Raw genomic sequence first — 55,265 nt, 5'->3', positions numbered from 1 at the left:
CCCGCGACGAGATATTGGCCTTCGCCGCCGAGTTCGATCCGCAGCCGATGCATCTCGACGAGGCGGCAGCAGCTGAGAGCATGCTGCGCGGCCTGTCCGGTTCGGGCTGGCACCTGTGCTCGCTGATGATGCGGATGATGGCCGACGGCTTCATCACGCGCGCCGCGTCACTGGGATCTCCCGGCGTCGACGAGGTGCGCTGGCTGTCGCCACTGCGGCCCGGCGACGATCTCACGCTCGACGTCGATGTCCTGGAAGCGCGGGCCTCGAAGAGCCGACCTGAGCTCGGCATCGTCAAGTTCAAATGCACCGCGCGCAATGCGGCGGGGCAGGCGCTCGCCGAGATGACCTCGCCGATCCTGATCAAGCGGCGCGAAGGAGCGGCCTGATGCGGTTCTTCGAAGACATCGCGATCGGTCAGCGTCGCGAGATCGGCGCCTATACGTTCACGGCGGAAAAGATCAAGACCTTCGCCGCGAAGTTCGATCCGCAGCGCTTTCACCTCGATGAGGAGGAGGGCAAGAACTCGCTGTTCGGCGGGCTCGCGGCCTCGGGCTGGCATGTCGGCTCGGCCTGCATGAGCCTGCTTGTCGCCGACGGCCAGCGTCTGGCGCGCGAGGCCGCCTCGCGCGGCGAGGAGGTCGCGGTGTGGGGCCCGTCGCCAGGCTTTCGCGACCTGCGCTGGATCAGGCCGGTGCTCGCCGGCGATACCGTCGCTTACGTCAATGAAGTCATCGACAAGCGCGCCTCCGCCTCCCGTCCCGGCTGGGGCATTTTGACGGCCCGCACCACCGGCACCAACCAGCGCGGCGAGGAGGTCTATTCCATCACCGCCTCCGCCTTCGTGCCGCTGCGCGAGGGCGGTTAGATCTGTTCCAAGATGAACGGGCAAATGAGTGCGCGAGTGTTGCCCGCGCGCTATGGACGCGATTCCGGGTGGCTGCCATAAGCCTGCGCAACATGGTTACGGCGAAGCAGTTTCGCGGAACCAGTCAGTTGCTAACTAATTATGAACCTGTCGCTGTCTATTTGAAACGAATAGGCAGACGACAGGGGACGAGGACCATGGCTGATCGCGGCGCACTCAAATTTGTTGGATTCATCTTCGCGACCGCGACGCTGGCCGTGATGCTGGTCGCGGGCATGGTGGCGAAGGGCTACGCCGATGGCGCCTACACGCTGGAAGCCTCGACCGTGGAAGCGGCCCGGTAAGATTCGTTAACGATCGCGGCCGGCATCCGGCCGCAGCTCAGCGGCTATAGACGAACGCAAGGATGGCGATCGCAACCGCCAGCAGCCCGACAAAGCGCAGCATGATCGTGCCGAATTGATTCGGCGCGGGCCGCAACGGGATCGGGTCCGTGGTGTCGGGCCGAATGCTTTCCATCTGAAATGTCCCCCTGAGCCCGGCCGCGACGGCACGGGCGCTTGGCGTTTGTCGCCCGGGAGCGGCGGTGGGTTCAAACGGCAGTCTCGTGTCCCGAACGCGCTGCAGCGTGCAACGCTGCTGCGCAGAGCTGGGACCCAGAAGGCCGCGCTGGAGAAATGCTGTGACATGGGCCCCGGCTCTGCGACGCGTCACTGCGTGCCGCATCGCGTCCGGGGCACGAGGCCTCCCTCGAAATCAAAACCGCCGCGTCCCTTCCGGAACGCGGCGGCCGATGATGCGTTTCGTGCCGGCGATCAGCTGTTGCGCAGGCCGTCGGCGGCGCGCTTCCACTGCGCGACGTTGTCGGCGATCATGCGGGTCGACTTCATCGCGGCCTGGCTGAGCTGGGCGTAGCCGGAGATCTCGCGCTGGACGCGCTGGCCTTCGGCGTGAAGCAGGTCGCGCAGGCTCTCGAGCTCGGAGATCAAATTCTCGATCTCGGCGAGCGAGGTGCCGGCGACGCGCTGGATCAGCGAGTTGACGTTGTTGACGGTGGCTTCCGCGCTCGGGTCGAGCGGCGGGGCGTCGGTGGTGGTCGCGGCCGGACGGCGCAGATAGGCGATGTCGTTGCGGACGAAGTCGCGGATGCCGGCTTCGACCTCGGTCACGGCGGCGAGGTTGGTGTCGACCGTCTCGGTCTCGGTGGCTTCGATCTTTTCCGGACGCATGGCGTTCATCGTTATTCCCCTGTTCGCGTTGAGCGCAGCGCGAGTGTCCCCCGCACGACGACGTCTGTGAGGCAGGCCGCATCAGGGCGTCCGATTTTGACCGCAAATGGGCCGAGATGCGGCAAGGCCGGACCATTCGGGGGTTTTGCCGTGGCGTATGGTTAGGGAAGGGTGAATCGCGTGCGAGGTGAATGCGCGGCTCGGCCGGTGCTTCACGCCCTCGCCCCGTTCTTACGGGGAGAGGGTGGGGTGAGGGGCTGCTTCCGCGATCACGGTGAGAGTTGGACTCGCGGAGAGTCCCCCTCACCCGGAATTTGCTGTCGCAAATTTCGGCCTCTCCCCGCAGGCGGGGAGAGGCGAAGACACTACCAGCTCTTCTTGAAGCCCGCCGTAACGCTCTTGTTCAGCGTGCCTTGCGAGGTTTCACCGACCGAGCCTGATACGGTGACGTTGTCGAACAGCTTCTGCTCGGCGCCGAGCTTGCGCAGCCATCTATCGTCGGTGGTCGACAGCGTCTGGCCGGCAACGATGCTGGTGCCGGTGTCGGTCACGGTGACCTTGGCACTCTGGTCGGTCTCGTAATTGCGCGTGACGTGGCCGCCGATGCCGGGGACCGCACTGGTGCCCTGCTGGTTGACGCTGTAGCCATTCTGCAGCGTCAGCGAGGTGTCGCCTGACAGCGGCACCGATTTGGTCAGTGACGCCCCGATCTTGCTGTGCTCGGCGCCGGGATCGACCCTGGCTTCCACCGCGGTCTTGTCCCAGATCGCGCCCGCGCCCGGCGCGGTTGCCGTCGCCCAGGCGCTGCCCGAGGATTGCGGCAGGTTGCCGCCGTTGGTGGCCTTCTGCGCCAGCAGCTCGGACATCGTCCTGGGCTCGCTCGCCAGCGTCATGTCGGCGCCGACTCGGGTATCCCAGAACGAGGACACCGATTGCTTTACGGTCACCGCCGAGGAGCCGTTGGCATTGGGATTCGACGACCAGTCGAGGCCTTCCCTGGCGGCGGCCTGCGCGCGCTTCTTGGCGGTCATCGGGTCGATGCCGGTCCCCGCATCGACCGCGATCTGGCTCCAGTCGAGCTTGTCGACGTCGATGCCCTTCATGATGTCGGGATCATTGACGTCGGGGGCTTCGGCCGCCTCGGCCTCGTCGTCGGATGCGGGTGAGGAGAAGGGCGGAATGATCTGTGCCTGTAACGTCAGCACCGAGCCCAAGATGAATGCGGCCGCCAGCAACGGCAGCCTGGTCCAGCCAAACCCTGTCGAGAATTCCATCGTCCTGCCCACGAACCCCAGCGCATGCTGTCCGCCCCACTATAGCGGTCGCAATGACCATGCGCCATTCCGGCGCTGAAAGTGCCGGTTTATCGTTGCGGAATTGTGGCGGTTCGCCAGGGAAGGCGAACCAACGGGCCGCGCGAGAGGCGCGCGCCCGATGACGAGCTCGTGATGCGACGGCATCCGGCGGGGCTGGAGGCCAGGACGTCGCGATCGCCTCGTCGTCGGTCCCGAACAGCGGGGCCCGTTGGCGTCCCCCCTGAAGCGCGATGATCATCATCGCGCTTCAGGTTGTTGTTTGCACATGATCTTCTCGGAAAATCGCTTCGCACTATGCGCTAGCGCGGCCCTTTCGGGGCCGGATCATGCGCTAGCCGACGCTGGTCATCTTCGGCAGATGAATGGCGCGGCCGAGTGCCTGCTCGACCAGGTCGAAGGTGTCGATCAGCACCCGCATGCTGATTAGCTTGCCGGCCTTGAACTGGGCGAACTGCGCCACGCGCAGGCTGATCGGCTTGTTGGAATCCAGCGCCGTCAGCGAATAGCGCACCATCGAGGCGGCGGAATCGACGCCCAGCATGATGCTCTCGCGGTCGAAGCGGCGGACCTGGAAATTGTCGGCGAGCTGGCGGATGACGTCGAGCACGGCATCCTTGCCCTGGCGCGCGCCGAGGAACGGAAACATGTCGATCGGGCCGTAGAGCGCCCATTCGACGTCCTCGTCGATCAGGACCTCGATATCAGCGAAATGCCGGTCGTTGATCGCGCGGTGCAACGCGCGCGAGAAACGCCAGAGGCTGTGCTCTGTCATTTGGGGCAGTCCTGAAGCTGGCTTTACGGAAAAAACGGCAAACAACCCCATGCGCACTCGGGCGCCGGGGCCAACTCATTTGTATACGAACAAATTAGCAGATTTCGGCCAAAACGCAATTCACGTTTTCGCAATGCACACTTGATCGCTCTTTGTGAGATTTACAATAGAACCCCGTAATTGTCCGGGTCCCGGCGCTCAGTCCGCCCGGGCGATCAGCGGCCCGATCTCCCGTTCCAGCACCTGCTGCACCAGGTCGTAGGAATCGATGATCTCGCGCATCTCCGCCACCAGTCCGCCGCGGAACGTGTAGAACACCGCCATGTCGAACTGCACGATGCGGTCGTTGCTGCGCTTCTTGAAAAAAGCGTGCATGTACGTCGCGACGGCCTCGCCCTCGGCGACGATGTGCGGCGTCTTGTAACGAACCTCCGAATAGCGCGACCAGACCGTCTGCCACAGCTCGCGCAGCTCCTGCTTGCCGTGGCGCGGTACCATGTGCGGCAGCACGTCGATCGGCGCGTGGGTGAGGAAATAGACATCATCGGTGCAGCAGGCCAGCGCCGCCTCGATATCGCCGCGCGCGAAGGCATCGAGCAGGTGCACCACGCGTTGGCGATTCAGCTTCTCCACCGTCATTGCCACCAGTCCTCGTTCGGCCCCGTTGCGTTCCGCAACGCTAACGCGCGGTGTCGCGCACCGGCAATCCGCGAAATCACAGGGATGTTGCAGACGTTTTGACGCACGAGCGCAATGCTCGGTTCACGATATGCAACTGTAAGTTGAATTGCGGGATAGCTGCACGAATTCGCGCTCTATCCGGTTGCGCGGGGCGCAACGCGCATGGCGCCGTGCGCAACGTCAGCACAGGCGCACGGAAACTTCATTTGAATTAGCCAGAGGCCGTCATGCCCGGGCTTGTCCCGGGCATCCACGTTCTTCGTGCTGCGTGAAAGGCGTGGATGGCCGGGACAAGCCCGGCCATGACGACGTGGAGAGAGTCGGCGCCCATAGGCCGACAGCTCATATGCGATAGTCTTGCCGCAAGTGGAGCGAAGCCGGCCCGTCCCGCGTGACCCATCTCACATCACCCCACCGGCGCCGTGGCTACCGTCATCGGCATGTCATCAGGGAGACGTGCCATGGCCACCATCGCCAATGCAAGAAAGTCCCGCCTGCATAACGCGCTCGAAGGCCTCGCGCTGACCGCGAGCCTGCAGAGCTTCCCGACCTTCGCCACATCGGCCTTCCTGCTCAAGCTCTGCGGCGACCACGACCTCGTCGGCGACCCCGGCGTTGCCATCTTCGTCGCATTTGCCTCGCTCGCCCACGCGACGCTGGCCGTGACCCTGGGCCCGAGTTTCCCGCACCTGTTCAAGACCGTCTACGAGCCGAAATTCTTCGAGGCCCATCTGTCGCTCTCCGACAAGATCACGGCATGGCGCACCCAGCCCGTCGCCTCGCTGCAATTGGTGACGATCGTGCTGCTGCTGTCGGTGATGGCGGTGGTGACGGCGAGCGTGGGGTGAGGGGGTAACCACGAACGTCGCCGATAAACCTACGCGTCTACCTCTTCTTCCACCCCCCGCGCCGTCCCGGCGCGCCACCCGTCGACTTCGGCGCCGGCCCGAACTCCGGACCCGACTGCCGCGAATCCGTCGGCTGGATGATGCGGCTGGCGCTGCCGAACGGCTTTGACGGCAACGCGCGGCTCTCGCGATAGGGCAGCGATTCCGGGCCGTGCATCTCGTCGAGATGCGGCTTGTGCACGCGGGAGCCTTTGCCGCCGCCGGCCTTGAGCGCGGTCGCGGCGCTCTTGTTCTTCATGGCGCTGACGGGCAGGTTCGCGGCATCGCCATACTTCTTCGCCCCCGCATAGGCGCCGGCCTTGCCCGCGACCACGCGCTGCTTGGCGGTGGGGTCGTCGACCACGGCGAGCTCGGTGGCGCGCAGGCGCTTGACTTCGTCGCGCAGGCGCGCGGCTTCCTCGAAGTTCAGGTCGGCCGCGGCCTCGCGCATCCTTGTTTCGAGATCGGCGAGCACGGCTTCGAAATTATGGCCGATCGAGATGACGTCGTCGGTCATGTCGTGGCCGCCGACCTCGATCAGCACGTGGTCGCGCTCGTAGACCGAGTTGAGGATGTCGCCGATCTGCTTCTTCACGCTCTCCGGCGTGATGCCGTTGGCGTTGTTGTACTCGACCTGCTTCTCGCGGCGGCGGTTGGTCTCGGCGATGGCGCGCTCCATCGATCCCGTCATCTGGTCGGCGTAGAGGATCACCTTGCCGTCGACGTTGCGCGCGGCGCGGCCGATGGTCTGGATCAGCGAGGTCTCGCTGCGCAGAAAACCTTCCTTGTCGGCGTCGAGGATAGCGACCAGCGCGCATTCGGGAATGTCGAGGCCTTCGCGCAAGAGGTTGATGCCGACCAGCGCGTCGAATGCACCGAGGCGCAAATCGCGGATGATCTCGATGCGCTCGATCGTGTCGATGTCCGAGTGCATGTAGCGGACGCGAATGCCCTGCTCGTGTAGATATTCGGTGAGGTCCTCCGCCATGCGTTTTGTGAGGACCGTGATCAGCGAGCGATAGCCCGCTTGCGCGGTGGCGCGCACCTCGCCGACGAGATCATCGACCTGCGTGCGGGCCGGGCGGATGTCGACGGGAGGATCGATCAGTCCCGTGGGGCGAATGACCTGCTCGACGAACACGCCGCCGCTCTCGTTCAGCTCCCAGCTGCCCGGGGTTGCCGACACCGCGACGGTCTGCGGCCGCATCATGTCCCATTCCTCGAAGCGGAGCGGGCGGTTGTCCATGCAGGACGGCAGGCGGAAGCCGTATTCGGCCAGCGTCGCCTTGCGGCGGAAGTCGCCGCGGAACATCGCGCCGATCTGCGGGATGGTGACGTGGCTCTCGTCTGCGAAGATCAGCGCGTTGTCGGGCACGTATTCGAACAGCGTCGGCGGCGGCTCGCCGGGGCGACGCCCGGTGAGGTAGCGCGAATAGTTCTCGATGCCGGCGCAGCTGCCCGTCGCCTCCATCATCTCGAGGTCGAAGGTGGTGCGCTGCTCCAGCCGCTGCGCCTCCAGCAGGCGGCCCTGGTTGTTGAGCTGGTCGAGCCGCTGCTTCAATTCGAACTTGATCGACTTGATCGCCTGCACCAGCGTCGGCCGTGGCGTCACGTAGTGCGAGTTGGCGTACATCTTGATGAATTCGAGCTCGTCCTGCTTGTGGCCGGTGAGCGGATCGAACTCCTCGATATTCTCGATGGTGTCGCCGAACAGGTTCACGCGCCAGGCGCGGTCTTCATAGTGCGCCGGAAAGATGTCGATGACGTCGCCGCGCACGCGAAACGTGCCGCGGGTGAAATCGGCCTGGGTGCGCTTGTACTGCAGCGCGACGAGATCGGCGATGAGCTGGCGCTGGTCGATGCGCTCGCCCTTCTTCAGCGCGAAGGTCATCGCGGTGTAGGTCTCGACCGAGCCGATACCGTAGATGCAGGACACCGAGGCCACGATGATGACGTCGTCGCGTTCGAGCAGCGCGCGCGTCGCCGAGTGGCGCATGCGGTCGATCTGCTCGTTGATCGAGGAATCCTTTTCGATGTACGTGTCCGTGCGGGGCACATACGCTTCCGGCTGGTAGTAGTCGTAATAGCTGACGAAATACTCGACTGCGTTGTCGGGGAAAAAGTTCTTGAACTCGCCATAGAGCTGGGCGGCCAGCGTCTTGTTCGGCGCCAGGATCAGGGCCGGGCGCTGCGTCGCCTCGATCACCTTGGCCATGGTGTAGGTCTTGCCCGAGCCGGTGACGCCCAGCAGCACCTGCGAACGGTCGTTGCGCTCGATGCCCTCGACCAGCTCGGCGATTGCGGTCGGCTGGTCGCCCTTGGGCTCGTAGGACGACTTGATCTCGAAGCGGACGCCGCCTTCGGACTTTTCCGGCCGCGGCGGCCGGTGCGGCGTCCACACCTTCATGGAGCCGTCGCCCTTGCGGAACTCCGGCCGGCCCTCGCGGATCAGCGATTCCAGTGCATCCGCGGTGGCCTTGACGCCGAGCGCCTCCATCTTGGACCGCGGCGGACGCGCCAGCGCCTCGGCATCATCCTCCTCGGTGGGCAGGCCGAGCTGCCGCGCCAGCTCCGGATCGAGCGTCGGAATCGTGGCCGCGGTTCCGTAATTGGCCTGCGGCGCCTCCTCCAGCCCGGCGAGCTCAGCCGACTGACGGGCGCCCGGCGGCTGCGGATTGGGCCGCAGCGGCATCGGCCGCGCCGCATCTTGTGGAAACTCCTTCGGCGTCGAAGCCCGCGCGCGATGTGCGGCGGCCTCGCCCCCGGCGCGGCGGTCGCGCGAATTGTCCGGCGGCGGCTGCAGGCCGGTGCCTGATCCCAAGCCCGCATCGCCGCGATTGATCGCGGGATTGAGCAGTTCGGCCAGCGCCGGCCCGATCGGCTGCACGTCGGGGCGGTGTGCCTTCGAGTTCGGAGCCTTGGTCTTCGTGGATTTGCCGGGTTTTTCGGAGGATGCAGGTTTCTTCGCCATGAGGCGAATATGGGACGAGTCCGCCCCGCAATAAAGGGTGAATGCCCGTGGCGATGCAGGCTGCTGACAGCAGGTTGGCAGCAGCCTTGCGGTTCACGCCGCCGGCAGCGGCCCCTCGTCGTCTCCGGTGCTGACATTCGGCTCGACGATGTCGAGATGAATGCCGCCGCAATCAGTGCAGCGCATGGTCCAGTACTCGCATCCGGCGCGGCCGCCTATCACACGGAGCACCGTGAGATCGCTGTCGCATTCCGGGCAGTTGGACAGCACTGCGCGGGCATAGATCCGCGGCTGCGCTGCATCGGTTTCGACGATGGACATACCGGTTCCCCCCTTTGCGCCGCCCTGTCTCTGATCCGCCTGCGGACCGCCTATTCGTCGTCGCCGCCGGCCCGCAGCCGAAAACGATCGATGTGGTGCTTGGCATCGGCAATCGCGGCATCGCGATCGGGCCAGGCGAAGCCGACTTCCATGGCCGGAAACAGCACGCCGTCGATGGCCACCGGGCTGAGATCGGCCCGGCGGATCCGCGCGTGCCACAGCCCCTTGCCAGCTTCGAAGGATTCGATGTCAAAGCCGTCGTAGAGGGTCGTCATGAGTGTAGGTCCCACGTTTCTTTTCGGAGGGTCACGAGACCACGTCTGCGGATTTTGGGATGTGAAGCCGTTCACAAGCGGGCGGCTTTTTTGCCCGCCTTCAGTTCCGCGCTGCAGCACGGCCGATCCGGCGCGGCCGGGCGGCGGGTTCCGATGCCGCCCGCATGATCCAGCGGCGGAAGGCGGCAAAGTCGCGCTGCTCGGTCTGGAAGCTGCGATAGAGCAGGTACCAGCGCATGCCCTTGGGCACTGACAGGTCGAACGGCGCTACCAGCCGGCCGGCCGCAAGATCGTCGTCGATATAGGGGCGGATGCCCATCGCGATGCCGAGCCCGTCGGCCGCGGCCTGCAGCGCCTGGCCGTAGAACTGGAACTCGGGCCCGCGCGCGCTGATCCGAGCCGTGCCCGCCGCCTTCAGCCAGATCGGCCAGTCCTCGGGTGAGTGCGCGACGCGGATCAGGCTCGGTCCCTTCAGGTCGGCCGGGCGCTTCAATCCTCCGGCAAGGCGAGGCACGCAGACGGGGGTGAGGTCGCCCGCGAACAGCGGCTCGGCGACGAGGCCGGGCCAGTCGCCGGTGCCGAGCTTGATGCCGCAGTTCCAGTCCTCGCCGAACGGCACCGCGGCGCCGCCGGTGGTGAAGCGCACCTCGATGTCGGGCTCCTCGCTGCGAAACTCCGAAAGGCGCGGGATCAGCCAGCGCATCGCAAAGGTGTGGCCGACGCCGATGGTGAGCACGCGCACGCTCGCAGGCGCCGTCACCTGCGCCGTGAGGCTCGCCAGCGCATCGAAGATCGGGGTCAGCCCGCTTTGATAGGCGCGGCCGGCCTGCGTCAGCACGAGCCTGTTGGCCTTGCGCTCGAACAAGGCGACGCCGAGCCGCTCTTCGAGCAGGTGCACCATGCGGCTGACGGCGGCCGCCGATACGCTCAGCTCCAACCCGGCCGCAGCAAAGCTTCCGGTCCGCGCCGCCGCCTCGAACGCCTTGATGCCGTTGAGAAACAGCAGTCGCCGCAAATGATCACCCTCAGGAAAGCTGATGCCAGGGCAAGATAACTCAGTTTGCGGAAAAGGCGCAAGCGAGGCACGTTCTCCTTTGCCTCTCCCCGCGAGTGGGGCGAGGGAGTGCAACAGTTCGCGTCCCTCACTCGCCCTCGGGAGATCCTTTCGTGACGCCCATCATGATCGCTGCCCTCGGATTGCTGATGGTGGCCACGGCGTTCCTGTCGGGGCTGTTCGGCATGGCGGGCGGGCTGATCCTGATCGGCGTGCTGCTGGCCCTGATGCCGCTGCCGACCGCGATGGTGCTGCATGCGATCACGCAGATGGCCTCGAACGGCTGGCGCGCGTTCCTGTGGCGGGCGCATATCCGCTGGCGGCCGGTCGCGAACTATATGGTCGGCGCGGCCGTCGCGCTCGCGGCGTGGTCGCTGACCCGCTACGTGCCAGACAAGCCGACGGCGCTGCTCTTGCTCGGCGTCACCCCGTTCATGGCGCGGCTTTTGCCGGCGAACGTCAAGCCGGATCCTGATAGCCTCTGGCAGGGCACGGTCTACGGCACGATCTGCATGGGCCTGATGCTGATGACCGGCGTCTCCGGCCCGCTGCTCGACACCTTCTTCCTCGGCGGCGATTTCGGCCGGCGCGAGAAGGTTGCGACCAAGGCGATGTGCCAGGTCGTCAGCCATTTCACCAAGCTAATCTATTTCGGCGGCATCATCGACCAGGCCGCGGGCCTCGATCCCGTGCTCGCTGCCGTCGCCATCGCAGCCTCGATGCTCGGCACCACGCTGGCGCGGCGCATCCTCGAAGCCATGACCGACCAGCAGTTCATCGCCTGGTCCAACAAGCTGATCACCACCATCGCCTGCTACTACATCGTCCACGGCGGCTGGCTGTTGCTGCGTGCGCCGGTTCTGGCTGCCTTCGACAAGGGAGGTTTGCAATGAGCGAGACGGCCGATCCGCTGGTGCTGGACTTCGTCGAATGGGTGGCGCGCGAGCCGCGCGCCTATGCCGAGGTGATCGCGACCTGGAAGACCTCGTGCCCGCGCCTCACCATCTGGGAAGACGCCGCCGAGCGCGGCTACGTCGCGCGCGAGACGATTGCAGGTCTCGGGCTGGTGATCGCGGTGACGGAAGGCGGTGAGAGGCTGTTGCGCGCCAACGGGCGGTAGTTTCTTTGCCTCTCCCCGCCTGCGGGGAGAGGCCGACACGCGAAGCGTGGCGGGTGAGGGGGAGTCTCCGCGAGTCCGTCTCTCACTGTGATTGCGGAGGCAGCCCCTCACCCCAACCCTCTCCCCGTAAGAACGGGGAGAGGGAGAAGACATAGCGCAGCTCTCTCCACATCGTCATTGCGAGCGCAAGCGAAGCAATCCAGAATGTCACTGCAGCGGTAGCCTGGATTGCTTCGCTGCGCTCGCAATGACGGAGCACTGGTCCATGTCGCTCAAACTCTACGAACTCGTCGGCACCGATCCAGCGCGCCCCTTCAGCCCGTATTGCTGGCGCACGCGGATGGCGCTCGCGCACAAGGGCCTTGCAGCGGAATCGCTGCCCTGGCGCTTCACCGAGAAGAGCGCGATTGCGCCGCACGGCTCGGAGAAGGTCCCGGTGCTGATGCATCACGACAAGCCGATCGTCGATTCCTGGATCATCGCGAACTATCTCGAGGACCATTTTCCGGATCGCCCGTCGCTGTTCGGCGGCGAGGGCGGCCGCGCCATGGCGCGCATGATCAATGCGTGGGGCGACATCGCCATCGTGGGCGGCATCTTTCCGCTCATCATCGCCGACATCCCGAACAATCTGAATGAACTCGATGCCGCCTATTTCCGCAAGTCGCGCGAGGCGCGCTTCGGCGGCAAGACGCTCGAGGAGATCATGGCGAGCCGCGACACCGGCATCGTCGCGTTCCGCAAATCGCTCGAGATCATGCGGCAGACGTTCAAGACGCAACCTTTTCTCGGCGGGCAGGCACCGAACTACGCCGATTACATCGTGTTCGGCGGATTCCAATGGGCGCGCGTGGTCAGCCCGTTCAAGCTGCTGGATGCGGATGATCCCATCTATGCCTGGCGGGAAAAGCTGCTGGATGCGTTCGACGGCTTGGCGCGCAAATCGCCGGGGCACGAGGTATAAGCTTCGTAGTTTCGTAGGGTGGGCAAAGGCGCAAAGCGCCGTGCCCACCATCGCTTACCGATACGAAGGAAGAAGACGTGGGCACGCTTTCGCTTTGCCCACCCTACGACACGGCCTCCGCCGCCGCCTTCCGCAAGCACTCCCGGCACAGGCAGTCGTCGCCCTCGAGCGGCATCGGCAGTTTTGCCGTCTCCTCCGCGCACCAGCAATTGCCTGAGAGATCGCAGCCGAATTCGCTGCCGCAACGGGAACAGGTGAGACTGCGCGCAAGTGCCGGCGCTGACGGCATTTCTTTCGGATTTGTCATGATCTACGTCGAAGCTTCGCCGTCATTTTCATGGCGGGTTCATCTGCCGCTGCAGTATATTACGCGTCGCCCGCGTCGCAGGAAAGCACCTCGCAACACGCGAAGGACAGATCATCGATGGCCCGCGATTCGCAAGCCGCCCTCGTCGCGCTCAACCGCTTCGGCTTCGGCGCCCGCGGCGGTGCATCGGGCGATCTCGTCAACGCAAGCTCCGACCCGCGCGGCTTCGTGAAGGCCGAGCTTTCGCGTGCCAATGGCGTGCTGCTGGAAGCGCCGGGCCTGCAATCGACGCCGCAGCTCGGGCAGGCCGTGTTTGCCTATCAGGACCAGGTCAAGCAGGCGCGTGAGGCGGCGAAGGCCGCCGCGCCCGCCGAGACGCCGGCACTAGCGCCTGCCGATCAGGACGCGCCCTTGCGCCGCAATCTCTCGCTGAATGCAGCGGCAGAGATCACTGGCCAAATGGCCGATGCGAAGCCCACAGGCAGCGCACCGAAGCCGGAGACCATGCAGCCGAACGCTGCGCCGCCTGCTGCCAAGCCAGCGCCGCAGCCGCTCAATGTCATCCAGAAAACCTTTCGCGCCGAGGCGCTGGCGCGGCTGCAGCGCGCCACGCTGGCCGAGTGCGGCTTCACCGAGCGCCTCGTCGCGTTCTGGTCCAATCATTTCTGCATCTCTGCCAGCAAGGGCGAGCTGGCGCGGATCTGGGCCGGCGCGTTCGAGCGCGAGGCGATCCGGCCGCACGTGCTCGGTCGCTTCGCCGACATGCTGAGGGCGGTCGAGCAGCATCCGGCGATGCTGTTCTTCCTCGACAACCAGCAATCGCTTGGACCCGACTCGCGCGCGGGACAAAACCGCAAGCGCGGGCTGAACGAAAATCTCGCGCGCGAGATCATGGAGCTGCATACGCTCGGCGTCGGCGGCGGCTACACCCAAGGCGACGTCACCTCGCTCGCGCGCATCATCACCGGCTGGACCTTTGCCGGCAGGCAAGGGCAGCTCGGGGTTCCCGGCTCCTTCGTTTTCAACACCAATGCGCATCAGCCCGGGCCGCAGGTGCTGCTCGGCAAGACCTACGATCAGGCCGGCCTCGCACAGGGCGAAGCCGCGCTCGCCGATCTCGCGCGGCATCCCTCGACCGCGAATTTCATCGCCACCAAATTCGTCCGTCACTTCGTCGCGGACGAGCCGCCGCCGGCGCTCGTTGCGCGCCTGCGCGACGTCTTCGTCAAGACCGACGGCGATCTCAAGGCGATGGCGACCACGCTCGTCGATTCCGAGGAAGCATGGAAAGCGCCGCTCACGAAGCTGCGCTCGCCATACGATTTCCTGGTCGCGAGCGGCCGGCTGTTGGCACGCGTGCCCGAGGATTCCGGCGCCTATCTCAACAACCTCAATCTGCTCGGCCAGCCGCTGTGGTCGCCGCCGGGTCCCAACGGCTTTCCCGACAGCAATGCCGCCTGGGGCGCGCCGGAAGGCATCAAGCTCAGGCTCGACATCGCGGCGCAGATCGGCGCGCGACTTGGCAACAACATCGATCCGCTCGACCTCCTTGAGTTCGCCGATGCCGCCTCGGCCGAGACGCGGCGGACGATCGAGCGCGCGGCGTCGCGGCAGCAGGCGCTGGCGCTGCTGCTGATGTCGCCGGAAATGCAGAGGAGATGATGATGACCGACTGCGTCGAGAACCGGCTCCTCACCTCCCGCCGCGGTCTCCTGCTCGGCGGCGCGTCCTTTGCGGCCTGGGCTTACCTGCCGAAATTCGCCCGCGCGGCCGACGGGCGCGATCCGCGATTGATCGTGGTGATCCTGCGCGGGGCGCTGGACGGGCTCTCGACCGTCGCGCCGCTCGGCGATCCCGATTATGCCGGCCTGCATGGATCGATCGCGCTCAGCGCCGACGGTGCCCATCCCGCGATCATGCTCGATTCCTTCTTTGCGTTGCATCCGGCGATGCCGGAGTTTGCGCGCATGTATCGCGACAAGCACGCGGCGGTGATCCACGCGGTCGCGACGCCCTATCGCGACCGCTCGCATTTCGACGGCCAGGACGTGCTCGAAAGCGGCTATGCCGGCCCCGGCCGCGTGCAGTCCGGCTGGCTCAACCGCGCACTGGAATCGCTGCCGCGCGGCGAGCGCGTGTCGAGCGGGCTTGCGGTCGGGCCCACCACGCCGCTGGTGCTGCGCGGCAATGCGCCGACCGTCGGCTGGGCGCCGGTCGCGTTGCCGCAGGCCGACGACGACACCGCGATGCGCCTTGTCGAGCTCTATCGGCACCGCGATCCCGCCTTGGCCTCGGCACTGTCGCAAGGCCTTCAGCTCGACAAGGTCGCGAGCGGCGACGACATGAACGCGACGCGCGGCAATGCGGTCGCACAGATGCGGCAGGTCGCGCGCGGCGCCGCAAAGCTGATGGCGGCCGATGATGGCCCGCGCATCGCCGCGCTCGCCTTCGACGGCTGGGACACGCATGCCAATGAAGGCGGCCCTGTGGGGCGTCTCGCCTTCCTGCTCGGCGGCCTCGACGGCGCGCTCGCTGAATTCGAAAGCGGCTTAAGGGATCGCTGGCGCGACACTGTCGTGGTTGTCGCCACCGAGTTCGGCCGCACCGCGCGCATCAACGGCACCGAGGGGACCGATCACGGCACCGGCACGATCGCCTTGCTTGCCGGCGGCGCGGTGCAGGGCGGCCGGGTGATCGCGGACTGGCCCGGCCTCAAGCTCGCCAATCTGTATGAGGGCCGTGACCTCAAGCCGACCACGGATCTGCGCTCGGTGATCAAAGGCGTGCTGCAGGATCAGTTCGGCCTGTCCGATCGCGCGCTGGCCGAGACGGTGTTCCCCGACAGCGCAGGAGCACGGCCGATGCGCGGACTGGTTGGCTAAGCCGTCATTCCGGGGCGCGCGGAGCGCGAACCGGAATCCATCTCTCGACGCGTTCTGCAGAAAAATGGATTCCGGGCCCGCGCCTTGCGGCGCGTCCCGGAATGACGACATGATGAGCCGAGCATCAGGAGACACCACCCCATGTACATCGCCATGAACCGCTTTCGCGTCGCCAAGGGCTCCGAGGCTGCCTTCGAGCAGGTCTGGCTCACGCGCGACACCCATCTCGACAAGGTGCCGGGCTTCGTCGAGTTTCACCTGCTGCGCGGGCCGGAAGCCGAGGACCACACGCTGTACGCCTCGCACACCGTGTGGGCGAATTATGCGGCGTTTGAGGCCTGGACCAAGTCGGAAGCGTTTCGCGCGGCACATCATAAAGCGGGCGACAACAAGCCGCATTATCTCGGCCATCCCCAGTTCGAAGGTTTCGAGGTGATGCAGACCGTGGGGCGCGGCGCCAAGTAACGCTGCCAAGTAACGCTGCCAGCAAAAAAATGCGGCCCCTGTCAGACGCGGCGACTGACGGGGACCGCTGGGGGCGCATGATCGGTGACGGGGGGCCTGACCAGACGCAGGGGCAGCCTAGCCTTGCTGTGTTACGCGCGGGTGACAGGTGGAGTTATCCACAGGCTCCCGGCACGACTCAGAAGATCTTGCGATAGACGATGAAACCGGAGCGCTCCGCGACCTTGTCGTACAGGCGCTGCGCCGTGAGATTGGTCTCGTGCGTCTGCCAGTAGACCCGCGGCGATCCTGCCAGCTTCGCCCGCTCGTAGACGCCATGGATCAGCGCCGAGCCGACGCCCTTGCCGCGCGCGGCCTCCGATGTGAACAGGTCCTGCAAATAGCAGGACGGCTCGATCGCGGTGGTGCTGCGATGGAACAGATAATGCGTCAGCCCGAGCAGGCGGCCATCACTTTCGGCGACCAGCGCATGCATCGGCTCATAAGCATCGAAGAAGCGCTGCCACGTCATCCCAGTGATCTCGGGCGCGAGCGCGGTCGGACCGGAGCGGCCGTAAAAGGCGTTGTAGCCGTCCCACAGCGGCAGCCATTGATCGTAATCCTGCCTGGTGACGGCGCGAATGATGAGCGACATGTGAATTTCCGCGATCTCGGAGCTGCGCGATGAAGGCATGCCCTTCATACGTGATGATCGTATGGCCGATCAATCGCGTGGAGATGAGGATTGGTTGAATCGGTGCCGGCTCAGAATTCGGTTCACCTCTCCCGAAGGGAGAGGTCGGATCGCATCGCAGATGCGATCCGGGTGAGGGGTTACGGTCTCAGTGAACGCCGTGGCCCCTCACCCGGATTGCTGCGCAATCCGACCTCTCCCCGCTGGGGAGAGGTGAACCTCCAGCGACCAGCAGAGCTTGAATTCAACACGCTCTACTCCGCAACGCGCAAGTACTGGATCAGCTTGCGGCCGGTCGGATCGCGCAGCGAGCGGTAGTAGTCGGCGCGCGCCGGCGCATCGGTGTGGCGCACGAGGTCGGTCACCGGCGTGTAGCTCAGCATCCGCCCGCCGTCGGCGAGTGCGGTGCAGACGAAGCGCAGCACCTCGCCGTTGCGCAGCGCGACGTTGATCGGCGTGGCATCGCCGACCCGGACCATCTCCATGCGCTGCGCGATGAAAGTGCCGAGCTCGTCCTCGGGCAGCGCGAACGCGCCGGTGTCGCGGCCGTGATACATCAGCGCGATGAAGGGTGGCTTCGCCTCGGCGACCTCGTCCGGCACCGCAAAATAGTCGCGGAACGCGCGGTTGATGAATTCGGCCCGGGTCTCGGCATCGAGCAGCACGATGCCGATATCGACCTTGTCGAGCGCGGCCGACCGCCGCGCGGCAATGGCGTGGCTGCGGCGCTCGGCCGCGAAACTGCCGAGCAGCCGCTCGCGCATCAGCCCGGTGATGCCGGCGGTTCCGAAAACGGTGATGGCCAGGAGGCCGAGCGGCGCCAGATCGGCGGCGCCATGGCCGGAGACGCCGTGGCGGTTGAGGAAGAACAGCGCCCCGCCGATCACCGCGACAATCGCGGTCGTCACGGCGGAGGCGAGACCTGCGAGCGCGCCGGCGAGAGCCACGATGGCGACGAACAGCGGGGCGGGCGAGGGCGCGGGGACGAAGCGATCAAGCAGAATCGCCAGCAGCAGGGTCGCTGCCGTCAGCGCCGGACCGGAGATCGCACGCCATCCGAACCGCATGGACCTGTCTCGCTCCTTCCGAACGAGGTAAGGCCGCAACACTGGCTGATTGTTGCGTGACCGCGATGCGATTTCGCGCGGCGTGCTTAAGGCGCGCTTGCGCGCAAGCGTAAGGCTTTCGGATGATTTTAGACCATGTGCGCGCGCTGCTGCAGCGTCGGCGCATGCAGCGTCGACGTGCCCGTGCCCTTGCGCGTGCCGACGATGATCAGCAGCGAGGCGACCAGGATGGCCGCAGTCAGGGTGATTGCAACGACTACCACAGGTGATTTCATCGACGTCCTGTCGCGATGCCGGTCGGCGCGGGCCGCACGGCGCCCTGAAGGCTGGTCCAGGATGAAACGGGAATCAGACCGGCAGGCCCATCGCCATGGTCGCCTTGGTCGACAACACCGTCAGGGTGACGATCAGGCACAGCGAAAGCGCGGCGACGGCGAGCGAAGCCGCGACCGCATGGGTGAGCCGGGAAGACGCGACGGTAGCGGATGGGCTCTGAAAGCCTGCCGTGCCGGACGCCCGCATCATGGTCTAAATCCTTCAACACGCGAGCGAATCACCCGCGACTTTCCAGAATTTCCCAGTTTCAACCGGCAAGATTGCGGCGGCCATAGCGCTGAAAATGGCCAGATTGCGGCAAATATTACCTTTATACCCGCTATTCGCCGGAGCGGACGCGTCGTCAGGCGCTCGCGGCGATGCTGGCGGGGTCGTCGATGTCGGCCGGGCGCCAGTCCATGGTCACGAAGCCGGGCGTGGCTTCGACGCGTTTCAGCCAGTCCCGGATCGCCGGGAAGGCCTGGAGGTCGAAGTCGCAGCGGTCGGCGAGGTGGGTGTAGCCGTACAGCGCGATGTCGGCGACCGTGAGTTGGCGCGCAGCGAAGTAGGGGGTGGTCTTGAGGTGGTTCTCCATCACCTGGAGCGCGCCATAGCCGCGCTCCATCCAGTCCTCCAGCGAATGGGTCTGCAGGTCGCGGCCGCCCTTGACCAGCGACAGCCAGAAATAGGCCGCGCCGATGTTCGGCTCGAGCGCGTGCTGCTCGAAGAACATCCATTGCAGCGCCTCGGCGCGGTCGATGCGGTTTTCCGGCGCGAGCGGCGTGCCGACGGCAACGTACCAGAGGATGGCGTTGGACTCGGCGAGATAGCGGTCCTCGCCGACCTCGAGCAGCGGCACCTGCCCCGACGGGTTCTTGGACAGGAAATCCGGCGTGCGGCTCTCGCCGCGCAGAATGTCCACCTCCACCGCTTCGTAAGGCAGGTTGAGCAGCGCCAGCGCGAGGCGGACCTTGTAGCTGTTGCCCGAGCGTTGCATCGAATAGAGCTTGTACATTCTGGCGTTCGAAATCCGAGGACGAGAAGACGCGGCGCCCGTTGCCCCGCGAGGCGGCTAAACAATGATGCCGATGCGAATCCGCCGCAAGTGCCGTCCGATAGAAAAACTCGAAAACCCTACCGCACTGCAATGGCAAGGAAGATCGTTTCCGCGACGATGCAGTTCAGTTCACATGTACGTCAATCTGCGGACACATCGCTCTACGTAGGCTACCGCATAGACGATCGAGATTAGGACGCCAGTGTTTCCGCATCGTCATGGCCGGGCTTGACCCGGCCATCCACGTCTCACTTGCCGCACGAAGAACGTGGATGCCCGGGACAAGCCCGGGCATGACGACGAGCGGTTTCCTGGAGACGTGCACCATCCAGAATTGCTCCGAGGACAGGCCTTGTCGGATATGAGCAATTGCGGAGGCAATGTTACGGAATATTGCGGGAAACCGCGCCTCGCAGCCCTCCAAATCGTAAACTTTTCCGGGATCTGGCCGAAGTTTCTTGCGGCCCAGCGGCACACGTTTTAGGGTGGCTCATTCCCACAATTGGAGTCGTGAGGCGAAGGGCTTCACGACGCTCGCCAGGAGATGATGATGTCCTTCCTTGCCGCTGCGCTCGACCGTGTGAAGCCGTCCGCGACCATCGCGGTCACGGATAAAGCACGCGCGCTGAAAGCGGCGGGCCGCAACGTCATCGGCCTCGGCGCCGGCGAGCCCGACTTCGACACGCCCGCCAACATCAAGCTGGCGGCGATCCGCGCCATCGAGGCCGGCAAGACCAAGTACACCGCGGTCGACGGCATTCCCGAGCTGAAGGAAGCCATCATCGCGAAATTTCAGCGCGAGAACGGCGTCGCCTACAAGCCGAACCAGATCATCGTCGGCACCGGCGGCAAGCAGGTGCTCTACAACGCGTTGATGGCGACCATCAATCCGGGCGACGAGGTGATCATTCCCGCGCCCTATTGGGTCAGCTATCCCGAGATGGTCGCGCTCGCGGGCGGTGAGCCGGTGCCGGTGGTCTGCACCGCCGCGACCGGCTTCAAGCTCCAGGCCGAGGCGCTCGAGCGCGCGATCACGCCGAAGACCAAATGGGTCATCCTGTGCTCGCCGTCGAACCCGACCGGAGCTGCCTACACGCGTTCGGAGCTGAAAGCGCTCACCGACGTGCTGGTGAAGCATCCCCACGTCTGGGTGATGACCGACGACATGTACGAGCATCTCGTCTATGACGACTTCCAGTTCACCACGGTCGCGCAGGTCGAGCCGAAACTCTACGACCGCACGCTCACCGTGAACGGCGTCTCGAAGGCCTATTGCATGACCGGCTGGCGCATCGGCTACGCCGGCGGTCCCGCGCAGCTCATCAAGGCGATGTCGACGATCCAGTCGCAGTCGACCTCGAACCCCTCGTCGATCGCACAATGGGCCGCGGTCGAGGCGCTGAACGGTCCGCAGGACTTCATCCCCGCCAACAACAAGGTGTTCAAGGAGCGGCGCGACCTCGTCGTCTCCATGCTCAATCAGGCCAAGGGAATCGAGTGCCCGCGTCCCGAAGGCGCGTTCTACGTCTATCCGTCCTGCGCCGGAACGATCGGCAAGACCGCGCCGTCGGGCAAGGTGATCGCCAATGACGAGGACTTCGTCACCGAGCTCCTGGAGACCGAAGGCGTCGCCGTGGTGCAGGGGTCGGCCTTCGGCCTTGGACCGGCGTTCCGCATATCCTACGCGACCAAGACCTCGGACCTCGAAGACGCCTGCAAGCGCATCCAGCGCTTCTGCGGCAATCTGCGGTAAGACGGTCGCGACAAGAATCGGAAAGGCCCGCTTCGGCGGGCCTTTTTTGTTGTGTTTCGATAAGCGGAGTCGGATGGACTTTTTGTTTCTGGTCGGCGTTGTGCCCGGCCCCTCACCCGGATCACATCTGCGATGTGATCCGACCTCTCCCCGCGGAAGAGCGGGGAGAGGTTAAGCAAGGCCGGCGACGTTGCATTGTGAGGGACGCGGTTCTCTCACTCCCTCGCCCCGTTCTTACGGGGAGAGGGTGGGGTGAGGGGCTCTCTCCGCGAATCCGGTTTTAGTTGCACGCGATCTGGCACGGCCGCGGCTCTTGTGGCATAGACCCGCAACACGGGTGGGGCGCTCTCTCTGCTCGCATCACACTTTTCGCCGGAGACATTCATGCGCCGTTCGTTCCTCTTCGCTGCACTCACCGCTGCCGGCCTCATGGCCTCCGTCGTGAACACCGGCGCGCAGCAGCGGATGGCGCGGGTCGGCGTGCTCGAATGCCGCGGCGGCGCCAGCGTCGGCTTCATCGTGGGGTCGGTGACTCATCTCGGCTGCGTGCTGCGCGCCGACGGCTTGCCCGACGACCGCTACGTCGCGACCATCCGGAAAGTGGGCCTCGACATCGGCATCACCCAGGAGACGGCTTTGGCCTGGGGCGTGTTCGCGCCGGTCGACCGGCTCGGCCCCGGCGACCTCTCCGGCAATTACGTCGGCGCGCAGGGCAGCGCCTCGGTCGGTGTCGGCTTGGGGGGCAACGTGCTGGTCGGCGGCTCCAACAATTCGATCGCGCTGCAGCCGCTGAGCGTGCAGGGCCAGGTCGGCCTCAACATCGCCGCCGGCCTCGAGAGCCTGGAACTCCGTCCGGGCCGTTGACACTTCTGCGTGTGTCGCGCCGCGCGAAGCGGCGCGATTTTGCTGACGACGCACCGCAGCGACGTTTGATGCTTGCCAAATCTCGGGGAGGGGCAGAGCATCGGCGTTTGCCGACCCAATCACGGGCCGAGCTCCACACCAAGGAGGCGGCGAAATGGGACAAGACGTCAGAAGTCCCCGAGGTCCACGGTGCATCGCGCTGGTGGGCCCTTTCCAAAGCGGTAAAACCACACTTCTGGAAGCAATATTGGCGCGAACGGGTGCAATCCCGCGCGCCGGCAGCGTCGATGCCGGAACGTCCGTCGGCGACGCCACGCCCGAGGCCCGTCATCACAAGATGACCGTCGGCCTCACTGCTGCCACCACGAGTTTCATGGGCGACAGCTACACCTTCCTCGATTGTCCCGGTTCCGTCGAGTTTGCCCACGACATGCGCGCCGCGTTGCCGGCGGTCGACGCCGCAATCGTGGTCTGCGAGGCCGACGAGAAGAAGCTGCCGCAGCTTCAGATCATCCTGCGCGAGCTGGAGGAGCTGAAGATTCCGCGTTTCCTATTCCTCAACAAGATCGACCGCGCCAGCCAGCGCATCCGCGAGACGCTGGCGATGCTGCAGCCCGCCTCGCGCGTGCCGCTGGTGCTGCGCCAGATCCCGATCTGGAAGGGCGAGCTGATCGAGGGCTTCGTCGATCTCGCGCTGGAGCGCGCCTTCATCTATCGCGAGCACAAGGCCTCCGAGGTGATCGCGCTCGAAGGCGGCAATCTCGATCGCGAGAAGGAAGCCCGCTTCTCGATGCTGGAGAAGCTCGCCGACCACGACGATGCGCTGATGGAGCAGCTGCTCGAGGACATCCAGCCGCCCCGCGATGCCGTCTTCGACGATCTCGCCCGCGAATTGCGGGAAGGGCTGATTTGCCCGGTGCTGCTGGGCGCCGCCGTGCGCGAAAACGGCGTGTTGCGTCTGATGAAGGCGTTGCGTCACGAGGCGCCCGGCGTTGCGGAGACTGCAAAACGTCTTGGCGTATCCGAGACCAAGGACGCGCTCGGCTATGTCTTCAAGACGCTGCATTCGCAGCACGGCGGAAAGTTGTCGCTGACGCGGCTGCTCGCCGGCCATCTCGACGACGGCGCCACGCTGCAATCCTCATCCGGCGGTGCCGGGCGCATCTCCGGCATCCTCGCCGTCAACGGGGCCTACGACACCAAGCGCGCCTCGGCCGAAGCCGGCGAGACCGTGGCCCTCGCCAAGCTCGATCCGGTCAAGACCGGTGACACGGTTTCGAGCGGCAAGACGGCGCCCGCGGCATTGATCACGATCGAGCCGACGCCGCCGGTGCTCGCGATCTCGGTCGCGGCCACCGACCGCAAGGACGACGTCAAGCTCGGCCAGGCGTTGACGCGCCTGCATGAGGAGGATCCCTCGCTCATGATCGTGCAGAACGCCAAGACTCACGACACTGTGCTGTGGGGCCAGGGCGAGATGCATCTGCGCGTCGCCAGCGAGCGCTTGCGCGACCGCTTCGGCGTCAAGATCACCTCGCATCCGCCCGCGATCGGCTATCAGGAGACCATCCGCAAGCCGATCACCCAGCGCGGCCGCCACAAGAAGCAGTCCGGCGGCCACGGCCAGTTCGGCGATGTCGTGCTCGACATCACGCCGCTGCCACGCGGCGACGGCTTCAAGTTCGCCGAGAAGGTGGTGGGCGGCGCGGTGCCGCGCAATTACATCCCGGCGGTGGAGGAGGGCGTCGTCGATGGATTGGCGCGCGGTCCGCTCGGCTTCCCCGTCACCGACGTGCAGGTGACGCTGACCGACGGCTCCTATCACAGCGTCGATAGCTCCGATCTCGCCTTCCGCACGGCCGCGCGGGTCGGGCTCAACGAAGGCCTGCCGCAATGCCAGCCGGTGCTGCTGGAGCCGATCCACATGGTCGAGATCGTCTGCCCGACCGACGCCACCGCCAAGATCAACGCGATCCTGTCGGCGCGGCGCGGCCAGATTCTCGGCTTCGACACCCGTGAGGGCTGGACCGGCTGGGACTGTGTCCGCGCCATGATGCCGGAAGCGGAGATCGGCGAGCTGATCGTGGAGCTGCGCTCGGCCACCGCTGGCGCCGGCAGCTTCACGCGCCAATTCGACCACATGGCCGAAGTCACCGGCCGCGCCGCCGACCAGATCATCGCCGCACATCAGCACGCGGCGTGATCGGGTAGGCGATCTCGTGCCCCGGACGCAGCGCAGCGCTCCTTCAGCGGTGCGCTGCAGAGCCGGGGCCCATGTATCAGCGTGCTTGGAATTTCTGGGTCCCGGCTCTGCGCAGCAACGCCAAGAGCGTTGCAGCGCGTCCGGGACACGAGATTCTCGTATGCCACTGCACCACACTCCGTCGTTGCGAGCGCAGCGGAGCAATCCAGAAATCCCTCCGCGGAAAGATTCTGGATTGCTTCGCTGCGCTCGCAATGACGGAGGCTATGGACGACGCCTCCCTTGCTTTCGCCACCGTATGATGTATTTTACATCATTGTATATGTTCTAGATATCACTTATAACTGCTCGTAAGTGAGGCCAAGGTGATCACTTCGTTCCAGATGCGGGCAGCCCGCGCGTTGCTCGGCATCGACCAGAAAACCCTGGCCGAGCTCGCCGGCGTGTCGCTGCCGACCATCCAGCGGATGGAGGCCTCCACCGGCAATGTTCGTGGCGTGGTCGAGACCTTGATCAAGGTGGTCGAGGCGTTCGACCGGGCCGGCGTCGAGCTGATCGGCGAGCAGGCCCGCAGCGACAGTGGCGGACGTGGCGTTCGCTTGAAGGAGCCGGGGCCGCCGCGCCGTGTCGGAGCATGATCGCGCGTTGATCGTGCCCGGGATCAAGATGGGCTAGCGCATCGTCGCACCTTAGGACGCACGATGCTTCGGAGCATTGTGGGGCCAGCGGAGCACTTTGCTGACATGAGCATCACGAGCGATCAGGCAGGACGGCTGCACCAGCTGCGTCAGCCGACCTTTGCCGAACTGTATCTGCCGAAGCTCGTCACCGTCTTTCGCGAAGGCTACGGCCTTGCGGATTTCCGCGCCGACGTCTTCGCCGGCCTGACGGTCGCGATCGTCGCGCTGCCGCTGTCGATGGCGATCGCAATCGCCTCGGGCGTGACGCCGGACCGCGGCCTCTACACCGCCGTCGCCGGCGGCTTCATCGCCTCCATGCTCGGCGGCAGCCGGTTCCAGATCGGCGGCCCTGCCGGTGCCTTCATCGTTCTGGTCGCGGCGACCGCGGAGCGGCACGGCGTCGATGGCGTTATTCTCGCCACCATGATGGCCGGCCTGTTCCTGATCGGCGCAGGGCTGCTCAGGGTCGGCACCTACATCAAGTTCATTCCCTATCCGGTCACGGTCGGCTTCACCGCCGGCATCGCCGTCATCATCCTTGCCAGCCAGCTCCGCGATCTCTTCGGCATCACGCTCGCGGGGAAGGAGCCGAGCGAGTTCGTGCCGAAGCTCGTCGCGCTCGCCGGCGGCCTCAACACGATCAATCCATCCGCAGTGCTGGTCGCGATCGTCAGCATCGCCATCATCGCCTCGTTGCGGGTCTGGCGTCCCTCCTGGCCCGGCATCCTGATCGCGGTCGTCTTCGCCGCCTTCGTGTGCGCGATATTCTCGTTGCCGGTGGAAACGATCGGCTCGCGCTTCGGCGGCATCCCGCGCGAATTGCCCTCGCCGGCGCTGCCCGCATTCTCGCTGGAGAAGGCAAGGGCGGTGCTGCCGGATGCGATCGCCTTTGCGCTGCTGGCGGCGATCGAATCGCTGCTGTCGGCGGTGGTCGCCGACGGCATGACCGGCCGCCGTCACCGCTCCAATTGCGAGCTGGTGGCGCAAGGCGCGGCCAATATCGGCTCGGCGCTGTTCGGCGGCATCTGCGTCACCGGGCTGATCGCGCGCACCGCGACCAACATCCGCGCCGGCGCGCGCGGGCCGCTCGCCGGCATGCTGCATTCGGTGTTCCTGCTGCTGTTCATGCTGGTCGCGGCCCCGCTCGCAAGCTACATCCCTCTGGCCGCGCTCGCCGCGGTGCTGGTCGTGGTGGCCTGGACCATGGCGGAGAAGCACGAATTCGCGACGCTCGTGCGCTCGTCATGGGGCGATGCCGTGGTGCTGCTCGCGACCTTCCTGCTCACGATCTTCCGCGATCTCACCGAGGGCATCCTGGTCGGCTTCGCGCTCGGCGCGGTGCTTTTCATCCATCGCATGGCGGAGATGACCGGCATCGAGGAGCGGACGCCACTGGTTGCTGATGATCGCCCCGATGACGGCAACGGCGACCGTGTGCGTTACGATCCCGCGCTTGCGGTCGACCGCGACGTGCTGGTCTATCGCATCACCGGCGCGTTCTTCTTCGGCGCGGCCTCGGCGATCGGCAGCGTGCTCGACGGCATTGCCGACAGGCGTAAGGCCTTCGTGGTCGATTTCGCCGCGGTGCCGTTCCTGGATTCTACCGCGGCCAACGTGATCGGCCGCGTCGCCGCCAAGGCGCACCGCCAAGGCATCCGGCTGTTCATCACGGGGGCCTCGCCCGCGGTCCGCCGCGCGCTGCTCACCCATGGCGTCACGCCGCCGCGCGCGCGCTACCGCACGAGCCTCGAGCGCGCCATCTCCGACATCAAGGGCCGGGCCGCCGACGAGACCGCTGCGAGCTGACCACGCGCGCTTGACAGAGCGGGCGCGACGCGAAATGGATCGCCTCGGAAACGACCCGAGGGAAAGATGACCACGCCCAAGCCCCCTGCAGCCTGTCTGATCGGATGGCCGGCCGCGCATTCGCGCTCGCCGCTGATCCACCATCACTGGCTGCGCACGCTCGATCTCGAGGGCGGCTATGTCATCGAGGCGGTGCCGCCCGAGGATTTGCGCGATTTCGTGCTGCGACTGTCGCTGCGCGGCTTCGTCGGTGCCAACGTCACCATCCCGCATAAGGAAGCCGTGCTGGCGCTGTCGACGCCCGACGCCCGCGCCAGGGCCGTCGGCGCCGCGAACACGCTGTGGTTCGCCGACGGCGAGCTGCGCTCAACCAACACCGATGTCGAAGGCTTCATCAACAATCTCGACGCCAGCGCGCCCGGCTGGGACATGGCCGAGGCGGCGCTGGTGCTGGGCGCCGGCGGCTCCTCGCGCGCGGTCGTGTTCGGCCTGCTGGAACGCGGCATCAGCTGCGTGCATGTCGCCAATCGCTCCATGGCGCGGGCCGAGACGCTGGCACAACAGTTCGGATCGAACGTGCATCCGCTGCCGTGGGACGCGATCGGCGACGTGCTGCCGCGCGCAAAACTTCTCGTGAACACGACCTCGCTCGGCATGCATGGCCAGCCTTCACTCGACGTCGACCTCGCGCGCCTGCCGCAAGATGCCGTCGTCGGCGACCTCGTCTACGTTCCCCTGGTGACGCCGCTGCTCGCCGCGGCGGCGGCGCGCGGCCTGAAGACCGCCGACGGGCTCGGCATGCTGCTGCATCAGGCGGTGCGCGGTTTCGAGCTGTGGTTCGGGCGGCGCCCCGAGGTCACCGCCGAGCTGCGCGCATTGGTTGAGGCCGATCTCACGAAGTCTTGAGAGAATAGCGCAGGGTCTTTCGGAGTTCTCTATTCCTGGGGGCAACGGAGACCGTCATGACTGTTCAACGTGCAACCTTCACACGTCCACTGATCGCCGTCGCGATGGTGGTCGTCTCGACCTACTGCGCCTTCGCCCAGAGAGCGCCGGTGCCGACGCGCGTGCGCGGCACCATCGAAAGCGTCAATGGCGACACAATGCAGGTCAAGTCGCGCAGCGGTGAAGAGGTCAAGCTTCGCCTCGCCTCGGACGTGAACGTGTCGGGCGTCACGAAGATTTCACTCGCTGACATCAAGCCGGGCTCGTTCATCGGCGCCACCACCGTGCCGGGACCGGACGGCAGCCAGAACGCCGTCGAGGTGCACGTGTTTCCGGAAAGCATGCGCGGCACCGGGGAAGGTTCGCGACCTTGGGACCTCAAGCCCAACTCCAGCATGACCAATGCGACCGTCGCGGAGAGCGTCGTCGGCAATGACGGTCACACGCTGCTGGTCAAGTACAAGGACGGCGAGAAGAAGGTGTTCGTCGCCGACGACACGCCGGTCGTGACCTTCGTGCCCGGCGACAAATCCGAGCTGAAGCCCGGCGCCAAGGTGATCGCCTTCATGAAGCAATTGCCCGACGGCTCGTTCGAGACCAACCGCGTCAGCGTCGGCCGCGACGGCCTGACGCCGCCGATGTGAGGGGCTGCGAGACGCGCACCTGCCGCCTCAAACACCGCCGTCGTCCCGGACAAGCGTCAGCGCAGATCCGGGACCCATAACCACAGGGAAAAGTTGTTGCGCGAAGCAGGCCAATCCGAGTCCCCATAGCCACACCTGCCTGTGGCTATGGGTCCCGGATCGGCGCGCGCTTTGGGCGCGCTTGTCCGGGACGACCGTGATTATTGCTGCGGCATCCCGGCAGACGCCCTCACACCGCAATCACGTGATCGTCGATCTCGTCCACCCGGTTGACGCCGCACAGGCCCATCGTGGTGAGCAGCTCCTTCTGGATGATGTCGATCGCCTTGGCGACGCCGGCCTGGCCGCCGGCACCTAAGCCATAGGCATAGGCGCGGCCGATCATGCAGGACTTTGCGCCGAGCGCCAGCGCGCGCATCACGTCCTGGCCGGAGCGGATGCCGCCGTCGAACATGATCTCCATCCTGTCGCCCACCGCGTCCGCGATCTCGGGCAGGACCTCGATCGAGGACGGCGCGCCGTCGAGCTGGCGGCCGCCGTGGTTGGAGACCACGAGCGCCTGCGCGCCGGTCTTGGCGGCTTCCTCGGCGTCCTCGACGTCGAGGATGCCCTTGATGATCAGCTTGCCCGGCCAGATGCTGCGGACCCACTCGACGTCCTTCCAGTTCAAGGAGGTGTCGAACTGCGAGGCGGTCCATTCGGCGAGGCGGTTGAGATCCTCGGTGTTCTTCACGTGGCCGGCGATGTTGCCGAAGGTGCGGCGCTTGCCCTGCAGCACGCCGGAGACCCAGGCCGGCTTGCTGGCGAAGTCGAGCAGCTTCGACAGCGACCATTCGGGCGGCACCGTCATGCCGTTCTTGATGTCGGCGTGGCGCTGGCCGATCACCTGCAGGTCGACCGTGAGCACCAGCGCGCTGCACTTGGCTGCGATCGCGCGCTGGATCAATTCCTTGATGAAGCCGCGGTCCTTCATGACGTAGAGCTGGAACCAGAACGGCTTCTCAACGCTGGCGGCGATGTCCTCGATCGAGCAGATCGACATCGTCGATTGCGTGAACGGAATGCCGGCGGCCTGCGCGGCGCGGCAGGCGTGGATCTCGCCGTCGCCGTGCTGCATGCCGAGCAGGCCGACCGGCGCGAGGATCAGCGGCATCGTCGACGGCTCGCCGAGGATCGTGGTCGAGGTGTCGCGCTTGGAGACGTCGACCAGGATGCGCTGGCGGAACTTGATCGCCTGCATGTCCTCGCGGTTGGCGCGCAGCGTCTCCTCCGCGTAGGAGCCGCGGTCGCAATAGTCGAAGAATGCCTTCGGCACGCGGCGCCGATGCAGCGTGCGAAGATCGTCGATACAGGTAATATGCTTCATGTCGTTTCCCCGGCCCGTCACGTACCAAACAGTCTTGCATCGGAAGATTTCGGGGTCATCTAGCATGGTTGGATGCACAGCCAAATCGTTTGCAGAACGTTTTGGAAGGAGAGTGCCAAGGAGAGCGTCATGACGAAGCCGCACGCAGGACCTTCGCCGGAAGAGATCAAGGAGAAGCATGATCTCGAGGAGGCGCTCGAAGAAGGGCTGGAGGAGACCTTCCCGGGCTCCGATCCCGTTAACGTCACCCAGCCGGCGCCGAGCCGCGCGGACGGCCATGTGAAGCGCTCGGATTAAGGCGAGTTCCACCGCTTTTCGCTGGTCACGCCGGAATTGCAATGTTAACAATGTGTTATCGGGGGCGGTCGCGGCGCCGGTTCCGTAATGATTCATCATATTTTTTGAAGCCAAGTTAGCCGCGATAGCTTTATAAGACCTCGGCAAATCAGGGATGCGGGTCCCGTTGGGGCAGCCCGTGGTTGTAGAGGGGAGTCCCTGGTTGCTGCTTGGGGGACGATATGAGCCGCAAATATTTCGGGACGGACGGGATTAGGGGCCGCGCCAACGGACTGATCACGCCGGAGCTCGCGCTCAAGGTCGGCCAGGCCGCGGGCCTTGCGTTTCAGCGCGGCGACCACCGCCACCGCGTCGTGATCGGCAAGGACACCCGTCTGTCCGGCTACATGATCGAATACGCCATGGTGGCAGGCTTCACCTCGGTCGGCATGGACGTGCTGCTGGTCGGCCCGATGCCGACGCCGGCGGTCGCGATGCTGACCAAGTCGATGCGCGCCGATCTCGGCGTCATGATCTCCGCCTCGCACAATCTGTTCGAGGACAACGGCATCAAGCTGTTCGGCCCGCAGGGCTTCAAGCTCTCCGACGACGTCGAGCGGCAGATCGAGCAGCTGCTCGACGAATCCCTCGACAAGCGGCTCGCCCAGAGCGCGAGCCTCGGCCGTGCCCGCCGCATCGACGGCGTGCACGACCGCTACATCGAATTCGCCAAGCGCACGCTGCCGCGCGACCTTTCGCTCGAGGGCCTGCGCGTCGTGATCGATTGCGCCAACGGCGCCGCCTACAAGGTGGTGCCCGAGGCACTGTGGGAATTGGGCGCCGACGTGGTGCCGATCGGCGTCGAGCCCGACGGCTTCAACATCAACAAGGATTGCGGCTCGACCTCGCCGGAGGCGCTGTCGAAGAAGGTGCGCGAGATGCGCGCCGACATCGGCATTGCGCTGGACGGCGACGCCGATCGCGTCATCCTGGTCGACGAGCGCGGCCATGTCGTCGACGGCGACCAGCTGCTCGCGGTGATCGCGCAGAGCTGGAAGGAGGATGGACGCCTCTCGCGTCCCGGCATCGTTGCCACCGTGATGTCCAATCTCGGGCTGGAGCGCTTCCTGCAAGGGCAGGGGCTCGAGCTGGTGCGCACGCCGGTCGGCGACCGCTACGTGCTCGAGCAGATGCTGAACGGCGGCTACAATCTTGGTGGCGAGCAGTCCGGCCACATTATCCTGTCCGACTACGCCACGACCGGCGACGGTTTTGTCGCCGCATTGCAGGTGCTCGCCGTGGTGCAGAAGCTGCGCCGCCCGGTGTCCGAGGTCTGCCACCGCTTCGATCCGCTACCGCAGATCCTCAAGAACGTCCGCCACAAGGGCGGCAGGCCGCTCGATGATTCCGACGTCAAGTCGGCGATCTCCGACGGCGAGAAGCGCCTCAACGGCCACGGCCGCCTCTTGATCCGCTCCTCCGGCACCGAGCCCGTGATCCGCGTCATGGGCGAAGGCGAGGACCGTCACCTCGTCGAGGACGTCGTCGACACCATCGTTTCGGCATTGGGGCAGGCCGCGGCGTAAGGCGCGATCGTAGCCCGGATGGAGCGCAGCGAAATCCGGGATTCGTGCGACGGGCGATAAAGGTCCTGGATTACGCTGCGCTCCATCCGGGCTACAAGTATCGTAGGGTGGGCAAAGCGAAGCGTGCCCACGCGTCTGTCGCCATATCGGAAAGATGGTGGGCACGGCGCAAGGGCGCCTTTGCCCACCCTACGATATCGGATTCGCGGAGAGGGTAAGATACGCATCCCAGCCATTTGCGATTGACGATGGTCCCGCCGCCGCTAGCGTCGTAATCAGCACCTCGCGGCAATCTGCCGCGCCGGATTGCCGCCTTGAACAAGCCTGTCGTCGTCTCAGAGGAAACGCTGACCGAGCCCGTCGTCGTCGCCGAATTGGCGCCGGCCGCCGCCAAGGGGCCGGCCTATATCGTGCTCGCCGGCATCAGCGTCTCGCACTTCCTCAACGACACCATGCAGTCGCTGATCGCCTCGGTGTACCCGATACTGAAGGACGCCTACGCGCTCGACTTCGCGCAGATCGGCATGATCACGCTGGCGTTCCAGTTCACGGCCTCGCTGTTGCAGCCGGTGGTCGGGCACTACACCGACAAGAAGGCGCAGCCCTATTCGCTCGCGGTCGGCATGGCCTCGACCTTCTTCGGCCTGCTGCTGCTCAGCGTCGCGCACCAATATCTCGTCATCCTCGTCGCCGCCGCGCTGGTCGGCCTCGGCTCGGCGGTATTTCACCCGGAGTCGGCGCGCATCGCGCGGCTCGCCTCGGGCGGACGCTACGGCTTCGCGCAATCGGTGTTCCAGCTCGGCGGCAGCTTCGGCACCTCGATGGGGCCGGTGCTCGCCGCGTTGATCGTGGTGCCGTTCGGGCAGGGCAGCATCGCCTGGTTCTCCTCGATCGCGTTCCTCGCCATCCTGATTCTCTGGCGCATTGGGCGCTGGTACGCGCCGCAGATCGCGACGAAGAAAGCGGTGCCCGTCCACAGCCAGCCCGGCGCGCCGAGCTCGCGCCGTGTCGCGGTAGCGCTCGCAGTGCTCGTCGTGCTGTTGTTCTCCAAGCAGCTCTACGTTTCGAGCCTGTCGAGCTATTACATCTTCTACCTGATCGACCGTTTCGGCGTCTCGACGCAGGCGGCCCAGATCTATCTCTTCGTCTTTCTCGCGGCGAACGCCGTGGGTGCGTTTCTCGGCGGTCCGCTGGGCGACCGCTTCGGCCGCAAGATCGTGATCTGGATCTCGATCCTCGGCGCGCTGCCGTTCACGCTGGCGCTGCCCCATGCCGGGCTCGTTGCGAGCGCGGTGCTCAGCGTCGCCATCGGCCTGATCATCTCCTCGACGACGTCGTCGATCATCGTGTTTGCGCAGGAGCTGGTGCCGCACCGCTTCGGCATGATCTCCGGCGTGTTCTTCGGCGTCGCCTTCGGCATCGGGGGCCTGGGCGCGGCCGTGCTCGGCAAGCTCGCCGACCACACCTCGATCGAGTTCGTCTACCAGGTCTGCGCCTATCTGCCGGCGATCGGGCTGCTCGCGGTGTTCCTGCCGAATCTGCCGCGAAACGCGCGTTAACGCATCCTCTCTTGCCGCGTTGCGGCTTCACACATCGTTAGGGAATGCGGCGCCGATGTCGCATTTGGCGCGGCATTTTTGCAACGCTCGCACGGCGCGCGCGTGTAGGGTGAGAAAAAATCAACCTTAAAAATTAGGGTTAAGTGGCGCTTAAACATTTGCTGGCATCGTCCCCCCGTGAGTTTCCAGAACGTGAGGCGCTCGTATTCAGCCTCACCGGCCATAAGGACGAAGCCAATGCGTAGCGTTAAGTCTCTCCTTGCCGCGGGTGCGGCAACCCTGATCTCGTCGATGGCGTTCGCCGCCGATATGCCGATCGCCGCCCCCCCTCCGATGTACGCGCCGCCGGCTCCGCCCGCCGACTTCGGCGGCTGGTATCTGCGCGGCGACATCGGCATGACCAACCAGAGCGCGAAGCGCATCGAGAGCGCCCTGCCGGCCGGGTACTCGAAGACGACGGAAGGCCTCGGCTTCGACTCCTCGCCGCTGTTCGGCCTCGGCGTCGGCTATCGCTTCAACAACTGGTTCCGCGCCGACGTCATCGGCCAGTACCGGGGCAAGGCCAATCTGCACGGTAGCGACAATGTCGTGGGACCCGGCTTCGTCGGCGTCAACAACTACAGCGGCAGCAAGTCCGAGTGGCTCGTGATGGCCAACGCCTATGTCGACCTCGGCACCTGGTGGTGCGTCACGCCGTTCATCGGCGCGGGCGTCGGCGGCTCCTACAACAAGCTCAGCGGCTTCCGCGACGACGGCGTGTCCTACAGCCCGCTGCTCAACAACAGCGTCGCCTACTTCGCCGACAACGGAAAGTGGAACCTCGCCTGGGCCGCTCACGCCGGTCTTGCCTACAAGGTCAATCCCGGCTTCACCGTCGAACTGGCCTACAGCTACATGAACCTCGGCGATGCCGCGCCCGGCAACTACCGCCTGTTCGACAACAGCGCCTCGGGCCCGACCACGATCAAGGTCAGGGACATCACCTCGCACGACGTCAAGCTCGGCGTGCGCTGGGATCTCAACAGCCCGCCGGCCTACGTGCCGCCGCCGCTGGTCACCAAGGGCTGATCGCAAGCTGATCGGTTAGGACTCCTTAACGGCGCGGGATCATCCCGCGCCGTTTTGCTTTGCGTATTTTTCATGGCGAGGTGCGCCGAAGGCGCCCGGCGCAACCATTGGTTAAGGTTAACAGGCGATGATCATCGCAACAGTTCGAGTCCGATGGAGCGTGGTGATGCGTAGGCTGGTGTTGGCAGCGGCGATGTTGGGGACGGTGTCTGCCGCACAAGCGGCCGACATGCCGGACCTGCCCGTGCTGCGCGGCGGCTTCGCCGACGGTTTGTCGAAGACCTCCGTCAATTGGAATGGCTTCTATGTCGGCGGTCATGGCGGTTATACCGCAGATGCCACGGATTTCAGCCAGAGCGTGGTCGGCCTGACCAATTACATCTTCCGCGACAGCGTACTCCAGGGGCCGACCTCGACGTGGTCGCTGCTGAACAAGACCAACACTCAAAGCACCAATTTCGGTGGCTTCGTCGGCCGCAACTGGCAATGGTATGATGCCGTTCTCAGTCTCGAGGGCACCTACAGCTACTTCAATAATATGGCGACATTGACGTCGGGATCCAACTCGCTCGTCATCGTCAACCCGCCTGGTGAGGTGCGGGCCCCCGGCATCACCAACAACTATGCCGTTACGCTGACGGGTGCCGCGGCGGCACAGGTCAAGGACATGGTTACGCTCCGCGGCCGCGTGGGCTGGGACGGCGGCAGCTTCATGCCCTATGCCTTCATGGGCGCTGCCGTCGGGCGAATGGACGTGTCGCGCACCGTGACCAGCAGCGTGTCGATGCGACAGGACACGACGACGACGGATTTCTTCGGCAACACCACGACGACACTTGGAACGTGGGGCCCGGTTCCTGCGCAGTCGGGCACGCAAGGTCAGCACAGGACCAACACTTACGCCGTGGGTTGGACCGCCGGCCTCGGGCTCGAATACTGCGTTTGGGACGGCTTGTTCGCCCGCATCGAATATGAATATGTGAGATTCTCTCCCGTCATGAACACGCAGGTGACGCTGAACAACGCGCGCCTCGGCCTCGGCTACAAGTTCTGAGCCGTCCGCTTCTTGTTGACAGCTTCGCTTCGTCCTGATGCTCTGTCGTCCCGAAAGTGGGGCGGCAGCGATGAAGATCTACGGCGACAGCAATTCCGGCAATTGTCTCAAGGTGAAGTGGGTCTGCGACAAGCTCGCATTGCCCTACCAGTGGATCGAGGTCGACACCCGCAAGGGCGAGACGCGCACGCCGCAATTCCTGAAGATGAACGGCGCCGGCCAGGTGCCGACCGTCGCATTCGACGACGGCCGCACGCTGGCCCAGTCCAACGCCATCATCCGCTATCTCGCCCGCGACAGCGCGCTCGTTCCGCGCGACGCCTTCACGGCGGCCAAGATGGACGAATGGCTGTTCTGGGAGCAGTACAGCCACGAGCCCTATATCGCCGTGTGCCGCTTCCTCATGGTCTATCTCGGCAAGGATGCCTCCGAGCTCGATCCTGAAAAGGTCAAGCGCGGCTATGCGGCGCTCGACCGCATGGAGCAGCATCTCGCCGCCAGCCGCTTCTTCGCGGGCGACGAGGTGTCGCTAGCCGACGTGTCGCTGCTCGCCTATACGCGCCTCGCGCATGAAGGCGGCTTCGACCTCGGCCGCTATGCCTCCGTCCGCCGCTGGATCGGCGACGTCGAAGCGTTTCTCGGCCTTCCGCCGGCGCGCTGAGGTGCGGAGTCGCCTGACATGAATGCCGAAGCCGTCTCTATCCGTCCCGCGCGCCGCGAGGACGTCGCCGCGATCGTGGCGATGCTCGCGGACGATCATCTCGGCCGCGCGCGCGAGCGCGTGGAGGATCCGTTGCCGGCCGCCTATTACGACGCATTCGCGCGGATCGCGCGCGATCCGAATCTGACGCTGGTGGTTGCCGAGAGTGAGGGCAGGGTGGTCGGCTGCCTGCAGCTCGCGATCCTCCCGGGCCTGAGCTCGCAAGGCGGATCGCGCGGCCTGCTCGAGGATGTTCGCGTTGCCACCGAGTGTCGCAGCCGCGGCATCGGCGAGCAATTGGTGCAATGGGCCGTGACGGAAGCAAAGGCGCGCGGCTGCAATCTGGTCGAGTTGCTCACGCATCAGACGCGCGTCGATGCGCAGCGCTTCTACAAGCGGCTCGGCTTTGCGGCGAGTCACGTCGGCATGACTGTCCGCTTTTGAGGCAGTGCGACGCGAGCGCTGCGCAGCCGGCGAAAAGCGGGCTTTTCATTCGGTCGTGTTAAGAGCCGGTAAACTACCGCTCCGTCGTTCACATTGATGAAGGAACGAAGGGTGCTACGGGGGCATCTGACACCGGGCTCGCTCGGTTCGGGATTTTTCGATGACAAGCTATTCGATGATCAAGGTCGGCAACGACTACGTCGTGCAGGCCAATGAAAAATGCATTTTGAAGGTCGGAAGCCGCCGCAAGGCGGCGCAATTGATCAGCGATGCCACGGACTTGCTGAATGCGCTCGCTGTTGTCGAATCCCCCGATATTGCACCGGAAACGCCATCACTGGCGCGTGAGGCCCCGGAACTTCCTTGACGGACCTTCCCGATTCCCGTATCAGCCGCGGCGGGACACCTCCCCCCAACGGGAGGCTTACTATCTGGAAGGGTAGATCATGACTGTAGCGAAGCCCGCTTCGCGGCCGACCGTGCCGCATTTCTCCTCCGGCCCCTGCGCCAAGCGCCCCGGCTGGAACGCCCAAAATCTCAAGGACGCAGCTCTCGGCCGCTCGCATCGCGCGAAGATCGGCAAGACCAAGCTCAAGCTCGCGATCGACCTGACGCGCGAAGTGCTTGAGGTCCCCGCCGATTACCGCATCGGCATCGTGCCGGCCTCCGATACCGGCGCGGTCGAGATGGCGCTGTGGTCGCTGCTCGGCGCACGGCCCGTCACCACGCTCGCCTGGGAATCCTTCGGCGAAGGCTGGGTCAGCGACATCGTCAAGGAATTAAAGCTCAAGGACGTCACCAAGCTAAATGCCCCCTACGGTGAGATCCCCGATCTGTCGAAGGTCGATCCCAAGAGCGACGTCGTCTTCACCTGGAACGGCACCACGTCGGGCGTGCGCGTTCCGAACGCGGACTGGATCAGCGCGAGCCGCGAAGGCCTGACCATCTGCGACGCCACCTCCGCCGCGTTTGCACAGCCGCTCGACTGGGCCAAGCTCGACGTCGTCACCTTCTCCTGGCAGAAGGCGCTCGGCGGCGAGGCCGCGCATGGCATGCTGATCCTGTCGCCCCGCGCGGTGGAGCGGCTCGAGACCTACAAGCCGGCCTGGCCGCTGCCGAAGATCTTCCGCATGACCAAGGGCGGCAAGCTCAACGAAGGCATCTTCGTCGGCGAGACCATCAACACGCCGTCGATGCTCTGCGTCGAGGATTATCTCGATGCGCTGAACTGGGCCAAGTCGATCGGCGGCCTCAAGGCGCTGATCGCGCGCGCCGACGCCAACACCAAGGTGCTGGCGGACTGGAAGGCGAAGACACCCTGGATCGACTTCCTCGCCAAGGACGCTTCGATCCGCTCCAACACCTCCGTGTGCCTGAAGTTCACCGATCCCGCGATCACCTCGCTGTCCGAGGACGCGCAGGCGGAGTTCAGCAAGAAGCTGGTTTCCCTCGTCGAGAAGGAAGGCGCGGGCTACGACTTCGCCTATTACCGAGACGCGCCGGCGGGCCTGCGCATCTGGTGCGGCGCCACGGTGGAAGCAAAGGACGTCGAGCTGCTGACGCAGTGGATCGACTGGGCCTTCGCCGAGACCAAGGCCGCTCTGCCCAAGGCAGCGTAAGTTTCTTCTTCGCCTCTCCCCGTCCTTACGGGGAGAGGCCGGGTCGCGCAGCGATCCGGGTGAGGGGCTCTCTCCACGAGCACTTCGCCTGTGGCTGCCCCTCACCCCAACCCTCTCCCCGTAAGAACGGGGAGAGGGAGACCAACAAGCTTCCAAGTCACTCACGCATTTCCGGCCCTCGGGCCGATCCTCCCTCAGGGACGGTGAAGGACAAATCCCATGACCAAACCCAAAGTTCTCATTTCCGACGCGCTCTCGCCCGCTGCCGTGCAGATATTCAGGGATCGCGGCGTCGAGGTCGACTTCCAGCCCAATCTCGGCAAGGACAAGGACAAGCTGGCCGAGATCATCGGCAATTACGACGGCCTTGCGATCCGCTCCGCGACCAAGGCGACTGCCAAGATCCTTGAGAAGGCCACTAGGCTGAAGGTGATCGGCCGCGCCGGCATCGGCGTCGACAATGTCGAGATCCCGGCCGCGACGGCCAAGGGCATCATCGTGATGAACACGCCGTTCGGCAATTCGATCACGACCGCCGAGCACGCCATCACCCTGATGCTGGCGCTCGCCCGCGAGATTCCGCAGGCCGACGCCTCGACCCAGGCCGGCAAGTGGGAGAAGAACCGCTTCATGGGCGTGGAGATCACCGGCAAGGTGCTTGGCGTCGTCGGCTGCGGCAATATCGGCTCGATCGTCGCCGACCGCGCGCTCGGCCTGCGCATGAAGGTGATCGCGTTCGACCCGTTCCTGTCGCCGGAGCGCGCCAAGGACATCGGCGTCGAGAAGGTCGATCTCGACGATCTGCTCAGGCGCGCCGACTTCATCACGCTGCACACGCCGCTGACCGAGAAGACCAAGAACATCATCGACGCGGCCGCGATCGCCAAGATGAAGAAGGGCGTGCGCCTGATCAATTGCGCCCGCGGCGGCCTCGTCGACGAGCAGGCGGTGGTCGAGGCGCTCAACGCCAAGCACATTGCCGGTGCCGCCTTCGACGTCTTCGTCGAGGAGCCCGCGACCAAGAGCGTGCTGTTCGGCCATCCCAACGTGATCTGCACGCCGCATCTCGGCGCCTCCACCACCGAAGCGCAGGAGAACGTCGCGCTGCAGGTCGCTGAGCAGATGTCGGATTACCTGCTCACCGGCGCGATCTCGAACGCGGTCAACTTCCCCTCGATCACGGCGGAAGAAGCGCCGAAGCTGAAGCCGTTCATCGCGCTCGCCGAGAAGCTCGGCTCGTTCGCGGGACAGCTCACCGAGAGCGGCATCCTTAAGGTCGAGATCACCTATGAGGGCCACGTCGCCGAGATGAAGATCAAGGCGATCACCTCCGCGGTGCTGTCGGGCCTGCTGCGGCCGATGCTGGGCGAGGTCAACGTGGTGTCCGCACCGGTCGTCGCCAAGGAGCGCGGCATGGTGGTGGACGAGATCGTCCGCGCCGCCCAGAGCGACTATGAGAGCCTGATCACCGTCACGGTCACCACCGAGCGGCAGGAGCGGTCGGTCTCGGGGACCGTCTACGCCGACGGCAAGCCGCGCCTCGTCGACATCAAGGGCATCCGCGTCGATGCCGAGTTCGGCAAGTCGATGATTTACGTCACCAATGAGGACAAGCCGGGCTTCATCGGCAAGTTCGCGGGGCTTCTGGGCGACGCCAAGATCAACATTGCGACCTTCCATCTCGGCCGCGTCGCCCCCGGCAGCGATGCCATTGCGCTGGTCGAGGTCGACGGCGTGGTGCCGGCCGACGTGCTCGCTAAGGTGCAGGCCCTGCCGCAGGTCAAGCAGGCCAAGGCGCTGACGTTCTGAGCTTCACCTCTCCCGAAGGGAGAGGTCGGGTCGCATCGTAAGATGCGATCCGGGTGAGGGGTTAGGCTCTCACAGATTGCTGCGGCCCCTCACCCGGATTGCTGGCGCAATCCGACCTCTCCCCGCCGGGGAGAGGTGACACAGTGAGCCGACAGAGTCGAATTCCATCGCCTTCTACAGACATATTCCGACCCGCGGAACAACGCCGCTTCCTTCACCGGAGGCGGCGTTTTATTTTCCCCGCGACCTCCTGACTTTGTGTACCAATGGCGCTAGGACGCTCCGTTCCAAATCGTTCGACAAGGGAGAAAACAATGCGTGAAGCCGTCATCGTTTCCTATGCGCGCACGGGCCTGGCGAAATCCGGCCGCGGCGGGTTCAACATCACGCCGCCGATGTCGCTCGCGGCCCACGCCATTCACCACGCGGTGGACCGCGCCGGCGTCGAGAAGGACTATGTCGAGGACTGCTATCTCGGCAATTGCGCCCATGGCGCGCCGAACATCGGCCGCCAGGCCGCGCTGCTCGCCGGCCTGCCGAAGACCACCGCCGGCGTGTCGGTGAACCGCTTCTGCTCGTCGGGCCTGCAGACCATCGCGATGGCCGCCAATTCGATCCGCTCCGACGGCGCCGATTGCATCGTCGCCGGCGGCGTCGAGAGCATCTCGATTCCCGGCGGCGCCACGCCGAAGGAATCTATCGATCCGGAGCTGCTCAAGGTCGCTCCCGACATCTTCATGGCGATGATCGACACCGCCGACATCGTCGCCGAGCGCTACAAGCTCAGCCGTGAATATCAGGACGAGTTCTCGCTGGAATCGCAGCGCCGCATGGCCGCGGCCCAGCAGGCGAACAAGTTCAAGGACGAGATCGTCCCGATGAAGACGAAGATGAAGGTCGTCGACAAGCAGACCAAGGCCGAGAGCATCGTCGACTACACCGTCGATCGCGACGAATGCAATCGCCCTGACACCACGATGGAAGGATTGGCAAAACTCGAACCGGTGAAGGGGCCCGGCAAGTTCGTCACCGCCGGCAATGCCAGCCAGCTCTCCGACGGCGCCGCCGCGGTGGTGCTGATGGAAGCCAAGGACGCCGAGAAGCGCGGCCTCAAGCCGCTCGGCCGCTTCGTTGCCTGGGCGACCGCCGGCTGCGAGCCGGACGAGATGGGCATCGGCCCGGTGTTCGCGATTCCGAAGCTGCTCAAGCGCACCGGCCTCAAGATCGACGACATCGATCTGTGGGAGCTCAACGAGGCCTTCGCCAGCCAGTGCCTGTATTGCCGCGACCAGCTCGGCATCGATCCCGCCAAGTACAACGTCAACGGCGGCTCGATCGCGATCGGCCATCCCTTCGGCATGACCGGCGCCCGTCTCACCGGCCATCTGCTGCAGGAAGGCGCCCGCCGCAAGGCCAAGTGGGGCGTGGTGACGATGTGCATCGGCGGCGGCCAGGGCGGCGCCGGCCTGTTCGAGATCTATCACTGATCCAACGCGACTCGCATGCGAAGGCACGGCGCGATTGAAGCGCCGTGCCTTTTCAGTTCCGCGGCGTGCGAGGGTTGGCGAAGCCGGACGGCTCAGCCCGACTGCTCCCGAACATTGGGACGGAATATCCACTCGCGCCAGACCGTCAGCAAGGCGGCCATGATCACGGGACCCAGGAACAGGCCGAGGAGGCCGAAGGCGGCGAGGCCTCCGAAGATGCCGACGAAAGCGAGGAGAAACGGCAGCCGGGCCGAATCGCCGACCAGTGTGGGCCAGACGAAATGATCCCCGGCAAGCATCACGATCGAGCCCCAGCAGAACACACCTGCGGCCGCCAGCCCGCTGCCGCCACCGGACACCAGCACCAGCGCCGCGGCCGAGAAGGCCAGCCAGGCGCCGAACGGGATCATCGCAAATGCCGCAGTGAGGATCGTGAAAACGACGGCGTTCGGCACGCCCGCGACCAGATAGCCGACGCCGATCAGCAATCCCTCGCCTACGGCGACCAGCACCGTGCCGTTCACGGTGCCGCGGGTGGTCGCGACCATCTTCGCGACGAGACCTTCGCCGGCTTCGCCAAACAGCCGGTCACACGTTTCCAGAAAGCGGCTCGCGATCAGCCGGCCATGACGGAGCAGCACGAACAGAGCCAGCAGCGAAAAGAACATCATGAACAGCCGGTGGAGTAGCTGCCCGCCGAACGTTCGAAACAGATCCGATGCATTGTCGGCGCTGACCGTCTTCAGCCACTCGCTTGCCGCCTTGGGGTCGGAGAGGTTGGTGCGCCACCATTGCTCGATGCTTTCAGCGGCGACGGGCAAGCGGGCCAGCCAATCCGGGACTTCGATCCCGCTCTCGCCGGCCTTCTTCAGCGAGCTGACCAACGCCTCTCCCTGCTGCGCGATCTGGTAGATCGCGAGCGACATGGGCGCGATCAGAACGAGTGCGACCATGAGCGTAAAGGCCAGGGCGGTCAGCGTGGTCGGCCCTGCGCCGAAGCGTTGGGCGAACCTGACGTAGAGCGGCCAAAGCGCGATTGCGAGAATCGCGGCCCAGATCAGCGCGGTCAGAAATCCAGCCGCGGTCCAGAGCGCGAGCGCGACCAGCACGAGCGCGAGAACCACACGGGCATTCATGCGGGCCGAAGCGCCTGAAGGCAGCGGCTTTCGGTCGGAAACAGCATCGCTCCCCTGGGGAGGGGTCTTCTTGGATGCCCCCGATTTCAGTCGCTCGGACATTGCGGTGACGTGGCGAGTGCAAATTCGCGTTGTTGAAAATGGACGAACAGGAACGCCACGAATTCAAGCCGCGACGCGGCCTTCGGTTCCGCTCAGGAACAAGTCGCATAGCGATGCGCGGCGGCTCGCGACGCGGGACGCCGCAGCGCCGAAAACTCGCCTGGTTGACGCTACGCCCTGTCGGCGCTGGCGCGCGCACCACCCCGATCAGCGTGCCGTCTTGACCTGTGCACCGGCGGCGGCCAGGGGGCGGCCGGCCCCGGCCTGTGCATTTCACCGTGCATAGCAGCGAGCATTCTTGGAGAGTGCACGTATTAATACGTGTCCGCAAATTAACGGAAGCTTTCACCGAATATCGCTTTATGAACCGCATCGCTCACCACCAGCTTGGTTCACGATGCGGCTCCCTTCCCTGCGGCTCACTCACAAGATCACCGCGATCGGCGTCATTGGCGTCATCGGCGTCGTCCTGATCGGCGGCATTCACCTCTACGGCGAGCGGACGATGGGCGTCTATCGCGACGCGGCCGAGGATGCGCGCACCGTGTTCGAGCTGAACAACAGGATCGCGGTCGAGCTGCTCGAGGCGCGCCGCGCCGAGAAGGATTTTCTGCTGCGCAGCGATCCGGCCAGGGCGCAGCGCCAGGTCGAGATCAGCCGGCAGGTGGCGCTCGACATCGAGACGCTCCGCGGCAAGATCGCAGCGCTCGGCCAGCCTGAGCTCGCGCACAAGATCGACGCGATGAATGCGTCCTTGAAGACCTATCAGGCCCGCTTCGCCGCGGTGGTCGAGGAACGACAGCGGCTCGGCCTCGACGAGAAGTCCGGGCTCGAAGGTCGCCTGCGCACTTCCGTCCACGGTATCGAGAGCCAGGTCGACCAGTTCCAGAATTCCGAGCTCAAGGTGATCATGCTGATGATGCGCCGGCATGAGAAGGATTTCATGCTGCGTCGGAACGCCAGATATGGCGAGGAGATGAAGAAGCGCGCGTCCGAATTTGCCGCAGGCCTCGACGCGGCAGCCATCGCCGATGGCGCCAAGGCCGAGCTGCGCCAGAAGCTCGCCGACTATCAGCGCGACTTCTCCGCCTGGATGGAGACCGCGCTGAAGCTGGCGGCCGAATCGAAGGCGATGTCCGAGGCCTTCGCGTCGGTCGAGCCGGTGATCGAGCAGGTCTCGACATCGGTCGACCGCATCCGCGCCGACGCCGACCGTCTCAACGAGGCCGAGCGCACCAGCATCCAGTTCTGGATTGCGGTCGCGATCGCGCTGATTGCGACGAGCGTGCTCGGCCTCGGCATCTTCATCGGACGTTCGGTCTCGAGGCCTCTGACCGCGATGCGCGCGGCGATGATCGAGCTCGCCAACGGCAATTTCGCCGTCGTTCTTCCCGGCCTCGGCCGGCCCGATGAGATCGGCGAGATCGCGCAAGCCGTCGAGACGTTCAAGGTCAACGCCGAGCGGAAGGCGCAGGAGGAGGCCGAAGAGAAGATCAGGCAGGATAAGCTCGCCGCCGAGCGCCGCCGCGCCGACATGATCAGGATGGCGGACGATTTCGAAGGCGCGATCGGCGAGATCGTCGAGACCGTATCGTCGGCGGCCAACGAGCTCGAGGCGTCGGCGACGTCGCTGACCACGACCGCCAGCCGCTCGACCGAGCTCGCCACGCTGGTCGAGGCGGCGTCCGAGGAAGCGGCGACCAACGTGCAGTCGGTGGCGTCCGCCGCCGAGGAGCTGACCGCCTCCGTCAACGAGATCAGCCGTCAGGTGCAGGCCTCCGCGCGCATGGCGGGCGAGGCCGTCACCCAGGCCGGGCAGACCAACGATCGCGTCAGCGAATTGTCCAAGGCGGCCGCGCGCATCGGCGACGTGGTCGAGCTCATCAACGCCATCGCCGGCCAGACCAATCTGCTCGCGCTGAACGCCACCATCGAGGCCGCGCGCGCGGGCGAGGCCGGACGCGGCTTTGCCGTGGTGGCCTCGGAAGTGAAGGCGCTGGCCGAGCAGACCGCGAAGGCGACCGGCGACATCGGTCAGCAAATCTCGAGCATCCAGGTCGCGACGCAAGATTCCGTCGGTGCGATCAAGACCATCGGCGGCACCATCGAGCGTCTGTCCGAAATCTCCTCCACCATCGCGGCCGCGGTGGAAGAGCAGGGCGCCGCGACCAGCGAGATCTCGCGCAACGTCCAAAGCGCCGCCGCCGGCACCACGCAGGTCAGCGCCAACATCTCCAGCGTGCGCCAGGGCGCGACCGAGACGGGATCTGCCTCCTCGCAAGTGCTGTCCGCGGCGCAATCGCTGTCGAACGACAGCAGCCGGCTGAAGCTCGAGGTGAGCAGGTTTTTGGAGACGGTGCGGGCGGCTTAAGCGCGTCTGCAAACCGGCAGTAGGTAGGTTGATCGTGCGGCGGGCCAACCTCTCCCGCTTGCGGGAGAGGTCGACGCGAAGCGTCGGGTGAGGGCTCTTTCCTCTCGGGGATTGTCCCGTCGTGGAGACACCCTCTCCCCGACCCTCTCCCGCAAGCGGGAGAGGGAGAACACCTCACGCCCCCGCCAGCGCTGGCGCGAGCACCACCTCGATCAGCGTGCCGTGGCCGGCGCTCTTGATGTTGAACCGGGCGCGGTTGGCTTCGACCAGCGCTTTCGTCAGCGACAGGCTCAGCGCCGAGCTGTCGGCAGCATCGCCCGGCGGCGGGGTGCGGAACGGCTCCATCGCGGCGGCGACTTCGCGCTCGGAAAGGCCATGGCCGGTGTCGCGGATGCGCAGTGCGATCTCGCCGCGATCGGTCAGCGCGGTCGAGACGATGACCTGGCCGCCGGCGCTGGCGAGCCGGATCGAGTTCGAGATCAGGTTCATGGTGATCTGCCGCATCGCGCGCGCATCGACGCTCACCTGCGGCAGCGCATGGGCGAGCGAGGTGCGGATGATGATGCGCTCGCGGTTGGCCTGCGGCTGCATCACCGTCACGCAGGCCTCGACCAGGTCGTTCAGGTTCAAGTTCGCGAAATTCAGGTCGAGCTTGCCGGTCTCGATCCGCGACAGCTCCAGGAGGTCGTCGATGATGGCGATGACGCGCTCGCCGGAGGCGCGGATGTCCTTCATGTATTCGCCATAACGCTCGTTGCCGAGCGCGCCGAAGCGCTCGGAGATCATCACCTCGGCAAAGCCGATGATGGCGTTGAGCGGCGTGCGGATCTCGTGGCTGATCCGCGCCAGCATGTCGGCCTTGGCGTTGGCCGCGCCGTCGACGAGGCGGCGGGCCTTCGTCAATTCGCTCTCGCCCTTCTTCGCGTGCGAGAGGTCGCGGAACACGGCGAAGAAGTTCGGCCCGTCGGGCCGGGTGCGGCCCATGATCATCGCGAGCGGGATGACGCCGCCCTTCTTCTCGCGGCCCAGCACCTCGCGGCCGTGATCGAGCAGGCTGGAGATGTCCTGGCTCTTCAGGCTTTCCAGATAATCGGCGACGATCTGCTGGCTCTCGGGGGCGAACAGCGTCAGCAAATTCTGCTGCAGCAGCGCCTCGCCGTCATAGCCGAACAGCGCCTCCGCGCTGCGGTTGCAGGCGTGGATGTTGCCTTCGGCATCGAACATCACGATGCCCTCGGCTGTGGTGTCGAGGATGGCGGCGAGATCCTCGGCATCGGCATCGCCGGCCGCGGGCTCCGCGTCCGCGGCGTCAGGCTCTGCGGCCACCAAGGTCTCTGCGACGGCAGCCGCCGCGGCGATCGGTGCCGCCTGCGGCAGCGCGCAGATCAGCGCATGCGCGCTGTCGCCGTCCCAGTCGATGGTGTGGAGATGCGCTTCCGTCGTCGCCAGCGGCGCTTCGCCGTTCGCGACCGTCGCGCTGATCGTCACAGGCGTGCCGCCTTGCGTGGTGCTGCTGGCCGCCGACACGCCCGGCTCGACATAGAGCGCATCCAGCCCGCCGGCATGCTCCAGCGCGTTCAGGCTGTCATAGCCGATGCGCGCGAGGAAGGCGGGATTGGCGTAGAGCAGGCGGTCGAGCCGGTAAATCAGGATGCCCGTCGGCAACAGGTCGAGCAGTGTGCGGTCGCGCGCGCTCATCCCGCGCGGCGGCGGTGCGGGCTCGGTCAGCCATTCGGCTGCGGCCTGCGGCGGCTCCGGCTCCGATGCTTCGGCGCTGATCTCCGCCACTGGTCCGGCCGCGTCGGTCGTGATGGTCTCGCGCTCGCGTTCGAGCCGCTCGGACAATTGCCGCGCGAGCTCGTTGAACGCGCTGTTCTCGACCGGCGTCAGCGTCGGCGGCCGCGTATCGCCGACGACGCGGAACGGCACGACATTGGGAGGCGTTTCCACGGGCGTGTCCAGTTCGGTTGGGTGTGAAGTCACGTCGCTTGTGGGCTCTGGCAGGTCGGGTTCGGCTTGCGGTTCGGGCTCGGCTTGCGGCTCAGGCTCGGATGGCGCGATCGGCGGTGCCTCTGCTTCGCTCTCGGCCACTGTTTCCGCCGCCGCTTCAGGCTCGGCCTCCGCATCGGACGCGACGTCCTCAGTGGAGCGGCCCTGCGGCGGCGCGTCGACCAGCAGCTCGAAGCGCCTGAGCGCCTCGAGCCGGGTGAGCGCGTCGAGATCGCGGCAGACGCCGAAGCCGCGGAAGCCGGCGAACTGACGGTTGCGGTCGTAGACCGGCAGGCCCGCGAGCTCGACCGGAATGTGCTCGCCGCCGTCGGCCGGCCAATTCACTGTGATGCCGGCCCAGGTGTCCTGGCTTTCCAGCGCCTTGGCCACGCGGCCCTCGGGATCGAGCGAAAATTCCGCGGCGATCTCGCGCCAGGGGCGGCCGAAGCCGGCGGCCGTGTGCATGCCCATCAGGCGGATGAATTCATCGGAGCCGAGCACAAAGCGGCCCTCTTCATCCATCTGCCAGAGGAAGCGCAGCGGATGCTGACGCGGTGCGGGCGGCTCTTGCTGGCCCGACTGCTGGTCTGAAGTCGGCTCGACCATGCCTGCATTGATCGGCGCGGGCTGCGGCGACACAATGGCTTGCGGCTGGTTTTCAACCGGAGTTTTGGCCGCCGCGGGGACGACCGGCTCGGGCGTCGGCGCAATCGTCTCGGCGGGCGGTTCGGCCGGCTCAGTGAATGCGTCGAACAGCGCAATCGCGGACGGTGCCTCGTCTGGCGCGGGCTGTGCGTCCTCCGGCACCGCGGCCGGAGGCTGCGCGGGCGTCACGTCGGGCGCGGCCTCGCGCGCCGCCGTGGCGGCGGCCGGCTCGATCAGCGCGACCAGGCCGATATCGGCGCCGCTGCCGACCCGCTGCAGCACCATCTGGCCGATGCCAACAGGCGTCGCGGCGCGGCCTTTTGCCAGCGCATCGCTGCGGGCGCGGTCGAGGCCGGCCTCGAATAGATCGCGAAAGCCGAGCAGGGAGCGCGCGGCCTCGCTCGCGCCGACGAACAGCCCGTCCGGCGCGAACGCCGCCATCGGCACCTTGGCGCCGGCGACCAGCCGATGCAGCCGCTCGACCAGCGGCATGGTGCGCAGCGTCGGGGCCATCGCGATGACGAGCACCGCATGGCCGCCATCGGCAAAGTCGAGCCGCGCGCAGCCGCAGGTCATCAGCGCCCCTAACCGGGCGCCGAAGCCGCGCAGCCGCTGCAGCCGTATTGCGCCGTTCGCCGGCAGCTGGGGGGCGAGCCTGACGATTTGGCGGCGGTGGCTGTCGGCGGGGCCGAACACCTTGTCCGCGAGGCCGGCGCTGTTGGCCGCGCCAAATAGTTTGGCGCCGACCGGATTGGCCCACAGCACGCGCGCGCCGTCGGTCGACCACAGCCAGACCGGCAGGGCAGAGGTCGCATGCACGGCCAGCCGCGGATCGCCCACCCCTCGCAACTGGAAATCCGAACGCGTCATCAGGCCGGCTGCATCTCACGCTTCACGAGTGGCGGCTGCCGGGAATGACAGCCTTAAGAAAGGGTTAGTATCGCCCGGAAGGCGCGACTAGGTCCACGGTTCAAAGCCTCGCGACGGACCCCAAGCGGCGATAACCTTAATCCCGCCAACCCCGCAAGCCGAGCCGACGTTGCATCCAAGGGATTCGAAGCGGAGGGCATAGGCGCGCGCAGCACCCGCGGTGCCCATCCTCCCCTGGAGGGGGAGGATCGGCTCACATGAGCGTAGCGAATGTGAGACGAGGTGGGGTGACAGTCTCTCGCCACGGGCGGTCCCCGCGGGGAGAGATCACCCCACCCCGGCTCATATTTCGCTACGGTCAATATGAGCCGACCCTCTCCCTCCAGGGGAGGGTAAAAGCTCGTTGCCCGGCGCATCCCACTACCTCAACCCCCGGTTCCCCATCCCAGGAACCTCATCCATCCCGAGATTAAATTTCGCATCGCACGCCTCTGCCGCGTTGCGATGCACAATGTTGACATGATAGGCAGCCATACTTCTGGCGCTGGGCGAGCCATCTCATTGTTTCGCGTTTCCAGTCTTCGTACCCGCTCAATGCGCAGGGCCCATGGTCGGGGCCGGCGGGCGCGCCAGAAAGGCTCACTCCATTTTTCAATTAGCGTGAGGGACCAACATGACAGGTGCGACTGATCCGTTTTCTGCCTCGATCATCCCGTTCGAGGTTCCCGAGCAGATGCGTGCGTTCGCCGAGAAGGGTGCGGCGCAGGCCCGCGAGAACTACGCCAAGTTCAAGGACGCCGCCGAGACCCACAACGGCACCGTCGAGGCCGTGTTCACCTGTGCGTCCAAGGGCGCGAGCGAGTACACCGCCAAGCTGGTCGAGTTCATGAAGGCCAATTCGAGCGCCCAGCTCGACTTCGCCCAGCAGCTGTTCGGCGCCAAGTCGCCGACCGAAGCGATGGAGCTGTGGACCGGCCACGCCCGCAAGCAGCTCGAGACCTACCAGGCCCAGGCCAAGGAGCTGGTCGAGCTCACCCAGCGCGTCGCCAATGAGACCGCCGAGCCGATCAAGGCCAGCGCCTCCAAGTACTACCCTTCCGCCGCCTGAGCGGTCGGATCGATGTAAGCCAGCGAAACCCGGGCCCGAAAGGCCCGGGTTTTTCTTTTGGAAATGGGTCGCCCGGCTCACGCCCAGCACTCCGTCCGCCTCTCCCAGAGGGAGAGGTCGGACCGCCCCCGGCGATGCGAAGCATCGTCCGGCGCGGTCCGGGTGAGGGGCTCAGGTCTCACCGGCCGCCGCGGCCCCTCACCCGGATCGCTCCGGCGCGCATTCGCGCACCAGAGCAATCCGACCTCTCCCCGCTGGGGAGAGGTGATCCCGCCCGGCCAATCGACCTGTTTTCTTCGCGCTGAAGAGGGGAAATATCGGGTTCTGCGGCCTTGCCAAACCGGGCCGTTGCACCTAGTTTCCGCCCCGTCCAGCCCCCTCAGGCATCAAGCCTTTTCAGGCAGCCCAAGGCGCGGCGCGCAAGGATGCAGTTGTAGCTCAGTTGGTTAGAGCGCCTGTCTGTGGAACAGGAGGTCGGTGGTTCGAGCCCACCCAACTGTACCAATGATCGCAATGATTGGCGCGCGATGCAGCATTTCTCCGATCGCTGAGTTTCGACGCATTGTTAGACTGTCCACAGTGTGGGCGGGGAGCATTGCTGACCGCGCGACTTGGCGATCGCCGGTGGGATTGTGGGGCTGAGCCCAACTGCGACGAGGCTTGAATCCATCGCTGCCTGTGCTTAGATGCCAATTGGCCGAGTTCTTAAGGCATTTGGCACAGGGCTTGCCGAGGCAGAAACCATGGGTAAGAACGAGCGCAGTGGCAAAGGCGTCGCTCGAGTTTCTTCGCGAGGCGTTCGCGCCCCCGGCTCCCTGACTAGCAAGCAGATCAAGGCGATTGCAGTGTCGGCCCTTACTCAGCGGCCTGACCATAAGAGGGGGTCTAGTAAATCTCCTTACAAGTCTCGCAAGTCGGCACAGCCTGAACGCCTCTCCGCGGCCGAGCCGGACCCGACCTATCAACCGCAACCCGGCGCCGTTGTCGTGCGAGGGCATTTCGATGCGGTCACGGGGCTCTCGACAATCACCGATGCGCCGTCGCTCGGGCTCGCCAGAACCGCGGATGAAGCGCACTCCTCGGCCGAGCTGTTCGACGTCGTCATCGATGCCAACAGCCTCTTCCGCATCGAGCCCGCTGCGCTCAAACGCCTTGCCAATTACAGCGATGACGAAATCCACGCGCTCGTCGTGCCCAAGCGCACGCTCGCGCGGCGGCTGTCGGACGGCGAGCCGTTGACGGTCGAGGAGACCGACAAGGCCGTTCGGCTCGCGCGGGTCGACCGGCTCGCCGCAAACGTGTTTGGCGAGGTCGCAAAGGCGCACCGCTGGCTGCGCAAGCCGAAGAAGGCACTCGGCGGGGAGACGCCACTTGCCTATCTCGCGACGGAAGCGGGCGCGCGCGTGGTCGAGGAGATGTTGCATCGGATCGACCACGGCATCCTCGCTTGAGGATTCGGCGTGCGGATCTGGCGGATCTCTAATTTCGATGATCTTTCCGGTATTGGCGGCCTGAAGGCCGACGGCCGCTGGCACGATCGCGGCCGGCACGTTGTCTACGCCGCGGATCATCCGGCTTCGGCGCTACTCGAAGTGATGGTGCATCTGGAAATCGATGTGGAGGACTTGCCGACCAGCTACCAACTGCTTCGTATTGACGTGCCTGATAACCTGGCTGTCGAAAAGGTGAGCTTGGGCGATATTGAGAGAGTATCGCCGAATTGGGCCGGGGATCCCAGGGTGACACGTGATGTGTTGAGGCCGTGGTTCGACGAGATGCGCACGGCCGTGGTGTCGGTGCCGTCGGTCATCGTACCGTTTGCGCAGAACTATCTCCTCAATCCGAGACACGTGGATGCGGCGCGCATCCGCGTGTCTCATGTCGGGCGCTATCCTCACGACGAGCGGCTGTTTGGGCTGCGAACGGGCAAAGTCTGAGGTTGATGGTTTCCTGCTTTGCGCACGTCTGGGCAACATCCCGAGATCAGCCAACATCGCCAATCTTGGAGCTCGAGAAAATGATCTCAGCCGACTATTGCCGCCTTATGGCCCGCTACAACACTTGGCAGAACGCCTCTTTGGTAACGACCGCCGACGGGCTGACCCACGAGGATCGCTGGAAGGATCGAGGGGCGTTCTTCCGGTCGATCGCAGCGACGTTGAACCATCTCTATTGGGCTGATGCCCTGATTCTGGAGCGGCTGAAGGGAAACGCGCGTCCAGAGGAAACCATCAAGCATTCCCTCACAAGTCCTTCGGATTGGGATGCCTTCAAGGCGCTCCGCTTGCAACGGAACGAGGAAATCGAAGCGTGGTCAGCGCGATTGCGCGACGCGGACCTGAACGGGATGCTTGTTTGGTATCCCGGGGACGGTTCAACTCGAATCGAGAAGCCAAAGACGCTCGTTGCTATTCAACTCTTCAATCACCAGACCCACCATCGAGGTCAGGTCCACGCGATGTTGACGGCCGCGGGTGCAGACCCGGAGCCGACTGACATTCATCTTCTGGCGTAACGCGAGGACGCTTCGATTCATCTCATCGCACGTCAGGAGATCATCGCCTTTACCTGCGCCGTATCCGCAAACTCGATCAGCTCAACGATCTTGCCGTCTTGAAGCCTGAATAGGTCCAGAATCTCGGTGCTGGAAACCTGGCCGGTTGGACGGTATCGAACGTCGACGCGGGAATGGATGGCGACACGGTCGCCGTCGACCAGCTCAGCCAGGATCTCGCGGCCTTCGAAGCCGAAGTCTTCGATCAATTTGCTGAAGGCACCACGCAGGTTCGGGTGTCCCTCCACGCTTCCCGTCAATTCGAGCGCATTCTTGTCGCCCATCAAGGTGAACAGACCCTTGGGATCAAACGCTGATACCAAACCCTCAGCGTCATCGTTGTCGCGTGCAGCGTAAGCGCGCCTGACGGTTGCAAGCATCTCTTCGCGTTGTGCCATGTTACCCTCCCTGACGTATCAGCGGAGCCTAGCGACCTTTGCGTGCAAAGGCAAAATGATTGGAACTGTGCTGCACGACCTTCCACCCGCCACCATCCGCACCGCCACCGGCAGCGTCAACGCCGCCAGCAGCGTCCCAGCGCCACCGCGCCCGACACCGGGTTCACCAGCCGCCGATACTGCACGGCAAAAATCTACGCATTCGCGCCGGTCGACATCGCCGCGAACAGCACGATGAACGCCCGCGGCAGGTCGAGCAATCTTACGAACGCAGCGGCCGGCATTGCCGGAAGCTTGAGCGGCACGCATCACCAAGATGCTCGGCCTCTCGCTCTTCACCTCGCGCGAACAAATAGATGCCGAGCTTGATCGCCGTCGACGGCGAGCCCGAATACCCAAAGAATGTGATGATTGTTCGGAAGACTGCCGAGATTGCAGGTCACCCATCAGGTAAGCCAGTCGATCTTACTCTTTGAGCGCGGCCTCAAACTCTTTTTCGACGAAAGCGAGGACGGGTGTAAGCTGTTTCACAGCAGCCGACTTGCTGCACGCTTAAGATCGCTCTGCACTTCTACGTTCTTGCGCGGCTCGTCCGTACAAGATGTCGCTCTCTGTTGAAACAACGAGGAGCATGAAGATGAAGACGTTTCTTGCAACGAAATCCCCATTCCTGATTGTCGCCACTCTTGCAGTCTGCATCGGCACTGCGCGTGCCGATGTCATCATGGACTGGAATGCGAAAGCAGATGCGATTGCCGCTGAAAAGAAGGTCCTGCCTGTGCCACAGGCCCGGACGATGTCGATGCTGCACGTTGCCATGTTCGAGGCCGTCAACGCGATCGACAGGCGATACACTCCATACAAGCTGGATCTCGTGTCAGACCGCTCCACGTCCAAGGAAGCGGCGGCGGCTGCTGCGGCCTACAACATTCTTCTGACGATCTATCCGGACCAGAAATCTGCCCTTGATACCGCCCTCCATGCATCGCTTTCCGGCATTCCGGACACGGAGGGAAAGGCGAATGGAATCGAGCTTGGAACGATGGCCGCTTCCGGCGTGATAGCATTGCGCAGGAATGACGGCAGTGACGTCCAGGAGACTTATCGTCCCTATACAGGCCCGGGGGCCTATGTGCCGACCGTGGTGCCGATCGGCACGACGGTCGGAGCAATGACCCCTTGGGTCATGACTTCGGTCTCACAATTCCGTCCAGCGCCGCCACCGGCGCTTGATTCCGAGATCTGGACCAGAGACGTCAACGAAATTCGGGAGCTCGGCGCTCGCAACAGCACCACCCGAACGGCAGAGCAGACCGCGATCGGGCGAGCCTGGTTTCTGGTCGGGCCTCCCAGCTTCAATCCAATCGTCCGGCAAGTCGCATTGGCCAAGAATATGGACGTCGTGGACTGCGCTCGTCTCTTCGCCCTCGCCGAGATCGCGGGGAACGACGCAATCGTTGCCGTCCTTGATGCGAAGTATCACTACAATTTTTGGCGGCCAATGACGGCCATACGCAACGCGGACATCACGCACAATCCGAAGACGCCACGCGAACCGTCCTGGTTGCCGCTGGGCGAAACGCCGATGCATCCCGAATACCCCTGTGCCCACTGTATCGTATCGGCGGCGGTTTCCACGGTTCTCCGGTCCATCGCCGGCGATGAAGTCGGAGAGCTAACGATGACTAGCCCCACTGCGCCAGGGGTGACTCGCAAATGGACCAAGCTCCAGGATTATAGCGATGAGGTCTCAAATTCCCGCATCTATGCCGGTTTCCATTACCGTTTCTCGACGGAGGTCGGAAAGGACATGGGCCGTAAGATCGGTGACTTGGTTGTCGGGACACAGCTTCGCGGGCTGGAAGCGCGAGCTGAACCGAAGCAGTAAGCCGGCGTGCAGGTAAACTGCGAACACACAGAGGTCGAGAAGCGCTCGACATCGAGGCATCCAGGCTTGAGATAGCAGAACAAGTCGACGTTCGAACATGGTGGGCAGGCAGCCAGTGCTCTGCCCACTTATATGGTGGCTTGCTGCCCGCTCTGAAGCAAATCGAACCTCATCGTCCGTCAGGAGATCATCGCCTTGATCTGCGCCGTATCCGCAAACTCGATCAGCTCCGCGATCTTGCCGTCCTGAAATGTGAACAGGTCCACGATCTCGGTGCTGACCGCTTTCCCGGTCGGGTGGTATCGCACGGTGACGCGGGAGTGGACGGCGACGCGATCGCCGTCGACCAGCTCGGCGAGGATCTCGCGGCCTTCGAAGCCGAAGCCCTTGGTGAATTGGCCGAAAGCTTCGCGCAGGGTCGGGTGGCCCTGCATGCGTCCTGTCAATTCGAGCGCACTCTTGTCGCCCATCAGGGTGAACGCGCCCTCGGGATGAAAGGCCGTCACCAGGCTATCGGTGTCGCCGCCGTCGCGCGCGGCGTAGCCGGCCCTGATCAATGCGAGCATGTCTTCGCGGTTCGCCATGTGCCCCTCCCTGCAATATGTATCGGGGCAGCCTAGCGACCTTTGCGTGCAAAGGCAAAAAGATCGCGCGGCTCCAGCGCGACGAAGCAGGACGGTTCGTCTTCGTTCCCCGATTGTGGAAGAAAACGGTGGCCAGCACCGGCGAACCTTTTCATAGCCCCAGGTGTTTGTAGCTGCGGCAGGACAGACAACGCTGAGGGAGCTTAGCTATGAACGGTATCATCTATATCATCGGGCTGATCGTCGTGATTGCTGCGGTGCTCTCGTTCTTCGGCCTGCGCTGATTGGCAATTCGGCGCGAAGCCGTGCGGCGTCGCCCGCCAAGCTTCCGACCCCTAGCTCGCCACCACCCACACCACCACCGGCAACGTCGCCGCCGCCAGCAGCGTCCCCAGTGCCACTGCGCCCGAGACCGGGTTCACCAGCCGCTGATACTGCACGGCAAAAATGTACGCATTCGCCCTGGTCGGCATCACCGCGAGCAGCACGATGACCCCGGCAGCCACCGGCGGCAGGTCGAGCAGCTTTGGCCA

The 55,265-nt window shown here is 65.2% G+C and carries 55 protein-coding genes and 1 tRNA gene (1 of these 56 running past the window's edge); 35 read left to right on the top strand and 21 right to left on the bottom strand.

The annotated features are described in order from the left end of the window. The 3 genes from ACM43_RS06450 to ACM43_RS06440 all read left to right on the top strand — a co-directional run. Positions 1–389 carry the 3' portion of a MaoC family dehydratase gene (locus ACM43_RS06450; RefSeq protein ID WP_036027191.1) on the top strand. 64 nt of this gene lie to the left of the window's left edge, so 389 of the gene's 453 nt are visible here — the last part of the coding sequence; its start codon lies beyond the left edge, outside the window; it ends in the stop codon at positions 387–389. Next, positions 389–868, top strand: coding sequence for a MaoC family dehydratase (locus tag ACM43_RS06445; protein ID WP_157286537.1), 480 nt, complete (start codon positions 389–391; stop codon positions 866–868). Before ACM43_RS06450 ends, ACM43_RS06445 begins: the two co-directional genes overlap by 1 nt. Before the next feature lie 197 nt (positions 869–1,065). Continuing rightward, a complete protein-coding gene (locus ACM43_RS06440) occupies positions 1,066–1,212 on the top strand; it encodes a hypothetical protein (RefSeq protein WP_198399945.1) in 147 nt (48 codons plus the stop codon). 37 nt (positions 1,213–1,249) lie between these two features. Here ACM43_RS06440 and ACM43_RS06435 read toward each other — a convergent pair whose 3' ends face one another. From ACM43_RS06435 to ACM43_RS06415, 5 genes are all read right to left on the bottom strand, one after another. Next, positions 1,250–1,387: a hypothetical protein gene (locus ACM43_RS06435; protein ID WP_007614812.1), complete on the bottom strand. Its 138-nt coding sequence runs from the start codon at positions 1,385–1,387 to the stop codon at positions 1,250–1,252. Positions 1,388–1,683: 296 nt separating this feature from the next. Next, positions 1,684–2,106 (bottom strand): hypothetical protein, encoded by a 423-nt coding sequence (locus tag ACM43_RS06430; RefSeq protein WP_036009414.1) that lies wholly within the window; start codon positions 2,104–2,106, stop codon positions 1,684–1,686. A 356-nt stretch (positions 2,107–2,462) separates the two neighbouring features. After that, positions 2,463–3,371, bottom strand: coding sequence for a hypothetical protein (locus tag ACM43_RS06425; RefSeq protein ID WP_271539008.1), 909 nt, complete (start codon positions 3,369–3,371; stop codon positions 2,463–2,465). A 373-nt stretch (positions 3,372–3,744) separates the two neighbouring features. After that, entirely contained in the window at positions 3,745–4,185 is a 441-nt protein-coding gene (locus ACM43_RS06420; RefSeq protein ID WP_271539006.1) for a nuclear transport factor 2 family protein, read from the bottom strand. 198 nt (positions 4,186–4,383) lie between these two features. After that, entirely contained in the window at positions 4,384–4,824 is a 441-nt protein-coding gene (locus ACM43_RS06415; protein WP_271539815.1) for a nuclear transport factor 2 family protein, read from the bottom strand. A gap of 503 nt (positions 4,825–5,327) precedes the next feature. Between ACM43_RS06415 and ACM43_RS06410 the strand changes: the two genes are divergently transcribed. Continuing rightward, positions 5,328–5,714, top strand: a complete 387-nt coding sequence (locus tag ACM43_RS06410; RefSeq protein WP_157286541.1) for a hypothetical protein — start codon at positions 5,328–5,330, stop codon at positions 5,712–5,714. A gap of 37 nt (positions 5,715–5,751) precedes the next feature. Here the strand turns inward: ACM43_RS06410 and uvrB are convergent, their stop codons facing one another. The 4 genes from uvrB to ACM43_RS06390 all read right to left on the bottom strand — a co-directional run bounded on the left by uvrB (position 5,752) and on the right by ACM43_RS06390 (position 10,335). Beyond that, positions 5,752–8,724, bottom strand: a complete 2,973-nt coding sequence (uvrB, locus tag ACM43_RS06405) for an excinuclease ABC subunit UvrB (protein WP_271539004.1) — start codon at positions 8,722–8,724, stop codon at positions 5,752–5,754. A 93-nt stretch (positions 8,725–8,817) separates the two neighbouring features. Next, positions 8,818–9,045: a hypothetical protein gene (locus ACM43_RS06400; RefSeq protein ID WP_271539002.1), complete on the bottom strand. Its 228-nt coding sequence runs from the start codon at positions 9,043–9,045 to the stop codon at positions 8,818–8,820. 50 nt (positions 9,046–9,095) lie between these two features. Further along, entirely contained in the window at positions 9,096–9,320 is a 225-nt protein-coding gene (locus ACM43_RS06395) for a hypothetical protein (protein WP_157286544.1), read from the bottom strand. 100 nt (positions 9,321–9,420) lie between these two features. Then, on the bottom strand, positions 9,421–10,335 hold the full coding sequence (locus tag ACM43_RS06390; protein ID WP_157286545.1) for a LysR substrate-binding domain-containing protein: 915 nt from the start codon (positions 10,333–10,335) through the stop codon (positions 9,421–9,423). 152 nt (positions 10,336–10,487) lie between these two features. Here ACM43_RS06390 and ACM43_RS06385 point away from each other — a divergent pair, with 152 nt between their 5' ends. From ACM43_RS06385 to ACM43_RS06375, 3 genes are all read left to right on the top strand, one after another. Then, positions 10,488–11,267: a sulfite exporter TauE/SafE family protein gene (locus ACM43_RS06385; RefSeq protein ID WP_271538998.1), complete on the top strand. Its 780-nt coding sequence runs from the start codon at positions 10,488–10,490 to the stop codon at positions 11,265–11,267. Then, complete coding sequence (locus ACM43_RS06380; RefSeq protein WP_128264786.1) at positions 11,264–11,494, top strand: hypothetical protein; 231 nt, start codon at positions 11,264–11,266, stop codon at positions 11,492–11,494. The genes ACM43_RS06385 and ACM43_RS06380 overlap by 4 nt, the downstream gene beginning before the upstream one ends. Before the next feature lie 265 nt (positions 11,495–11,759). Then, the gene (locus ACM43_RS06375) at positions 11,760–12,458 is read left to right on the top strand and encodes a glutathione S-transferase family protein (protein WP_271538994.1); all 699 of its coding nucleotides are present in this window, start codon (positions 11,760–11,762) and stop codon (positions 12,456–12,458) included. A gap of 103 nt (positions 12,459–12,561) precedes the next feature. On the opposite strand, the gene ACM43_RS06370 is transcribed toward ACM43_RS06375, so the two are convergent. Continuing rightward, positions 12,562–12,765 (bottom strand): cysteine-rich CWC family protein, encoded by a 204-nt coding sequence (locus tag ACM43_RS06370; RefSeq protein WP_271538992.1) that lies wholly within the window; start codon positions 12,763–12,765, stop codon positions 12,562–12,564. A gap of 117 nt (positions 12,766–12,882) precedes the next feature. On the opposite strand from ACM43_RS06370, the gene ACM43_RS06365 reads away from it, so the two are divergent. The 3 genes from ACM43_RS06365 to ACM43_RS06355 all read left to right on the top strand — a co-directional run bounded on the left by ACM43_RS06365 (position 12,883) and on the right by ACM43_RS06355 (position 16,112). Further along, a complete protein-coding gene (locus ACM43_RS06365) occupies positions 12,883–14,427 on the top strand; it encodes a DUF1800 domain-containing protein (RefSeq protein ID WP_271538990.1) in 1,545 nt (514 codons plus the stop codon). Between the two features lie 2 nt (positions 14,428–14,429). Next, positions 14,430–15,647: a DUF1501 domain-containing protein gene (locus ACM43_RS06360; RefSeq protein ID WP_271538988.1), complete on the top strand. Its 1,218-nt coding sequence runs from the start codon at positions 14,430–14,432 to the stop codon at positions 15,645–15,647. 141 nt (positions 15,648–15,788) lie between these two features. Continuing rightward, positions 15,789–16,112, top strand: a complete 324-nt coding sequence (locus ACM43_RS06355; protein ID WP_271538986.1) for an antibiotic biosynthesis monooxygenase family protein — start codon at positions 15,789–15,791, stop codon at positions 16,110–16,112. Positions 16,113–16,290: 178 nt separating this feature from the next. Here ACM43_RS06355 and ACM43_RS06350 read toward each other — a convergent pair whose 3' ends face one another. From ACM43_RS06350 to ACM43_RS06330, 5 genes are all read right to left on the bottom strand, one after another. Then, on the bottom strand, positions 16,291–16,746 hold the full coding sequence (locus tag ACM43_RS06350; RefSeq protein WP_036040093.1) for a GNAT family N-acetyltransferase: 456 nt from the start codon (positions 16,744–16,746) through the stop codon (positions 16,291–16,293). 293 nt (positions 16,747–17,039) lie between these two features. Next, a complete protein-coding gene (locus ACM43_RS06345) occupies positions 17,040–17,852 on the bottom strand; it encodes a PAS-domain containing protein (protein WP_271538983.1) in 813 nt (270 codons plus the stop codon). A gap of 128 nt (positions 17,853–17,980) precedes the next feature. Then, on the bottom strand, positions 17,981–18,127 hold the full coding sequence (locus tag ACM43_RS06340) for a hypothetical protein (protein ID WP_271538982.1): 147 nt from the start codon (positions 18,125–18,127) through the stop codon (positions 17,981–17,983). Positions 18,128–18,200: 73 nt separating this feature from the next. After that, on the bottom strand, positions 18,201–18,377 hold the full coding sequence (locus ACM43_RS06335) for a hypothetical protein (RefSeq protein ID WP_162832045.1): 177 nt from the start codon (positions 18,375–18,377) through the stop codon (positions 18,201–18,203). Positions 18,378–18,531: 154 nt separating this feature from the next. Then, positions 18,532–19,182 carry a glutathione S-transferase family protein gene (locus ACM43_RS06330; RefSeq protein ID WP_157286552.1) on the bottom strand — a complete coding sequence of 217 codons (651 nt, stop codon included), beginning with the start codon at positions 19,180–19,182 and terminating at the stop codon, positions 18,532–18,534. Between the two features lie 592 nt (positions 19,183–19,774). Here ACM43_RS06330 and ACM43_RS06325 point away from each other — a divergent pair. The 7 genes from ACM43_RS06325 (at position 19,775) to ACM43_RS06295 (ending at position 28,119) form a co-directional block, all read left to right on the top strand. After that, a complete protein-coding gene (locus ACM43_RS06325; protein ID WP_036009490.1) occupies positions 19,775–20,977 on the top strand; it encodes a pyridoxal phosphate-dependent aminotransferase in 1,203 nt (400 codons plus the stop codon). A 384-nt stretch (positions 20,978–21,361) separates the two neighbouring features. Beyond that, positions 21,362–21,841, top strand: a complete 480-nt coding sequence (locus tag ACM43_RS06320; RefSeq protein ID WP_157286553.1) for a DUF992 domain-containing protein — start codon at positions 21,362–21,364, stop codon at positions 21,839–21,841. A gap of 154 nt (positions 21,842–21,995) precedes the next feature. After that, positions 21,996–24,044 carry an elongation factor G gene (locus ACM43_RS06315; RefSeq protein ID WP_271538975.1) on the top strand — a complete coding sequence of 683 codons (2,049 nt, stop codon included), beginning with the start codon at positions 21,996–21,998 and terminating at the stop codon, positions 24,042–24,044. Between the two features lie 365 nt (positions 24,045–24,409). Beyond that, entirely contained in the window at positions 24,410–24,682 is a 273-nt protein-coding gene (locus ACM43_RS06310) for a helix-turn-helix domain-containing protein (RefSeq protein ID WP_008566993.1), read from the top strand. A gap of 105 nt (positions 24,683–24,787) precedes the next feature. Next, positions 24,788–26,530 (top strand): SulP family inorganic anion transporter, encoded by a 1,743-nt coding sequence (locus tag ACM43_RS06305; protein WP_271538973.1) that lies wholly within the window; start codon positions 24,788–24,790, stop codon positions 26,528–26,530. 66 nt (positions 26,531–26,596) lie between these two features. Then, a complete protein-coding gene (locus ACM43_RS06300) occupies positions 26,597–27,436 on the top strand; it encodes a shikimate dehydrogenase (RefSeq protein ID WP_271538971.1) in 840 nt (279 codons plus the stop codon). 56 nt (positions 27,437–27,492) lie between these two features. Next, the gene (locus ACM43_RS06295; RefSeq protein ID WP_271538969.1) at positions 27,493–28,119 is read left to right on the top strand and encodes a hypothetical protein; all 627 of its coding nucleotides are present in this window, start codon (positions 27,493–27,495) and stop codon (positions 28,117–28,119) included. Between the two features lie 229 nt (positions 28,120–28,348). On the opposite strand, the gene ACM43_RS06290 is transcribed toward ACM43_RS06295, so the two are convergent. Continuing rightward, entirely contained in the window at positions 28,349–29,485 is a 1,137-nt protein-coding gene (locus tag ACM43_RS06290; RefSeq protein WP_157286557.1) for an alpha-hydroxy acid oxidase, read from the bottom strand. 129 nt (positions 29,486–29,614) lie between these two features. Between ACM43_RS06290 and ACM43_RS06285 the strand changes: the two genes are divergently transcribed. From ACM43_RS06285 to ACM43_RS06235, 11 genes are all read left to right on the top strand, one after another. Further along, entirely contained in the window at positions 29,615–29,782 is a 168-nt protein-coding gene (locus tag ACM43_RS06285) for a hypothetical protein (RefSeq protein ID WP_167361667.1), read from the top strand. 221 nt (positions 29,783–30,003) lie between these two features. Next, positions 30,004–31,347, top strand: coding sequence for a phosphoglucosamine mutase (gene glmM / locus ACM43_RS06280; protein ID WP_157286558.1), 1,344 nt, complete (start codon positions 30,004–30,006; stop codon positions 31,345–31,347). A gap of 314 nt (positions 31,348–31,661) precedes the next feature. After that, complete coding sequence (locus tag ACM43_RS06275; protein ID WP_271538965.1) at positions 31,662–32,906, top strand: MFS transporter; 1,245 nt, start codon at positions 31,662–31,664, stop codon at positions 32,904–32,906. A gap of 237 nt (positions 32,907–33,143) precedes the next feature. Continuing rightward, a complete protein-coding gene (locus tag ACM43_RS06270) occupies positions 33,144–33,974 on the top strand; it encodes an outer membrane protein (RefSeq protein ID WP_157286559.1) in 831 nt (276 codons plus the stop codon). Between the two features lie 166 nt (positions 33,975–34,140). Beyond that, a complete protein-coding gene (locus ACM43_RS06265; RefSeq protein WP_271538963.1) occupies positions 34,141–35,028 on the top strand; it encodes an outer membrane protein in 888 nt (295 codons plus the stop codon). Between the two features lie 70 nt (positions 35,029–35,098). Further along, positions 35,099–35,689, top strand: a complete 591-nt coding sequence (locus ACM43_RS06260) for a glutathione S-transferase family protein (RefSeq protein ID WP_271538961.1) — start codon at positions 35,099–35,101, stop codon at positions 35,687–35,689. An 18-nt stretch (positions 35,690–35,707) separates the two neighbouring features. Continuing rightward, entirely contained in the window at positions 35,708–36,172 is a 465-nt protein-coding gene (locus ACM43_RS06255) for a GNAT family N-acetyltransferase (protein ID WP_271538959.1), read from the top strand. Between the two features lie 160 nt (positions 36,173–36,332). After that, complete coding sequence (locus ACM43_RS06250; protein ID WP_271538957.1) at positions 36,333–36,539, top strand: hypothetical protein; 207 nt, start codon at positions 36,333–36,335, stop codon at positions 36,537–36,539. Positions 36,540–36,618: 79 nt separating this feature from the next. After that, a complete protein-coding gene (locus ACM43_RS06245; RefSeq protein ID WP_271538955.1) occupies positions 36,619–37,791 on the top strand; it encodes a phosphoserine transaminase in 1,173 nt (390 codons plus the stop codon). Positions 37,792–38,010: 219 nt separating this feature from the next. Further along, positions 38,011–39,600: a phosphoglycerate dehydrogenase gene (gene serA / locus ACM43_RS06240; RefSeq protein ID WP_157287947.1), complete on the top strand. Its 1,590-nt coding sequence runs from the start codon at positions 38,011–38,013 to the stop codon at positions 39,598–39,600. A 314-nt stretch (positions 39,601–39,914) separates the two neighbouring features. Further along, positions 39,915–41,087: a thiolase family protein gene (locus tag ACM43_RS06235; RefSeq protein ID WP_271538953.1), complete on the top strand. Its 1,173-nt coding sequence runs from the start codon at positions 39,915–39,917 to the stop codon at positions 41,085–41,087. Between the two features lie 92 nt (positions 41,088–41,179). Here ACM43_RS06235 and ACM43_RS06230 read toward each other — a convergent pair whose 3' ends face one another. Next, positions 41,180–42,223, bottom strand: coding sequence for an AI-2E family transporter (locus tag ACM43_RS06230; protein ID WP_246732555.1), 1,044 nt, complete (start codon positions 42,221–42,223; stop codon positions 41,180–41,182). Positions 42,224–42,722: 499 nt separating this feature from the next. Here ACM43_RS06230 and ACM43_RS06225 point away from each other — a divergent pair, with 499 nt between their 5' ends. After that, the gene (locus ACM43_RS06225) at positions 42,723–44,696 is read left to right on the top strand and encodes a methyl-accepting chemotaxis protein (protein WP_271538949.1); all 1,974 of its coding nucleotides are present in this window, start codon (positions 42,723–42,725) and stop codon (positions 44,694–44,696) included. A gap of 174 nt (positions 44,697–44,870) precedes the next feature. Here ACM43_RS06225 and ACM43_RS06220 read toward each other — a convergent pair whose 3' ends face one another. Beyond that, a complete protein-coding gene (locus tag ACM43_RS06220) occupies positions 44,871–48,200 on the bottom strand; it encodes a PAS domain S-box protein (protein WP_271538947.1) in 3,330 nt (1,109 codons plus the stop codon). Between the two features lie 673 nt (positions 48,201–48,873). Here ACM43_RS06220 and ACM43_RS06215 point away from each other — a divergent pair. From ACM43_RS06215 to ACM43_RS06195, 5 genes are all read left to right on the top strand, one after another. Continuing rightward, a complete protein-coding gene (locus ACM43_RS06215) occupies positions 48,874–49,308 on the top strand; it encodes a phasin (protein ID WP_271538945.1) in 435 nt (144 codons plus the stop codon). 427 nt (positions 49,309–49,735) lie between these two features. Beyond that, positions 49,736–49,812: transfer RNA gene (locus ACM43_RS06210), tRNA-His, on the top strand. Positions 49,813–50,294: 482 nt separating this feature from the next. Further along, a complete protein-coding gene (gene parS, locus ACM43_RS06205) occupies positions 50,295–50,759 on the top strand; it encodes a type II RES/Xre toxin-antitoxin system antitoxin (RefSeq protein WP_271538943.1) in 465 nt (154 codons plus the stop codon). A 9-nt stretch (positions 50,760–50,768) separates the two neighbouring features. Then, complete coding sequence (locus tag ACM43_RS06200) at positions 50,769–51,245, top strand: RES family NAD+ phosphorylase (protein ID WP_271538941.1); 477 nt, start codon at positions 50,769–50,771, stop codon at positions 51,243–51,245. 80 nt (positions 51,246–51,325) lie between these two features. Next, positions 51,326–51,823, top strand: a complete 498-nt coding sequence (locus ACM43_RS06195) for a DinB family protein (RefSeq protein WP_271538939.1) — start codon at positions 51,326–51,328, stop codon at positions 51,821–51,823. A 32-nt stretch (positions 51,824–51,855) separates the two neighbouring features. On the opposite strand, the gene ACM43_RS06190 is transcribed toward ACM43_RS06195, so the two are convergent. Further along, positions 51,856–52,260, bottom strand: a complete 405-nt coding sequence (locus ACM43_RS06190) for a nuclear transport factor 2 family protein (protein ID WP_157285056.1) — start codon at positions 52,258–52,260, stop codon at positions 51,856–51,858. A 637-nt stretch (positions 52,261–52,897) separates the two neighbouring features. On the opposite strand from ACM43_RS06190, the gene ACM43_RS06185 reads away from it, so the two are divergent. Beyond that, positions 52,898–54,148: a vanadium-dependent haloperoxidase gene (locus tag ACM43_RS06185; protein ID WP_271538937.1), complete on the top strand. Its 1,251-nt coding sequence runs from the start codon at positions 52,898–52,900 to the stop codon at positions 54,146–54,148. A 179-nt stretch (positions 54,149–54,327) separates the two neighbouring features. Here ACM43_RS06185 and ACM43_RS06180 read toward each other — a convergent pair whose 3' ends face one another. Both ACM43_RS06180 and ACM43_RS06175 read right to left on the bottom strand, forming a co-directional pair. Then, a complete protein-coding gene (locus ACM43_RS06180; protein WP_157285054.1) occupies positions 54,328–54,732 on the bottom strand; it encodes a nuclear transport factor 2 family protein in 405 nt (134 codons plus the stop codon). Between the two features lie 335 nt (positions 54,733–55,067). Further along, positions 55,068–55,238, bottom strand: coding sequence for a hypothetical protein (locus tag ACM43_RS06175; RefSeq protein ID WP_271538934.1), 171 nt, complete (start codon positions 55,236–55,238; stop codon positions 55,068–55,070). Positions 55,239–55,265: the final 27 nt, after the last annotated feature.

This window comes from Bradyrhizobium sp. CCBAU 45321 (assembly GCF_028128975.1).
Lineage (GTDB): Bacteria > Pseudomonadota > Alphaproteobacteria > Rhizobiales > Xanthobacteraceae > Bradyrhizobium > Bradyrhizobium yuanmingense.
Note: the sequence above shows the minus strand (reverse complement) of the source record. Positions and strands in the feature narration are given on the sequence as shown.

Excerpts from the sequence above, each read along its gene's own strand:
- ACM43_RS06220 (WP_271538947.1), bottom strand. The coding sequence starts at position 48,200 with ATGACGCGTTCGGATTTCCAGTTGCGAGGGGTGGGCGATCCGCGGCTG.
- ACM43_RS06260 (WP_271538961.1), top strand. The coding sequence starts at position 35,099 with ATGAAGATCTACGGCGACAGCAATTCCGGCAATTGTCTCAAGGTGAAG.
- ACM43_RS06300 (WP_271538971.1), top strand. The coding sequence starts at position 26,597 with ATGACCACGCCCAAGCCCCCTGCAGCCTGTCTGATCGGATGGCCGGCC.
- ACM43_RS06345 (WP_271538983.1), bottom strand. The coding sequence starts at position 17,852 with ATGCGGTTCGGATGGCGTGCGATCTCCGGTCCGGCGCTGACGGCAGCG.
- serA (WP_157287947.1), top strand. The coding sequence starts at position 38,011 with ATGACCAAACCCAAAGTTCTCATTTCCGACGCGCTCTCGCCCGCTGCC.
- ACM43_RS06320 (WP_157286553.1), top strand. The coding sequence starts at position 21,362 with ATGCGCCGTTCGTTCCTCTTCGCTGCACTCACCGCTGCCGGCCTCATG.
- ACM43_RS06445 (WP_157286537.1), top strand. The coding sequence starts at position 389 with ATGCGGTTCTTCGAAGACATCGCGATCGGTCAGCGTCGCGAGATCGGC.
- ACM43_RS06375 (WP_271538994.1), top strand. The coding sequence starts at position 11,760 with ATGTCGCTCAAACTCTACGAACTCGTCGGCACCGATCCAGCGCGCCCC.
- ACM43_RS06420 (WP_271539006.1), bottom strand. The coding sequence starts at position 4,185 with ATGACAGAGCACAGCCTCTGGCGTTTCTCGCGCGCGTTGCACCGCGCG.
- ACM43_RS06410 (WP_157286541.1), top strand. The coding sequence starts at position 5,328 with ATGGCCACCATCGCCAATGCAAGAAAGTCCCGCCTGCATAACGCGCTC.
- ACM43_RS06305 (WP_271538973.1), top strand. The coding sequence starts at position 24,788 with ATGAGCATCACGAGCGATCAGGCAGGACGGCTGCACCAGCTGCGTCAG.
- ACM43_RS06325 (WP_036009490.1), top strand. The coding sequence starts at position 19,775 with ATGTCCTTCCTTGCCGCTGCGCTCGACCGTGTGAAGCCGTCCGCGACC.
- ACM43_RS06285 (WP_167361667.1), top strand. The coding sequence starts at position 29,615 with ATGACGAAGCCGCACGCAGGACCTTCGCCGGAAGAGATCAAGGAGAAG.
- ACM43_RS06290 (WP_157286557.1), bottom strand. The coding sequence starts at position 29,485 with ATGAAGCATATTACCTGTATCGACGATCTTCGCACGCTGCATCGGCGC.
- ACM43_RS06180 (WP_157285054.1), bottom strand. The coding sequence starts at position 54,732 with ATGGCGAACCGCGAAGACATGCTCGCATTGATCAGGGCCGGCTACGCC.
- ACM43_RS06295 (WP_271538969.1), top strand. The coding sequence starts at position 27,493 with ATGACTGTTCAACGTGCAACCTTCACACGTCCACTGATCGCCGTCGCG.
- ACM43_RS06250 (WP_271538957.1), top strand. The coding sequence starts at position 36,333 with ATGACAAGCTATTCGATGATCAAGGTCGGCAACGACTACGTCGTGCAG.
- ACM43_RS06415 (WP_271539815.1), bottom strand. The coding sequence starts at position 4,824 with ATGACGGTGGAGAAGCTGAATCGCCAACGCGTGGTGCACCTGCTCGAT.
- ACM43_RS06255 (WP_271538959.1), top strand. The coding sequence starts at position 35,708 with ATGAATGCCGAAGCCGTCTCTATCCGTCCCGCGCGCCGCGAGGACGTC.
- ACM43_RS06190 (WP_157285056.1), bottom strand. The coding sequence starts at position 52,260 with ATGGCACAACGCGAAGAGATGCTTGCAACCGTCAGGCGCGCTTACGCT.
- ACM43_RS06395 (WP_157286544.1), bottom strand. The coding sequence starts at position 9,320 with ATGACGACCCTCTACGACGGCTTTGACATCGAATCCTTCGAAGCTGGC.
- ACM43_RS06330 (WP_157286552.1), bottom strand. The coding sequence starts at position 19,182 with ATGTACAAGCTCTATTCGATGCAACGCTCGGGCAACAGCTACAAGGTC.
- ACM43_RS06440 (WP_198399945.1), top strand. The coding sequence starts at position 1,066 with ATGGCTGATCGCGGCGCACTCAAATTTGTTGGATTCATCTTCGCGACC.
- ACM43_RS06225 (WP_271538949.1), top strand. The coding sequence starts at position 42,723 with ATGCGGCTCCCTTCCCTGCGGCTCACTCACAAGATCACCGCGATCGGC.
- ACM43_RS06380 (WP_128264786.1), top strand. The coding sequence starts at position 11,264 with ATGAGCGAGACGGCCGATCCGCTGGTGCTGGACTTCGTCGAATGGGTG.
- uvrB (WP_271539004.1), bottom strand. The coding sequence starts at position 8,724 with ATGGCGAAGAAACCTGCATCCTCCGAAAAACCCGGCAAATCCACGAAG.
- ACM43_RS06215 (WP_271538945.1), top strand. The coding sequence starts at position 48,874 with ATGACAGGTGCGACTGATCCGTTTTCTGCCTCGATCATCCCGTTCGAG.
- ACM43_RS06340 (WP_271538982.1), bottom strand. The coding sequence starts at position 18,127 with ATGAAATCACCTGTGGTAGTCGTTGCAATCACCCTGACTGCGGCCATC.
- ACM43_RS06365 (WP_271538990.1), top strand. The coding sequence starts at position 12,883 with ATGGCCCGCGATTCGCAAGCCGCCCTCGTCGCGCTCAACCGCTTCGGC.
- ACM43_RS06195 (WP_271538939.1), top strand. The coding sequence starts at position 51,326 with ATGATCTCAGCCGACTATTGCCGCCTTATGGCCCGCTACAACACTTGG.
- ACM43_RS06235 (WP_271538953.1), top strand. The coding sequence starts at position 39,915 with ATGCGTGAAGCCGTCATCGTTTCCTATGCGCGCACGGGCCTGGCGAAA.
- ACM43_RS06185 (WP_271538937.1), top strand. The coding sequence starts at position 52,898 with ATGAAGACGTTTCTTGCAACGAAATCCCCATTCCTGATTGTCGCCACT.
- ACM43_RS06370 (WP_271538992.1), bottom strand. The coding sequence starts at position 12,765 with ATGACAAATCCGAAAGAAATGCCGTCAGCGCCGGCACTTGCGCGCAGT.
- ACM43_RS06265 (WP_271538963.1), top strand. The coding sequence starts at position 34,141 with ATGCGTAGGCTGGTGTTGGCAGCGGCGATGTTGGGGACGGTGTCTGCC.
- ACM43_RS06355 (WP_271538986.1), top strand. The coding sequence starts at position 15,789 with ATGTACATCGCCATGAACCGCTTTCGCGTCGCCAAGGGCTCCGAGGCT.
- ACM43_RS06350 (WP_036040093.1), bottom strand. The coding sequence starts at position 16,746 with ATGTCGCTCATCATTCGCGCCGTCACCAGGCAGGATTACGATCAATGG.
- ACM43_RS06230 (WP_246732555.1), bottom strand. The coding sequence starts at position 42,223 with ATGAATGCCCGTGTGGTTCTCGCGCTCGTGCTGGTCGCGCTCGCGCTC.
- ACM43_RS06425 (WP_271539008.1), bottom strand. The coding sequence starts at position 3,371 with ATGGAATTCTCGACAGGGTTTGGCTGGACCAGGCTGCCGTTGCTGGCG.
- ACM43_RS06430 (WP_036009414.1), bottom strand. The coding sequence starts at position 2,106 with ATGAACGCCATGCGTCCGGAAAAGATCGAAGCCACCGAGACCGAGACG.
- ACM43_RS06360 (WP_271538988.1), top strand. The coding sequence starts at position 14,430 with ATGACCGACTGCGTCGAGAACCGGCTCCTCACCTCCCGCCGCGGTCTC.
- ACM43_RS06435 (WP_007614812.1), bottom strand. The coding sequence starts at position 1,387 with ATGGAAAGCATTCGGCCCGACACCACGGACCCGATCCCGTTGCGGCCC.
- ACM43_RS06400 (WP_271539002.1), bottom strand. The coding sequence starts at position 9,045 with ATGTCCATCGTCGAAACCGATGCAGCGCAGCCGCGGATCTATGCCCGC.
- ACM43_RS06245 (WP_271538955.1), top strand. The coding sequence starts at position 36,619 with ATGACTGTAGCGAAGCCCGCTTCGCGGCCGACCGTGCCGCATTTCTCC.
- glmM (WP_157286558.1), top strand. The coding sequence starts at position 30,004 with ATGAGCCGCAAATATTTCGGGACGGACGGGATTAGGGGCCGCGCCAAC.
- ACM43_RS06335 (WP_162832045.1), bottom strand. The coding sequence starts at position 18,377 with ATGATGCGGGCGTCCGGCACGGCAGGCTTTCAGAGCCCATCCGCTACC.
- ACM43_RS06315 (WP_271538975.1), top strand. The coding sequence starts at position 21,996 with ATGGGACAAGACGTCAGAAGTCCCCGAGGTCCACGGTGCATCGCGCTG.
- ACM43_RS06270 (WP_157286559.1), top strand. The coding sequence starts at position 33,144 with ATGCGTAGCGTTAAGTCTCTCCTTGCCGCGGGTGCGGCAACCCTGATC.